General features: G+C 59.3%; 57 protein-coding genes (1 of these 57 cut by a window edge). 28 read left to right on the top strand and 29 right to left on the bottom strand.

Annotated elements, in window-relative coordinates:
- Positions 1-422: 422 nt before the first annotated feature.
- The 15 genes from ACZ6WW_RS21180 to ACZ6WW_RS21110 form a co-directional block, all read right to left on the bottom strand.
- On the bottom strand, positions 423-806 hold the full coding sequence (locus ACZ6WW_RS21180) for a hypothetical protein (RefSeq protein ID WP_465275966.1): 384 nt from the start codon (positions 804-806) through the stop codon (positions 423-425).
- 67 nt (positions 807-873) lie between these two features.
- The gene (locus ACZ6WW_RS21175) at positions 874-1161 is read right to left on the bottom strand and encodes a hypothetical protein (RefSeq protein ID WP_465275965.1); all 288 of its coding nucleotides are present in this window, start codon (positions 1159-1161) and stop codon (positions 874-876) included.
- Positions 1158-1640, bottom strand: coding sequence for a hypothetical protein (locus tag ACZ6WW_RS21170; protein ID WP_465275964.1), 483 nt, complete (start codon positions 1638-1640; stop codon positions 1158-1160). The genes ACZ6WW_RS21175 and ACZ6WW_RS21170 overlap by 4 nt, the downstream gene beginning before the upstream one ends.
- Positions 1640-2137, bottom strand: coding sequence for a lysozyme (locus ACZ6WW_RS21165; protein WP_465275963.1), 498 nt, complete (start codon positions 2135-2137; stop codon positions 1640-1642). The genes ACZ6WW_RS21170 and ACZ6WW_RS21165 overlap by 1 nt, the downstream gene beginning before the upstream one ends.
- A complete protein-coding gene (locus tag ACZ6WW_RS21160; RefSeq protein WP_465275962.1) occupies positions 2134-2325 on the bottom strand; it encodes a hypothetical protein in 192 nt (63 codons plus the stop codon). Before ACZ6WW_RS21160 ends, ACZ6WW_RS21165 begins: the two co-directional genes overlap by 4 nt.
- Before the next feature lie 123 nt (positions 2326-2448).
- Positions 2449-2928: a hypothetical protein gene (locus ACZ6WW_RS21155; protein WP_465275961.1), complete on the bottom strand. Its 480-nt coding sequence runs from the start codon at positions 2926-2928 to the stop codon at positions 2449-2451.
- A complete protein-coding gene (locus tag ACZ6WW_RS21150) occupies positions 2912-3133 on the bottom strand; it encodes a hypothetical protein (RefSeq protein ID WP_465275960.1) in 222 nt (73 codons plus the stop codon). The genes ACZ6WW_RS21155 and ACZ6WW_RS21150 overlap by 17 nt, the downstream gene beginning before the upstream one ends.
- The gene (locus tag ACZ6WW_RS21145; RefSeq protein WP_465275959.1) at positions 3124-3441 is read right to left on the bottom strand and encodes a nuclease domain-containing protein; all 318 of its coding nucleotides are present in this window, start codon (positions 3439-3441) and stop codon (positions 3124-3126) included. The genes ACZ6WW_RS21150 and ACZ6WW_RS21145 overlap by 10 nt, the downstream gene beginning before the upstream one ends.
- Complete coding sequence (locus tag ACZ6WW_RS21140; RefSeq protein ID WP_465275958.1) at positions 3438-4619, bottom strand: DNA cytosine methyltransferase; 1182 nt, start codon at positions 4617-4619, stop codon at positions 3438-3440. Before ACZ6WW_RS21140 ends, ACZ6WW_RS21145 begins: the two co-directional genes overlap by 4 nt.
- Positions 4616-4930, bottom strand: a complete 315-nt coding sequence (locus ACZ6WW_RS21135; RefSeq protein ID WP_465275957.1) for a hypothetical protein — start codon at positions 4928-4930, stop codon at positions 4616-4618. Before ACZ6WW_RS21135 ends, ACZ6WW_RS21140 begins: the two co-directional genes overlap by 4 nt.
- A gap of 261 nt (positions 4931-5191) precedes the next feature.
- A complete protein-coding gene (locus ACZ6WW_RS21130) occupies positions 5192-5437 on the bottom strand; it encodes a hypothetical protein (protein ID WP_465275956.1) in 246 nt (81 codons plus the stop codon).
- Positions 5434-5946 carry a hypothetical protein gene (locus tag ACZ6WW_RS21125; RefSeq protein ID WP_465275955.1) on the bottom strand — a complete coding sequence of 171 codons (513 nt, stop codon included), beginning with the start codon at positions 5944-5946 and terminating at the stop codon, positions 5434-5436. The genes ACZ6WW_RS21130 and ACZ6WW_RS21125 overlap by 4 nt, the downstream gene beginning before the upstream one ends.
- Entirely contained in the window at positions 5936-6817 is an 882-nt protein-coding gene (locus tag ACZ6WW_RS21120) for a helix-turn-helix domain-containing protein (protein ID WP_465275954.1), read from the bottom strand. The genes ACZ6WW_RS21125 and ACZ6WW_RS21120 overlap by 11 nt, the downstream gene beginning before the upstream one ends.
- Positions 6814-6945 carry a hypothetical protein gene (locus tag ACZ6WW_RS21115; protein WP_465275953.1) on the bottom strand — a complete coding sequence of 44 codons (132 nt, stop codon included), beginning with the start codon at positions 6943-6945 and terminating at the stop codon, positions 6814-6816. The genes ACZ6WW_RS21120 and ACZ6WW_RS21115 overlap by 4 nt, the downstream gene beginning before the upstream one ends.
- Positions 6946-6962: 17 nt before the next feature.
- Entirely contained in the window at positions 6963-7418 is a 456-nt protein-coding gene (locus ACZ6WW_RS21110) for a phage regulatory CII family protein (RefSeq protein ID WP_465275952.1), read from the bottom strand.
- Positions 7419-7598: 180 nt separating this feature from the next.
- Here ACZ6WW_RS21110 and ACZ6WW_RS21105 point away from each other — a divergent pair, with 180 nt between their 5' ends.
- A complete protein-coding gene (locus ACZ6WW_RS21105; RefSeq protein ID WP_465275951.1) occupies positions 7599-7907 on the top strand; it encodes a hypothetical protein in 309 nt (102 codons plus the stop codon).
- Positions 7908-8005: 98 nt separating this feature from the next.
- Here the strand turns inward: ACZ6WW_RS21105 and ACZ6WW_RS21100 are convergent, their stop codons facing one another.
- Positions 8006-8317: a hypothetical protein gene (locus ACZ6WW_RS21100; protein WP_465275950.1), complete on the bottom strand. Its 312-nt coding sequence runs from the start codon at positions 8315-8317 to the stop codon at positions 8006-8008.
- Between the two features lie 35 nt (positions 8318-8352).
- Here ACZ6WW_RS21100 and ACZ6WW_RS21095 point away from each other — a divergent pair, with 35 nt between their 5' ends.
- Positions 8353-9042, top strand: coding sequence for a S24 family peptidase (locus ACZ6WW_RS21095; protein ID WP_465275949.1), 690 nt, complete (start codon positions 8353-8355; stop codon positions 9040-9042).
- Here ACZ6WW_RS21095 and ACZ6WW_RS21090 read toward each other — a convergent pair.
- The 3 genes from ACZ6WW_RS21090 to ACZ6WW_RS21080 all read right to left on the bottom strand — a co-directional run bounded on the left by ACZ6WW_RS21090 (position 9039) and on the right by ACZ6WW_RS21080 (position 10474).
- Entirely contained in the window at positions 9039-9761 is a 723-nt protein-coding gene (locus tag ACZ6WW_RS21090; protein WP_465275948.1) for an SDH family Clp fold serine proteinase, read from the bottom strand. The two genes, ACZ6WW_RS21095 and ACZ6WW_RS21090, sit on opposite strands and share 4 nt — an antisense overlap.
- A gap of 178 nt (positions 9762-9939) precedes the next feature.
- A complete protein-coding gene (locus ACZ6WW_RS21085; RefSeq protein ID WP_465275947.1) occupies positions 9940-10104 on the bottom strand; it encodes a hypothetical protein in 165 nt (54 codons plus the stop codon).
- A 118-nt stretch (positions 10105-10222) separates the two neighbouring features.
- Entirely contained in the window at positions 10223-10474 is a 252-nt protein-coding gene (locus tag ACZ6WW_RS21080) for a hypothetical protein (RefSeq protein ID WP_465275946.1), read from the bottom strand.
- A gap of 183 nt (positions 10475-10657) precedes the next feature.
- On the opposite strand from ACZ6WW_RS21080, the gene ACZ6WW_RS21075 reads away from it, so the two are divergent.
- The 16 genes from ACZ6WW_RS21075 to ACZ6WW_RS21000 all read left to right on the top strand — a co-directional run bounded on the left by ACZ6WW_RS21075 (position 10658) and on the right by ACZ6WW_RS21000 (position 19185).
- Positions 10658-11254, top strand: coding sequence for a hypothetical protein (locus tag ACZ6WW_RS21075; protein WP_465275945.1), 597 nt, complete (start codon positions 10658-10660; stop codon positions 11252-11254).
- Between the two features lie 91 nt (positions 11255-11345).
- The gene (locus tag ACZ6WW_RS21070; RefSeq protein ID WP_465275944.1) at positions 11346-11867 is read left to right on the top strand and encodes a hypothetical protein; all 522 of its coding nucleotides are present in this window, start codon (positions 11346-11348) and stop codon (positions 11865-11867) included.
- A complete protein-coding gene (locus ACZ6WW_RS21065; protein ID WP_465275943.1) occupies positions 11864-12178 on the top strand; it encodes a hypothetical protein in 315 nt (104 codons plus the stop codon). The genes ACZ6WW_RS21070 and ACZ6WW_RS21065 overlap by 4 nt, the downstream gene beginning before the upstream one ends.
- Positions 12178-12468, top strand: a complete 291-nt coding sequence (locus tag ACZ6WW_RS21060) for a hypothetical protein (RefSeq protein WP_465275942.1) — start codon at positions 12178-12180, stop codon at positions 12466-12468. Before ACZ6WW_RS21065 ends, ACZ6WW_RS21060 begins: the two co-directional genes overlap by 1 nt.
- Positions 12469-12470: 2 nt before the next feature.
- Positions 12471-12677, top strand: a complete 207-nt coding sequence (locus ACZ6WW_RS21055) for a hypothetical protein (RefSeq protein ID WP_465275941.1) — start codon at positions 12471-12473, stop codon at positions 12675-12677.
- A 253-nt stretch (positions 12678-12930) separates the two neighbouring features.
- On the top strand, positions 12931-13434 hold the full coding sequence (locus tag ACZ6WW_RS21050) for an Lcl C-terminal domain-containing protein (RefSeq protein WP_465275940.1): 504 nt from the start codon (positions 12931-12933) through the stop codon (positions 13432-13434).
- A gap of 40 nt (positions 13435-13474) precedes the next feature.
- Positions 13475-13921: an Lcl C-terminal domain-containing protein gene (locus tag ACZ6WW_RS21045; RefSeq protein ID WP_465275939.1), complete on the top strand. Its 447-nt coding sequence runs from the start codon at positions 13475-13477 to the stop codon at positions 13919-13921.
- Positions 13922-13948: 27 nt separating this feature from the next.
- Positions 13949-14383 (top strand): four helix bundle protein, encoded by a 435-nt coding sequence (locus tag ACZ6WW_RS21040; protein WP_465275938.1) that lies wholly within the window; start codon positions 13949-13951, stop codon positions 14381-14383.
- Positions 14380-15738 carry a reverse transcriptase domain-containing protein gene (locus ACZ6WW_RS21035; RefSeq protein WP_465275937.1) on the top strand — a complete coding sequence of 453 codons (1359 nt, stop codon included), beginning with the start codon at positions 14380-14382 and terminating at the stop codon, positions 15736-15738. The genes ACZ6WW_RS21040 and ACZ6WW_RS21035 overlap by 4 nt, the downstream gene beginning before the upstream one ends.
- Positions 15729-15938 (top strand): hypothetical protein, encoded by a 210-nt coding sequence (locus tag ACZ6WW_RS21030; RefSeq protein WP_465275936.1) that lies wholly within the window; start codon positions 15729-15731, stop codon positions 15936-15938. The genes ACZ6WW_RS21035 and ACZ6WW_RS21030 overlap by 10 nt, the downstream gene beginning before the upstream one ends.
- Positions 15935-16465: a hypothetical protein gene (locus ACZ6WW_RS21025; RefSeq protein ID WP_465275935.1), complete on the top strand. Its 531-nt coding sequence runs from the start codon at positions 15935-15937 to the stop codon at positions 16463-16465. Before ACZ6WW_RS21030 ends, ACZ6WW_RS21025 begins: the two co-directional genes overlap by 4 nt.
- A 2-nt stretch (positions 16466-16467) precedes the next feature.
- Positions 16468-16641 (top strand): hypothetical protein, encoded by a 174-nt coding sequence (locus ACZ6WW_RS21020; protein WP_465275934.1) that lies wholly within the window; start codon positions 16468-16470, stop codon positions 16639-16641.
- On the top strand, positions 16631-17206 hold the full coding sequence (locus tag ACZ6WW_RS21015) for a DnaJ domain-containing protein (protein WP_465275933.1): 576 nt from the start codon (positions 16631-16633) through the stop codon (positions 17204-17206). Before ACZ6WW_RS21020 ends, ACZ6WW_RS21015 begins: the two co-directional genes overlap by 11 nt.
- The gene (locus tag ACZ6WW_RS21010) at positions 17203-17961 is read left to right on the top strand and encodes a C1 domain-containing protein (protein WP_465275932.1); all 759 of its coding nucleotides are present in this window, start codon (positions 17203-17205) and stop codon (positions 17959-17961) included. Before ACZ6WW_RS21015 ends, ACZ6WW_RS21010 begins: the two co-directional genes overlap by 4 nt.
- The gene (locus ACZ6WW_RS21005; protein ID WP_465275931.1) at positions 17961-18200 is read left to right on the top strand and encodes a DUF4224 domain-containing protein; all 240 of its coding nucleotides are present in this window, start codon (positions 17961-17963) and stop codon (positions 18198-18200) included. The genes ACZ6WW_RS21010 and ACZ6WW_RS21005 overlap by 1 nt, the downstream gene beginning before the upstream one ends.
- 49 nt (positions 18201-18249) lie before the next feature.
- Positions 18250-19185 (top strand): tyrosine-type recombinase/integrase, encoded by a 936-nt coding sequence (locus ACZ6WW_RS21000; protein WP_465275930.1) that lies wholly within the window; start codon positions 18250-18252, stop codon positions 19183-19185.
- 241 nt (positions 19186-19426) lie between these two features.
- Here ACZ6WW_RS21000 and ACZ6WW_RS20995 read toward each other — a convergent pair whose 3' ends face one another.
- Together ACZ6WW_RS20995 and ACZ6WW_RS20990 are read right to left on the bottom strand one after the other, a co-directional pair.
- Positions 19427-19609: a YodC family protein gene (locus ACZ6WW_RS20995; RefSeq protein WP_465275929.1), complete on the bottom strand. Its 183-nt coding sequence runs from the start codon at positions 19607-19609 to the stop codon at positions 19427-19429.
- A 265-nt stretch (positions 19610-19874) separates the two neighbouring features.
- Entirely contained in the window at positions 19875-20372 is a 498-nt protein-coding gene (locus ACZ6WW_RS20990) for a GNAT family N-acetyltransferase (RefSeq protein WP_465275928.1), read from the bottom strand.
- 1130 nt (positions 20373-21502) lie between these two features.
- Between ACZ6WW_RS20990 and ACZ6WW_RS20985 the strand changes: the two genes are divergently transcribed.
- Positions 21503-23212 carry a P-loop ATPase, Sll1717 family gene (locus ACZ6WW_RS20985; protein WP_465275927.1) on the top strand — a complete coding sequence of 570 codons (1710 nt, stop codon included), beginning with the start codon at positions 21503-21505 and terminating at the stop codon, positions 23210-23212.
- Positions 23213-24355: 1143 nt separating this feature from the next.
- A complete protein-coding gene (locus ACZ6WW_RS20980) occupies positions 24356-24583 on the top strand; it encodes a hypothetical protein (protein ID WP_465275926.1) in 228 nt (75 codons plus the stop codon).
- A gap of 79 nt (positions 24584-24662) precedes the next feature.
- Here the strand turns inward: ACZ6WW_RS20980 and ACZ6WW_RS20975 are convergent, their stop codons facing one another.
- The 3 genes from ACZ6WW_RS20975 to ACZ6WW_RS20965 all read right to left on the bottom strand — a co-directional run bounded on the left by ACZ6WW_RS20975 (position 24663) and on the right by ACZ6WW_RS20965 (position 27701).
- Positions 24663-26387: an aspartyl protease family protein gene (locus ACZ6WW_RS20975; RefSeq protein ID WP_465275925.1), complete on the bottom strand. Its 1725-nt coding sequence runs from the start codon at positions 26385-26387 to the stop codon at positions 24663-24665.
- Between the two features lie 205 nt (positions 26388-26592).
- The gene (locus ACZ6WW_RS20970) at positions 26593-27084 is read right to left on the bottom strand and encodes a GNAT family N-acetyltransferase (RefSeq protein WP_465275924.1); all 492 of its coding nucleotides are present in this window, start codon (positions 27082-27084) and stop codon (positions 26593-26595) included.
- Positions 27085-27116: 32 nt separating this feature from the next.
- Positions 27117-27701: a TetR/AcrR family transcriptional regulator gene (locus ACZ6WW_RS20965; protein ID WP_465275923.1), complete on the bottom strand. Its 585-nt coding sequence runs from the start codon at positions 27699-27701 to the stop codon at positions 27117-27119.
- A gap of 112 nt (positions 27702-27813) precedes the next feature.
- Between ACZ6WW_RS20965 and ACZ6WW_RS20960 the strand changes: the two genes are divergently transcribed.
- From ACZ6WW_RS20960 to ACZ6WW_RS20945, 4 genes are all read left to right on the top strand, one after another.
- Positions 27814-28440 carry an FMN-dependent NADH-azoreductase gene (locus ACZ6WW_RS20960; RefSeq protein WP_465275922.1) on the top strand — a complete coding sequence of 209 codons (627 nt, stop codon included), beginning with the start codon at positions 27814-27816 and terminating at the stop codon, positions 28438-28440.
- Between the two features lie 254 nt (positions 28441-28694).
- Complete coding sequence (locus tag ACZ6WW_RS20955) at positions 28695-29069, top strand: BlaI/MecI/CopY family transcriptional regulator (RefSeq protein ID WP_281850055.1); 375 nt, start codon at positions 28695-28697, stop codon at positions 29067-29069.
- On the top strand, positions 29069-30661 hold the full coding sequence (locus ACZ6WW_RS20950) for a M56 family metallopeptidase (RefSeq protein WP_465275921.1): 1593 nt from the start codon (positions 29069-29071) through the stop codon (positions 30659-30661). Before ACZ6WW_RS20955 ends, ACZ6WW_RS20950 begins: the two co-directional genes overlap by 1 nt.
- Before the next feature lie 759 nt (positions 30662-31420).
- On the top strand, positions 31421-34015 hold the full coding sequence (locus ACZ6WW_RS20945) for a S53 family peptidase (RefSeq protein ID WP_465275920.1): 2595 nt from the start codon (positions 31421-31423) through the stop codon (positions 34013-34015).
- A gap of 187 nt (positions 34016-34202) precedes the next feature.
- Here ACZ6WW_RS20945 and ACZ6WW_RS20940 read toward each other — a convergent pair whose 3' ends face one another.
- Entirely contained in the window at positions 34203-35177 is a 975-nt protein-coding gene (locus ACZ6WW_RS20940) for a DUF4952 domain-containing protein (RefSeq protein ID WP_465275919.1), read from the bottom strand.
- A 116-nt stretch (positions 35178-35293) separates the two neighbouring features.
- Complete coding sequence (locus ACZ6WW_RS20935) at positions 35294-37195, bottom strand: hypothetical protein (protein ID WP_465275918.1); 1902 nt, start codon at positions 37193-37195, stop codon at positions 35294-35296.
- A gap of 567 nt (positions 37196-37762) precedes the next feature.
- Here ACZ6WW_RS20935 and ACZ6WW_RS20930 point away from each other — a divergent pair.
- The gene (locus ACZ6WW_RS20930; protein ID WP_465275917.1) at positions 37763-39895 is read left to right on the top strand and encodes a TonB-dependent receptor; all 2133 of its coding nucleotides are present in this window, start codon (positions 37763-37765) and stop codon (positions 39893-39895) included.
- A 62-nt stretch (positions 39896-39957) separates the two neighbouring features.
- On the opposite strand, the gene ACZ6WW_RS20925 is transcribed toward ACZ6WW_RS20930, so the two are convergent.
- Positions 39958-41571: an ABC-F family ATP-binding cassette domain-containing protein gene (locus tag ACZ6WW_RS20925; protein ID WP_465275916.1), complete on the bottom strand. Its 1614-nt coding sequence runs from the start codon at positions 41569-41571 to the stop codon at positions 39958-39960.
- A gap of 519 nt (positions 41572-42090) precedes the next feature.
- On the opposite strand from ACZ6WW_RS20925, the gene ACZ6WW_RS20920 reads away from it, so the two are divergent.
- Entirely contained in the window at positions 42091-42477 is a 387-nt protein-coding gene (locus ACZ6WW_RS20920) for a hypothetical protein (protein ID WP_465275915.1), read from the top strand.
- 283 nt (positions 42478-42760) lie between these two features.
- Entirely contained in the window at positions 42761-43750 is a 990-nt protein-coding gene (locus tag ACZ6WW_RS20915; RefSeq protein ID WP_465275914.1) for a hypothetical protein, read from the top strand.
- Here the strand turns inward: ACZ6WW_RS20915 and ACZ6WW_RS20910 are convergent.
- Complete coding sequence (locus tag ACZ6WW_RS20910; protein ID WP_465275913.1) at positions 43742-43936, bottom strand: hypothetical protein; 195 nt, start codon at positions 43934-43936, stop codon at positions 43742-43744. The two genes, ACZ6WW_RS20915 and ACZ6WW_RS20910, sit on opposite strands and share 9 nt — an antisense overlap.
- 284 nt (positions 43937-44220) lie before the next feature.
- Between ACZ6WW_RS20910 and ACZ6WW_RS20905 the strand changes: the two genes are divergently transcribed.
- Entirely contained in the window at positions 44221-44673 is a 453-nt protein-coding gene (locus tag ACZ6WW_RS20905; protein ID WP_281850067.1) for a hypothetical protein, read from the top strand.
- A 425-nt stretch (positions 44674-45098) separates the two neighbouring features.
- Here the strand turns inward: ACZ6WW_RS20905 and ACZ6WW_RS20900 are convergent, their stop codons facing one another.
- Positions 45099-45767 carry the 3' end of a beta-1,3-glucanase family protein gene (locus ACZ6WW_RS20900; RefSeq protein ID WP_465275912.1) on the bottom strand. It continues 6534 nt past the right edge of the window, so only the last 669 of its 7203 coding nucleotides appear in the window; its start codon lies beyond the right edge, outside the window; its stop codon occupies positions 45099-45101.

The following is a 45767-nucleotide window of genomic DNA, read 5'->3' as shown; positions in this document are numbered from 1 at the left end:
CAAAAGTCGTCCGGCGAATTGTGGAAATGCGTAAATTAGAGGGCGGTCGGTCTAGCTAGCGGATCGCCTAGACTTTTGACTACCCCCTGGGTATGTCAATCAATTCAATGCCTTGATGCTCGGCACCGGCCACCCGTCGGCGTCGCACCCTCGAACCTCGCGGCCGCGCTCGATACGCGCCTTATCACTGTTGTGACAGTCGCGACAGAGCGACTGAAACGGGCCGTCCCAGAACATCGCCTCTGTCTCGCCAGCAGGATGTCCATTGACGTGGTCACACACCGTCGCAGCGACCACAAGGCCGCGTGAATCACAGAACTTGCACAGTGGAAACGCTGCCAGTTGTACCAGGCGCATACGTTGCCAGCGTGCAGTGCCATATAGATGCGCGAACGCGCTTCCACCTGGCTGTCGTACAGTCATCAGGTATTACCGAACTGTTCCGCTTCATCCGCATTAAGGCAGACGCTTGGACGTTCGTAGACACTGAGCTTGCCGTTGTCGACTATGAATTCCTCCACCGTGTTCGGCGGGGGCGATGACGCAGCGACAACGTAGTGAATCTGGCAACCAGCAACGACGATGCCGCCGATACGCGCATACCAATTGCTTGATCGGTTGTTGGTGCGAATGCCAAGCGTCTGCTCGTCATTGAACACGCCGCGCACCGTGCCATAGATCGATCGGTACTGGCGGCCATCTGGGCCATAGAACCAATTGTCGGTGGTGACGATGACCTTGCGACCAGCCTCAAGCATTGGCGTCAGCGCCGCGCCTGGCAGCTGGCTATTGGAGTCAGATTCCATCTACTGTCAGGCCTTGATGTGGGTAAGGCGCGCCACATCGAGTGAGGCGCGGGTGACGTGTTGGTGCTTAGACCAGCTTCTTGGCCAGGGCCACGGCTTCGTCCCACACCTTCTCGACGTCATGGCCGGCAGTCGTAAGCACAGCCTTGAGCTTTTCGAGCAACGGATCGGTCGTATCGGTGGCAGCAGCAGTGGGTTGGTTCTGGGTCGGATCGGACACGGGTGAATCCTCAGTGGGTGCGGCGGCAGCCGCGGATAGAGATGGAATGGGCGCGACGGAGGTCGATGCGGCAGGCTGTTGGCCAAGGCCGATCAGGCGCATGAGGAAACTGGCAACGGCGGACAGGATCTTCATTGGCGATCTACCTTCAAGGCGTCTTGGAGAGCGCGGATTTGCGCGTCGGCGTCGGCTGCGGCTTGAATAATTCGTCCCGCACTCGCTGCTCGGTCGTCGGTGCCTGCATCAGTGGCGCTGGTACTGGCGCCGGAATGGGACAGATCGGCTGACTCGGACGGACAGCGCCATGCTTGTGACAGCCGGAGCTTGCCAGAGCGCAGATCAGCAGCAGTGCGAGACCCATTACCCTTGTCATTGCTCTTGTCCTGTTCGAAGCGTTGAGCCACAGCGTTAAGGTCTGACGCATGCTTTTGCTCGGTGACGCGAGCATCCTCGGAGGCCTTGAGAGCGAGCTGTGCTCGCTTGGCCGATTCGCTCGCGGAAGTTGCAGCCTGCTTGGCAACCGTGATTGCGCCGCTTTCCGCGCCATCGTGATGACCCTTTGCATAGATGCCGGCGACGATCGCCATAATCAGGACGATGCGCAGCCAGACCATTACGCACCACCTTCGCAGAGCGATCGTTCCCACTGGCGGCGCGTGACGATGCCGGCGCACTTGCTGTCTTTGAGGCGGCAGTCACGATCGCCGACGTAGACGTATTCGGTGATCACCGCGCAAGCGGCCTTGTTCTTGCCGGCATTCAGCAGCGGCACGGCGCCGGAACGGCAAAACGCACCAGTGCCGACATTGTAGGCGAAGTCACCCCAGGCCTTGATCTCGTTGAACGCCAGCTCGCCGCTGACGCACTTGCCCATGTTGCCCAGCATGACCTGGACATAGCCGGCTTCGAGCTTGTCGCACTCGGCGGGCGTGTACGTGCGGCCTGGAATGACCGTAGGCCCGGTAATGCCTGCGCACACCGTCCACACGTGGCCGAGCTTGTCCCAATAAGGAACATATTTTCGACCTTCGTGCGCCGGCAGCGATGCGACGATCGCCATGATCGCCCCAGCGCCAGCCGTGACGAACGTGGCGCGCATCGGCAGCTTCATGGCTTCTTCCACTCGCGATGCCATTTCCAGACCAGGTGAGCTGCCTGGAGCAGGCTATACAGCCCGATCAGGACATAGGCCCATTGCTCCGGTCCCCATCCAGCTGCATTTGCCACCGCGAAGGCGACAGGCGGCGACAGCTTGGCCGCGGCGCTTCCTGCTTCATGCATCATTTCGGTCTGTTCCATTGATGCGTCCCCTTATATGAGTGGCCGACGCGCGAGAAACGGGCAATAAAAAAGCCCCGCCGGAGCGGAGCTTTTCGTGTTTGGTCAGTTTTCGACCGTGCCAGTTTTAGACGAAAAAATTAATTAATCAAGGCTTACGATGTAATCGAGCATATTTATTTGTTCGTCAGGGTCTAACGGTTCGCTGAAAGGGATGCGCAGCCAGCCGGCGACATGGATTTTCCCCAAGCGCAGATGCTGGCAATAACGGACATCGCCAATCTGCAGGCCGTAGTGCCGCGCCAGCTCCTGCCGCTTCACCTCCCGCGGCGCCTTGTCCATACCATATTCGTATCGCAGCACAATCGAGGGCTCGAAACCCTTTTCCTGCGCAGCCAGCGCTACGACAGCCTGGTGCACCTCATCCGCCGCTGTAACTGATGCCTCATAGCCCAGCCCGAACGGCGCCCTCCCTTGCCACTTCATCATTGATGCCAGCGGCGACGGGCCGGTTGATTCGATGAAATAGGTGGTGCGCGACGACCGTCGCCGCGACAGTAGCTCCGCTGCATAGTGCTTACCCCATTCCGCGAGGCGCACTTCCAGGCTACGAGGTTGGCGCATCGACGCCGGCCTCCACTGTTTCTTCGACGGTGACCAGAACCCGAACGACCTTCATTTTCCCCTGGTGCGCGTGATAAACGCCGTAGTCGGCAGCCAGCTGCCGCACCAGGCGTTCCTGTTCGTCAAGGGTTGACAGTTGGATCGTTCCATCGGGCGCCTGCAGCGCCCAGGCCGTGCGTGCCAGCCCATTCGCGATTACAAGCATGGTTCCTCCCAAGGCCGCTCGGCCTTCAATCGAATGTATTCCTGCGTGCGCATCACGCCCTCGCCGTGCATGCGGCACAGGGCGTCTTTGCTGAGACCTGTGATGCGGGTTCGTCCGTCCAGCTCGTCATGACAGGCGCTGCAGGCGTATGCGCCCATGTGATCTGGCGATTTGAGGCCTTTGCCGGAGATGCCGGCCAGCGGGTAATGCGCCAGCACAGTCGTTTCATTCCGGCGATTGCATACACCCGGCACGCGAACCAGGCATGGCTTGTCGCGGGCTTCCCGGCGCGCCTTTGTCGTCTTCATGCCGCCACCGATAGGGGATGCGCCGCAATGCCGCGCACTTCCATATATGTCGCTACGAACTCGGCCGCTTGCTCCGGGACGATCGCGTTGCCATAGCCTTTCAGACTACCTAGGCGATATGCCTTTGCGCGCTTGAGGCTCTTTGCATCAAGTCCTGCCAGCTCTGCCAGTCGGCGAAGCTCGGGAGACAGTTTTCCCATACCTTTGGGTAAGCCATAAGCCAACGGGAATGTGCCGGATTCAACTGGCCGCCACTTTCCATCTGTGCAGAGGAGCCAGTCAGCATCTGCCCAGAAGCCGTGAAGCGGGCTGGGCCAGCGGTTATTGTCGGATACCCCATCGCCGAGCAGAATTCCGCGTCCACTACGATTCTGGCTGTTTCGTTCAAATACATGGGAACGGTCTTCTGATTGGCATTGTCCCGACGGAATTCCCTTCTCTTGCGCATCGTTTCGGCCGACGCGTTGCGCTCCATTGCAGTTGGAGTCGGCCACCCTGCCAGCGCCACTGTCTTGCGGCTGCTGTCGTTGTTGCCCGCTGCGTTGTTGCCGTTCTGCGCTGGTGTTCCTGCCATCGGCGTCGGCCACCCTGACAGGGCTACCGCTATTCGCAGCTCTGACCGTCTGCAATTGTCCAATCTCTCGTAGGGAGAGCCTTTCCCGTCGCATGATTTCGGCGTCGGCCACCCAGTAATTTCGGTCTCGGATGTGCGGAGCACCGATCCCCGCAGACGGAAACGGGACACACCCATAGGCGTAGTCCATGCCTTCCACGTCAGCTTGTACAAGGTCGATCCAAGGCCCGACAGCCGCGCTTGCAACCTGCTCTCCAAAGATGACTGCAGGTCTGCACTGCGCGATGAGATGCTGCCAGGCCGGCCAGAGATGCCGCTCGTCGTCAAACCCAGCGCCTTTACCTGCCGCGCTGAAAGGCTGGCAAGGGCAGCTGCCAGTCCACACGGGTCGATCCATCGGCCATCCGGCAAGGGCCAGGGCATAGGCCCACCCGCCGATGCCGGCAAAGAAATGACACTGGCTGTATCCGCGCAGTTCGTCGGGTCGGACATCCTCGATGCTCCTGGTGTCGATGTCGCCCGCAGGGATGTGGCCGGCGTCCATGAGGTTGCGCAGCCATTGCGCTGCGTAGGGTTCGATCTCGTTGTAGTAAACGGCCTTCATTCCGAGCACTCCGCCACGCTGAGCCCAGCGCACCATTCACGCATTGCCACACGGCCGGCCTGGCGTGCGCTTTCCTCGGTAACTCCTTTCATTCCCGGGACGTAGAACTTTTGCTCCACGACGCCCGACGCAAGGCGGCACCGATAGGTGATGCTGTAGCCCGAGGGGACGTCATTCAGATGCTCATTGAAGGTAAGCAAGCCGTCGCCCGTCTGGAATTCAATCTGATCCACACGACGCGGCCGATAGGTATGCGCGATGCGTGCACTTCGCTTAAGCATCCGATCGAGCAAGAATTGATTACGCCGCACGGTGACCGTTCTCCGCGTTGAACATGCCCACGGCCTTGCCCTTCCCTGCCATCAGCCGCTCGTAGGTGCAGGCGCGGCAATTGGAGAGAGACAGGACGCCCTTGATGACCGGCCAGAATTCCGAGGTGAGTGGATGCCAGCTGTCTTCGTCATACCCGATCCGCAGGCATCGATTGCAGGCGCAATACTCACCGTCAGGCCTTGACGCGAACTGCCTAACCTTGTGCCGGACGATAAGAAACCCTTCCGGCTGATCGCTGATCAGAGCCTCGGCCGCCGGCGCATCATCGGGACGGCTGCCGCTGACTCGTCGACGGCGTAGCGCATCCTGGGGCGCCAGTTGCCGGTGCGCTCCAGGCTTACGGCCTTGAGCCTGCAATGCCGCATCGACTGCTCGATCACCCCGATGCTTGTCGACAGGCACTGCGCCAGCTCGAACTTGGTCATGGGCTGCAGGCGCAGCGCTGCCTCGATGCGCTCCGGCATAGACATGGGATTGGCGGTCATACATTCCCAGCCGCCTCCATGCCATTGGTTCGGAAGATCGCGGCCATGCGCGCCAGCTCCGCACGAGCGGTTTCGTCGCTGGCCGGTACCGGCTTGGCGCGCTTCTGGAAGCCGATCACACCCGCCAGGTCCGGCGGCAGCTCTCCACCAGTGATGACGTGGCGGCACGTCAGCTCGTAGGCCTCATTCACGGCACGGTCAAACCGGAACTCGTCGCCGCAGTTGTAACTGTCGCGGTCCATGTATGACCACACTTGACGCATGAATGGCGTGCGCTGCTCCGGCGGATACTTCAGGTCGTGGCGAACCTGCGCCAGGCTGGGCACGCCGATGCACATTGCGCGGAAGCGCGGCGCCGACGGTGGCCACTCCAGGCCGAGCGCGACGGTTTCCTGCAGGCCGACGGCGATCTGCTCCGGGCTCACGCCGGCAAGCGCAACGGACCAAGTATCTGCGGCACCGCCAGCAGGATCGATGCCGTACTGGCTCGTCCACGTCCTACCGAACATGTGCGCCATCTTCAGCCAGAACTTGTCCAGCAACGGTTGCGGTGTACGCGGCCTCGTAGTCGGCGCCGCGCCCGTTACTGTGCTCACGGGCTTGTCGCTCGTCGATGGCCCGCTGGACAGCGTCACCAACGCTTCCGCTGTTGCTTGCTGCACCGTTTGCATAATTGCCTCCAGTCGTCCGCTTGGGCGCGAACAGGCCTTGCCAGCCATTGCGAATGGCGGTCTCGATGACTTCCTTCGGGGTGAAGCCTTCCGCGCGGAGCTTCGTCAGTTCGGTGATCGACAGCTCCGCTGCGCGCTGCGTCAGTGGCTTCTTGCGCTCCTTCCGATCAGCAACCCAGGATTCCCAGAGCGCTTGATCGAGCCAATCCGGCAACACGATCTCAATCGCATGCGCGGGCTTGCTCGCGCCCTTTGGGTTGCTCTTACGGTTCCTTGACGGTTCTGACGGTTCCGTGTCCCGTTTTTGGGACTGTTTCGCGGAAAAACGGGACTGTTCGGCGGGAAAAACGGTACTGTTTCCATCCGTTTTCGGAACTGTTCCGTTTTCGGTATCGTTCCGTTTTCGGGACTCTTTAACGATGCCGTTTTCGGTACTGTTTTGATCCAGGTGCAATCGATACACGACAACCTGGTTCGTTTCACCGCGGCGCTTGCCGGTGTCCTCGATGTAGCCCATGTCCTGCAGGCGGCGCAGGTTCGCCAGGACGGTCTTTCTGTCCTGCCCCGTCGCTTCGGCCAGATATTTCGATGACGGGAACGCAAGACCCGTATCACCGGCAGCAGCATTCGCCAGCACCACCAACACGAACTTGGCGGACGACTGCGCAATGGGCTGCTTCAGTGCCCAGGTGATAGCCTCGACACTCATCCCGGCGTAGCCTCGGCGCCGGCCTCTGCGCCGCGAGTCTGCTTTCGGATGGCATCAGCAACCGCATGCCAGCCCGATAGGTCGAACTCCAGATCCGGCAAGTCACGCTTCACTGGTTCCAGACGCATTTCCTTCTGCTCCACCATCACACGACCCCGCGCTGGCCGACAACTGAGCGGAGCTTGTTGAGCAGAAGGATGATGGTCTGCTGATGGGCCAGGCCAGCGGTGGTGATCGCTTCGATCTCGTTGCGCGTGATCAGGCTGTCGGCCAGCGCTTCCTGCAGCACGCGCTTGAACTCACCATCGACCTTGCCGGCCATCAGCATGGCCTGCATGACGGTGGTCGTATCATCCCCGACTCCCAGGTCGATGCGTGCCAGCACGTAGCCGTGCTCGGCGGCCAACGCCTGCAGGATGCGGTGATCGCCGGTCAGCGACATGATGCGGTCGGCTTCGGCGAGCGTGAGATGGTTGCGGTCGTTGTTGACGTTGACCTTGCCGCGCAGCACAGCGGCGGACATGCCCAGGCGCACCGCCAGGGTTTCACTGCCGCCCGGGTAGCCGTGCACGGTCGCGTCGGCGGCGTCGATGACATTCATTGGGCTTTGCCTCGAATGGAGAAAGCCGCGCCGAGCGCAGCTACTGTGTCGCCATGGACGACAGGACGACCACGGATGGCCGAAGGAACGGAGCTGCGCGCAGGGATGCGCGACGAGGCGGACGCCTCCTGCTGGTAGGCTGGGATTGCGACACCACCAACCACCAGACAGGAGGAATCCATGAGCGAAACGGCATCGCCTATCGACAGTTTGTCGCCCGAGTTATTGGCGCAAGTCACAGCGAGTACCTATCAGCAAGTGCTGTTGTCATTCGCACTTGCGGTGGCAAAGCAGAATCACGGATCGAAGCAACTGATCGCCGACTTTCTTGCTCAGCTAGACAAGCAATTTGCGAACTTCCATGCCGACAATCCGGATCAGTCGATGCAGGCATGGCAGCAACATTTTCAGGCGCTGGCGAGCATGCTTCTGGAAGCGCTGGGCGCGACTCCAGAGGATGTGGAGCGAAACGCTCGACAGTCGACGTAACACAGGCGCGCTCAGCGGCTCGGGTCGCTGGGCGCATGCCCACATACGTCCACCAACCAATCCCGTTAGGGCGGTATGCGGGCTTCATATGCGACATGTCAGGCCGCGTCCCTGCCCTGCGGCTCATCGACAGCTACGGGTTCGCCGAAGATGTCGGGGCGCAAGGTGGCTGGATCGATGGCGCCGTCGGATGCGCTATTGATTTGGCGCGCCAGTGGACCACTCGCTTGCTTGTGTCCCAGGGCGATCATGTAGAGCGTTTCGGCGCTGCAGCCAGCGCCAGCGGCGAGACCGATGAGAATCGGGCAGTCGCGCTTGCCAGTGCCCCCCTTGCTTGCGATATAGGTTCGGATGTCCATGGAGCGGACATTACCGAAACGGTTATAGATAGGCAATACCATTTCGGTCATTTACCGTTATGGTAACGCCATGGGAGCATCCCGGCATGGATGCGAGCGAAGCCCGAACACAGAATTTGCGCCGCCTGGTCGCCGACGCTGGAGGTCCGACGAAGTTCGGGCAACTTGTCGGACGTGATCAGGCACAGGTGAGCCAATGGGTTTCCGATACCGCGCCCAAGCCGATCGGAAGACGGCTCGCCCGAGACCTAGAGGTAATCCTTGAGCTTGAGCATGGCGCACTCGACCGCGCAGTCGACGACAGTTTGTCGCAAGCCATCCTGAGATTTGAGACCCGCCCCGGCTACCGTCGCTTCCAGGTCATGGGGGAAGGCGGCGCAGGCCCGGGAGTCATCAACGTGGATCACCCAGAAGTTGTCAGGGAGTTGGAAATCGCCGAATGGCGCCTTCAGGAGGAACTGGGCCGCGTGCCGTCCCCCAACCGAGTCAAGCTGCTCACGGTGCGCGGACACTCCATGTCCCCACGCATCCGCCATGGGGACATTGTCTTCGTCGACATTGAGGACACGGTGCCCGCCGACGGCGGCCTATTCGTGATCGTGCTGCATGGGCATGCGCTGGTGAAGCGCCTGGAGATCCGCCGGGACGGCTATCACGTCGTCAGCCTGGCTACGCCCGATCGGCCAGACGTCTATGCGCCCGATCAATCTGACCAGTTGATCATCGCAGGGCGAATCCTCGGCGCCATGCAGCTTAGGAAAGCCGAGGATCTCTAGACATTTCGTTGCCAGACAACACCATTGCTGCTGGCGATGACCTTGGCGGCCGTGGTGGCTAAGAAGTTGAGCGAGAAGACGTGGTAGTTCGTAAGAACTGCGTCCTGGAATTGCTGGTTCGTTTCCAGGTCATCCACCACGACATTCACAGCTCGAGCTTCATCACGGTCAATTCGGCGCGAATGATATTTGTGGATCTGCACGGCGTTGAAATGCTTCGCTGTGGCGGCTGCCATCGCTGCGGCATCAGGATTACCTGCAAACATCCTCTTTTCGAGCCAACCCTTCACCATATGCTCGCCATAGTCCAGATTGTTCTGGGCCTCCACAAGCAGTGACGGCCCCATGCCTTGAAGAATGGGATGCCACAAATGGGCCATGACCGGATTCGCCGCAATATCGGATTTGGCGCGCTCGAACGCATCAATGATGGCGCCTGCTGATCGATATCCATTGCCGGCCAGCATTTGAGCGTCGATCGGTCCGACCTGACTCTGGCGCCCCATAATCAGACGATTTGTGCCGAGCGAAATCATTGTCCCAGCCGACATCGCATATGTCGGAATGACCGCTTCTATGAAACTGAACTTTGAGTGCAGATAGGCAACCAATGCGTTGGCAGCCGCAGGGTCGCCACCAGGCGTATGCAAAATCAGCGTCAGATCACGGGTGCAGTCCATGCCTTGCATCACAGCCATAAGACCGTTGATGTCTTCCATATTCACTGCATTCAACGGCCCTTGGACTTGGGGCTTTTGCAGGAACGAGGACGCATAGAGGATAACGTTGCGATTGTCGCGAAGAACGCTTACAGCGTTCAAGGACGAGACCAGATTGGCCTCAATCCAATGGAGCTTTGCTTGTTGGTTCTGTTGTGAGTCGAATTGAGTCTTTAGGTCATTCCACGATGGCATTCTCGAAGCTCTCCAGCAGCACAGGGCTGATAGAGGCCACGATGCCTCCTTCCTTGGAATCGGGCGCGCCCGCGCCCAGCAGACCCAGCTCACTCAGTTTCAGGTACTCGGCATACAGCCGGTCCGCATCCGCGAGCGCGTCTTGCATAGTGTTTTCCATGGTTAGTCCCCCGTCGTGGGGCGTATGTTGATCGAATTGTGCACAGGTTATCAACAGCTTTCCGTAGTTTAGTAGAAAGTTTTTGATAACTGAACTCTGAAGTACATTAAACGTTGTTCGAACGTTCAGCGAAGTAAGCCGCCGAAACATCGCCAAACTCCTGCAATACAGCAGGTTCGCTGTAGTAGCCAAGATCCTCATCGCGCTCCTGGCGCCAGGCGATAACCGCCGCATATTCCAGGGCTAACCCTTCGGCCAGCCTTCGGGCTTGGCCCTCCTGGCCACGCAGGATCGCCCTTCCCGGCTCCAGCCCGGCCGGCGTCGCCTTGAACGGCTGCACCACATAGATCACCTGCATGTCCCTGCCCTCTTTCTGGTGGGCGAGTAGCTTCCAGCCGGGCTCGCTCATGGGGCGCGACAGGCTGATCCAGAGCGGCGGAAATCGCCTACCTAAAATAATTACCGTTTTGGTATTGCATAGTCATAACCATTACGGTAATGTCTCCGCACGCCAGCAATCCAGCTGGCCGTGGAGGGATCGATGTTCCGCAGCAGCCACCGTCGTTCGATCGCAGCCGTTGCCGCCTTCGTGGCCGGCAGCTGCGTCGCCTCCGGGCCGACCGCCAACGACCTGCCGACCGAGCTGGTCGGCGAGTTCCGCAGCGCCCCCGGCCAAACGCTGGATGCCTTCATGGTCGATGTCGGCGCCGCGCTCCACACCTTCTCCGACCGGACACAGTTCGAGGCATGCGGCTGGATCGGCGTCACGCCCGACCACAGCGAATACGGTGTGATCGCCTACACCAACCATTCGCACATCGCCTGCAACAGTCGCGGCGCCGACGTGCCGGCGGATATGAACCCGCTGCCGCTGACGATCCATAGCCACCCGACGCAGACCGGGCTGCAGATAAACCGCGCCGACCGCCTCGCCCTGAACCTGCTGGGCAACGGTGGTGTTGTCGCCGGCCTGCACCGCAGCGCAAGCGCCGCTGCCACGGTGCAGATCAACACCTCTGGATTCAGCCCTGGCGACTACAGCCGCTCGGGCTACCTCGCCGCGAGTGGTGGCGTCTGGTTTCAGGACGGCCCCGGCACAGACCGCCTGGTCGGTACCTATCCGAAGGTGCTGCCATGATGCGCGCCCTCGATCGGAGCTGGCTGTTCTGGGCTGCCCTGGCCGTGGCCAGCTGCACGCCCATGGCGTTGCGTATCGCCGGGGTGCTGTCATGACCGTCGCCGAACACTGCAAGGCAGTGGCGATTCTGGACGAGGCGGTCGACTGGCTGCTTCGTAGCTCGGAATCCCGTGGGGACGATGCTCGCGCAGAGTGCGTCCGCGAAGTGCGCACGAGTCTCGTCAAGCTCATCGAGGAGGCGCGCAAGGTCGAAGCCTCTGCCGCCGTATTGGGCATGACAACCGAAAGCTTCACCGCAGCGCTCGCCGCTATCGAGGGGCGAGCGTCAGCCCCTGCCACGTTGTACCCGGCGATAGTCAAGGTGCATGCCGACTCCGGTTGGCGCTACTGCTGCATGCCGCATGCGTGCGCCATTGCTGATGACCTGCGCGCCCAAGGCAAGTTACCGACATTCATGCCGTCGGCGCCTCCCGGTACGGAGTGCGCAGATTGCTGGACCGAAGCTGGCCACAAGCCACCCCATTCCGTTTTGCCGGCCTCATCGTCTGAGGCCTCCCCCTCCCTCCGGGCTGAGGGCGATGTGGCCGGCACCCACTCCGGGAGCGCGCCATGAGCTCCGTTCGTCACTACGAACAGCTTGCTCACGCCGAGAAGCAACTCGCCGTCGGCAACCTCCTGAAGAACATCCTTCGAATCCGCCCCGCGCTCGTGCGCGACGGCACCCTGTTGGACTCGCCGGCGGGTACGCCCATCCCCCCGTGCAAAGCGGCAGCTGCGACACCCTGCGCAGATCCCGCTCCCGCCGGTGAGTCCACTTCTTACGCGACGCTGGTCGACGTCCGCCTCATGGCCAAGAGCTTCGCGTTGGTCGATGCGTGCGTTGCGCTTCTCGCCCTCGGCTACGCCATTGCGAGGCACCTCTGATGTTCGGCCGGAAGCGCGAAGTTCAAATCCTGCGTGAGGCGCTGCTCTGGTATGCGAATCGCGAGGTGTATCGCCGTCGAGGCAAGCACCCGAAGGGATCGCCGGTTCAGTTCAATCGTGCACCCATCGTGCTGGATAAAGGCACGCATGCACGCAAGGCTCTGAATGACGCGGATGCGATGCGCTGGAGCGGCATGCAACGCCGTCTCTCCGTTGCGCTGGCGCTGCGCCTTCGGCGCGTGCCGCCACCCAGCGTTGTCGGGATCGATCATTCAGACGGAGAGATTTAGCCATGGCTGGCACCGCAGATCTGTTCGACGGAACGTTCGACAACCGGACAAGCGGCACACGCGAAGTATGGCAGGACGGAACGCTTCGCCGTCATGCGCGCAAGAACGCCGTTGGCGACGAAACAAGTTTCTTCTCCGAAATGCATGCTCCTTGGGGCTCCTATCCAGACCTTCCAATGAATGCAGCCAGCACTGCGGCAGGCGGTTGATTCGGCTGTGCAACACCGGACGCCCCGTCCGGCGGTACGGGGCACAAGAAAGCATCCTCGCAGAGCCTGTCGGTGTAGGCGCCCAGACTCATGCATCCGGGAAAACGTGGGTTCGACTCCCTCCGAGGGTGCTTCCTTGTACGGCAGTGCGGCGCGTCGATGACGCCCGAGCGGGACCGAGAAGCGACGCTGCCAAAACATCGGCCGCTGCCATTGACCACAACACGCCGGCGCGACCGGCCAAGGACTTTCAGTGAACCAGCCGCAAATCACGTTCGAGAATTGCACTATCAACATGCTCGCCGCGCCGCCGATCACGCATCTCGGCGAACTGGTGCTTGGCGTGAAGGCCAGCACGGCTGCCGGCGATCACTTCGAGATCTCCGAGGACGGCCAGATCGTCATCGACCGTAAGACCGGCCTGATGTGGCCTCGCGACGAATCGAAGCGTTGTGATTTCGCCGCTGCCGAAAAGTACTGCGCAGGCCTGCGATTGGGCGGTTTCTCAGACTGGCGGCTTCCTACGCTCGACGAGTTGCAGACCATTGTTGACCGCAGCCGCCATAACCCAGCCATCGATACCAGCGTGTTCAACACGAATGGCAATTGGACCTGGAGCCGCGACGAGTACAAGGGCAACCCGGGCCCGTCGGGTTCCGTCTGGTTCGTCTATTTCGACAACGGCGTCGTCAGCGCCGGCCACCGCGACAGCACCGCGTTCGCGCGGGCGGTGCGCGCGGTGCCGGCCGGTCAGTAATCGGCCTTTGGCCATCCACCTTCAACGCAAGGAAACCTTCATGCAACAGGTAACGATGATCAAGATCGGCGCGAACGGTGAACAGCTCCCGCTCGATGCCGCCGCTTGGGAGGCTGTGCTGCTCCCTACACTCGGCCTGATGTTTTCGGCCAAGACGCTGTCCGAGGATGAGCAGGACTTCGAAGATACCGAAGCGGCCATCAAGACCCTCACGACCGCTGGCTTCAACGATTGGCGGTTGCCGGAGCGCTTCGAGCTGGAAGCCATCCTCGATCTGACGCGGTATAGCCCTGCCATCAATACGGATTTCTTTCCGGACACCCAGAGCGACTGGTACTGGACAAAGACGCCTGGCGCCTGGAACGACAAAGCGGGCCCGTCGGGTTCCGTCTGGATCGTCCTTTTCAGCTACGGCTACGTCCTCAGCTTCCACCGCGGCAACGCCGCGTTCGCGCGGGCGGTGCGCGCGGTGCCGGCCGGTCAGTGATTTGTCATTGGGCTTAGAGACCTTTCGATGAACTTCTCCATCCCACCCGTCGCGAAAGCCGCTCAAGCTCTGGCTGTCGACATTGAGCGCGCGGTAGCAAGGTTTCCGCGCGCGCATCGTTATGCAATCGGCACAGATCTTCGCAAGCGGGCGATGAATGTGGTTTTCCTCTGTAACCGTGCGTTCCGCGATGCGGACAATCGCGGCGAGTGGTTGGAGAAATTGAAGTGGAAGGTCGATGAGCTCAAGGACATGCTGCATATAGGCAAGCAGCTGCATGCGTTTAAAAGCTTCCGCGAGTTTGAAGCCATCGCCAGGCAAGCGGCCGAGGTTGGGCGGCAGGTAGGTGGGTGGCATCAGAGCAATCACCCTAAAGGCCAGGATGGCCAGGCGCGCGCGCCTGGACAGCGCGCCAAGACACTGAGTACCCACGCCGCCTCGACGTATGAGGCCAATACATGACGAAGCCATGCTACCCAATTGGATGCGCGGCCGGGTCGCAAGTGCGCGGGGAAGCGGGCCCGTCGGGTTCCGTCTGGATCGTCAATTTCAACAACGGCAACGTCAACAACAACCACCGCAACAACACCGCGTTCGCGCGGGCGGTGCGCGCGGTGCCGGCCGGTGAGTGTCAGGGTGAAGTAACGCTGCATGATCTAGACCAGGCGTGGCGCGCAGCGCGACGCCAGAAGCGACCAAGCGCCAATCAAATGCGGTTCGATCTTCAATGGATCGACCGCATGCTTGATCTGCAGGCGCGGTTGAACGCGGGCACCTGGGCACCAGCGCCCGCTACCTGCTTTATTGCCCAGCGCCCGAAGGCGCGGCAGATCCACGCGCCAGATTTCGGTGATCGCGTGGTGCATCGTCTGATCGTCCCGCAGCTTGAAGCGATATACGAGCCAGGCTTCATCCATGACAGCTACGCCAACCGCAAAGGCAAAGGCACCCACAAGGCGGTAGAGCGCTTGCGCCACTTCGTCCGGCAGGTCCACAGCGGCCAGGGTGGCGGCTGGTATTTGCAACTCGATGTGCGCAATTTCTTCAACAGCATTCATCGCCCTACTCTTTATCGAATGCTCAAGGATCGCCTGGAGTGTGCGGGCCTGCCTGACTCTACTAAACGCGCGGTTCATGCGCTCCTGCGGCATCCAGTACACCGGCAGGGCGTCATCCATCGTTCGACGGCCGAGGAGCGCGCCCAAGTTCCAGCGCATAAAAGGCTTGAAAACGCCGATCCAGGCTGCGGGCTGCCCATCGGCAATCTATCCAGCCAGTTTTTCGCCAACGTCTATCTCGACGCGCTGGATCAGTTTGTAAAGCACCGACTCAAGGCTACTCGCTACCTGCGATATGTCGATGATTTCGTGCTCGTCCATCATGACCGCGCGCAGTTGGAGCGCTGGAAGGTTGCTATAGAGCAGTTCCTGGGCGAGCGGTTACGCCTCCGCTTGAAAGATGATGTGCGCCTACGGCCATTGAAGGCTGGTATCGATTTCCTGGGTTATGTGGTCTACCCGACCCATACGCGTGTGCGCGCCAGGGTTGTACGACATGCCCGTGAAGCGGTGGCGTCTTGGGGTCGTGCTCATCGTGTGCGGCGCGGGTTCCGTGCCAGCCCGGCTGATGTACGCGCTCTTGGCTCGACTATGGCCAGCTATGCGGGACATTTCCGTCATGCAAATAGTTGGCGACTGCAGCGCCGGCTCTCTGCCGAACACCCCTGGGCTGAAACGCTTGCGCGTCCCACCCGCTTCCATCATTCGCTGGAAGGCCGTCACCTGACCTTTCGAATGGGAGAGCAGCCATGCGTGTAACGGCTGCCGATTTGGCCTGGTTCGACAAGGCCTCTCCCAGCGCGCGCTGGGACATTCGGATCAGGTGCCAGGACTGCGAGCATATCCAGCGCAACCCGATCAACCCCGGCGCCGCAGCGTGCCGCTGCTATCGCATACCCGGTGCGAGCCACTACCCCATGGAAAAGCACCACTGCCGCACCTTCGAGGCGATCCGATGATTGATGCAGATTTCGAGAAGGCTGTGGCACGCGCCTGCATGCGCGCCGCCAGTTCGAGCGCCTCGCTGGAGCCATTCCGGGCCGGCGACACATCAGCGGTCCTACATGGCGCCTTTCTGCCGGCGATCGCCCAGGAGGCCGGCGTTTCGATTCCACAGGCTCGCCGGCGAATGCGGCAACTACAGGCCGATGGTCGTGCCATGCGAAGCGATACCGCAGGCGGTAGCACTCGCTGGTGGCTGGCTGGGCTCGCGCCTCGGACGAAGATCAACGCGGCACCGGCCGCGCCGGCTCCGCATCCAGGCCATCAAGCCGTGACGGCGCCGGCCTCGGCAACAAGCCGCCAGCATTGGAGCGAAGTGCTTGGCGTCGCCAGGGATTGCTCCACCAGCGAGGCACGCACCGCCTTCGCGCACGCCCGTGGCGCCCTGGACGAGGGCGACCCCGATTACCCCAACCAGCGACAGCGCATCTATGACGCGATCGACGCGTGCTGCCGCGAACACGAAATTCAGATCCAGGAGTGAATATGTCGACTGATCCCAAAGTAAGCATGCTCATCTCGGCAACGCGAGCGCTCCTGGCTGCGCTTGATGCCGGCCGCTCGCCGGCCGACGAGGTATTCGAGGTGGAAAACGCATTGCTGCACTTCGATAACGATGGGTCTAAAGACACTACAACCGAGGTTCGGAATGGCAATTGAAGCCTACCCGCTGCAATGGCCGGAGGGCTGGCAGCGTACACAGAGCTGGCGACGTCAGTCTGGCAAGTTCGATACCACGCTCGGCAAAGCGCGCGATGGACTGCTGTCCGAAATCAAGCGCCTCGGTGGTCGTCACTCGGTCATCAGCAGCAACCTGCGTCTTCGCCAGGATGGACTGCCCTATGCCGCTCAGCCGCGGATCGATGATCCCGGCATCGCCGTCTATTTCGACTACAAGGGCAACGCGATGTGCTTCGCTTGCGATCGGTATTCTAAGCAGGAGGCCAACTTGCGCGCGATCGAGCTGACGATCGCCGCCCTGCGTGGCATCGAGCGCTGGGGCGCAAGCGACATGATCGAACGTGCCTTCACTGGCTTTGCGGCCATCGGGCATCAGGCTGAGGAGGACTGGAGCACAGTTCTCGGTATCTCGCGCCAGGCCACTCGCGAGGAGATCGAGGCCGCATGGCGCCGCCTTCGTTCAGCCCATCATCCAGACAAGGGCGGCGAACCCGCCGAATTCCAGCGCATCAAGAAAGCCTATGAGGAGGCGATCACGCCATGACCGACCAGCTGGAAGCAGATCGCATCCTGGAACTCGCCGAGTCCGTTCGCATGAATGAGCGATTCTGCGGGCCAGAGGCGGCGGGCGCTTTACGCGCCTACGCCAAAATATTACAAGCCGCCCGCTCGCTGCCGAACACGGCCGCGCCTCGGGCGGTGAGCGATGAGGATGTGGAGCGCGCCTGCCAGCTATTTTTCGTCGGCAACGTGCGTAAGCCGTGGCCCTGGCGCGAAACGCAGGATATGGATGAGCCAGATGCGACGTTTGAGGGTATGCGCCAGGTTCTGCAAGATGCCCGTGCCGCCATCGAATCCCTCGTGCCTGTGCAGCCGAGCGATCCTGAAAACGATGATCGCGGCAACTGCAACGTGTGCCGCCAACCTATTGCGTATGGCGAACGTTGCAGTTCATGCGGAACGGCGATCATGGCGGCGGAAAAGCGCGGTCGTGATTCCGCGAAAACGAACGTTCCGATCTTTAGCAAGGCAGAGTGGCAATCCATTCTCGATCAGATGCAAGCCGCAAGTGATCCTAACCAGCGAACGCCATTCGAGAACCGTGTGATGGGGAAGATTGAGCTTGCTTGTAAAGGCTCCGTCGACGCGCAGCTGAGCGTGCCGGTGGAGGCGTTGATGCAGCTTGCGGAAACTCTGGAAGGAATGGGCCGTGTAAGCCCGCTTCTCGCGGCTGGTGCAGAGCGATCCGCAGAACTTATCGGATTGCTCATCGCCGAGCACGGCAAGGAGAATGGGTGATGAGCACACTCTTCCTTAGCCGCGACGAACTGGTGGATATGAGTGGCCGGAAGCAGCGCGGAAAGGTCTGTGAGTGGTTGGTGAGCAACGGCTACAAATTCGAGGTGGCCGCCGATGGCTGGCCCAAGGTTCTCCGAGCTGCCCTGGACGCCCGCTTGATGCCCGGTGCCGGCCAGCGCACCATGTCACGTAGGGAACCGGACTTCTCAGCCTATGGCAAGACCACGAAAGCAGCGTAGCGGCCTACCGTCCTATTGCTACCGGGACAAGCGCAACGGTGCCTACTACATGCTGGTACCAGCTGCCGGCAGCAAGCTTGCCCGGCGCACCTATGGCGCCGATCTGCATAGGATGCTGGATGACTGGGCGAAGACCTGGGGCGCCACAGTGGCCCAGGGTGACACAGTAGGTGTGGCTTTGGATGCTTACCTCGGCCGGCTCGCTCAACGATTGCACCGGCAAGAGATAACCTCCGGTACCGTCGACGACTATAAAAAGCACATCAGCAAGCTACGCCAGGTGTTTGGCGAGGTGCGCATTCAGGACGTTGGTGTCCCAATGCTGGTGAAGTGGCGCGACGTACGTGCGACGCAGTCACCCACGCAGTTCAACCTGGAGCGAACGAATTTGTTGGAGGCCTTCAAGGTGGCGCTGGAGCTGGGCATGGTCAAAACCAACCCAGTAGAAGATCTTGGGCGAGCTGTGACGAAACCGCGCGATCGCTATGCGTCAGACCAGGACGTGAATACGGTCTTGCGCTATGCGCCTCGACCGGTCCAGGCGGCCATACTCCTGGCCGTTTCGACGGGGCTGCGCCAGGGCGACATACTGAGGCTCAAGGTTACCAACTTCGGCGAGCATGGCCTGACCGTGAAGCCGAACAAGACGAAGGGCAAGACACGAAAGTCGCTCCTTATTCCGTGGTCGCCAGGCATAAGGATGGCCTGTGAGCTGGCCGCCTCCAAGGTTGCCAGTATTGAGGGGTACTGGCTGCGCACGCGTGGCGGCAAGCCCTATACTTCGTCTGGCTTCCGCACGCTATGGGACCGAGCCATCAAGAAGGCCATGGCTGCTGTACCAGACCTGGAGCGGTTCACCTTTCACGACTTGCGCGCGAAGGCTGGAACGGACGGTGAGGACTGGCAGCTGCTCGGACATCTCGACCAGAAAACGCACTCCCGCGTCTATGATCGAAAGGCGAAATTGGTCAAGCCTGCCCGCTAAAAACTCCGAGGCGAATGCCGGAAAACAAGGCATTTTCTCATGCAACGAAACTGATTATTTTTAGCGCAGCACGGCTTCATTTCTTTTCAGCATCAAGTACTTGCGACAGAAAGAAATGGGGATTGAAAATCCCCGTGTCGGCGGTTCGATTCCGTCCCCGGCCACCATTGAAAATCTAGGCCCCACAAGACTTTAGGTCATAGTGGGGCTTTTTTGTTTCTAACATGCGCTTAGATCGAGGTCACGCCCAAACAGGTGGCTTAGGAATCTGCAATGCCTCGGCATCGAACACCTTCTGATGGTGCTTAGCGGATCCGTCGAACCATTCGCATGTGAGTAGATCATCGGCTCCTATAGCTGAAACTGTCATTTTTGGTCCGCCGCTCTTAAGCTCCACGACGTCTCCCTTCTTGAAACCACTCATACCATTTCTCCGTTAATCGGCCGGCCGCCGGCCACGTCGAAAATAGAGCAGTCGTAAAGCGATGCGCAATCCCGCATACAAAACTTTCCGCCTCACGCAACCGGAACGGGTTGAGCAAACCAATGACGATGTCGTGATCGGGCATGACGCACCTCCGTCGCGGGGATGCACACAATGCCACGGATTATCTATCGGTAAAGCCGAACAAAAGCGCGGCCACGCTTAGCCAGCGACCCAAGCCCGATCGAAGTCAGAAGGTGTTGTCCTAGGGACGATTGCGACAGAAAGTACTCTGCGACACAGATTTGCCGTAACGCCGCAGAATCTCGTCCTCGGAAACCCGCTCGAACCCTCGCGCCTCGTAATAGGCGTCGAGATCCGCTGAGCAGTTGAGGTAGACGCCTGCCACGGGAGACGCCGAGAAAATAGCTTTGCAAGTAAAATCCAGCAACGTAGCGCCAATACCAAGTCTCTGACACTCAGGCAGAACACCGACAAAACCAATATACGGCGTCAAGTGATCCCATATGCCACGCGACGGCCTACTCACCGCAATGAGCGCGGACAAAAAGCCGACGACGCGGCCATCCCACACTTCGACCACATTGACCACTCCGGGTACGCCGATGTTCGAGGAGTAGTCGAAGGGATGATTTTCCGGCAGTACCCGGCGCACAATCCCGCGCGCCTGATCGATGTCGCCAATCCCTGCGTACCGCGTCTCACGCGCAACCACTTCTGATTGATGACTCGGCTCAGCCATGGCGTTGCTCCGGAGAAGACCTCGAGCATAGCGCCGACGGTCGGCGGTCTGCCATCACTCGCTCATAGCCGGCGGTAGTCAGCATGGCGCGCACCAAGGGGGTGAGTGCGCGCCAGCTCATGCTTAGCTCCCCACCATCGAATTGCCCCGCTAATGGGACGGAGGTAGTTAAATCACGCGCAGTCTCTGGAGAGTTCACGCGTCTCCGCGGAATATACTCAATTAACCACCCCCGTCCCCTTACACGCGTCCCCTTACACGGTAGCATCATCCCCGCAATCTGAATTCCTCTGACCAAGGCGATGCGTTCTAGGCCTTGATACGGCTGGATTAACCCCTCATTCCGCAGTTCTGACATGGCAATCCTGCTGACTCGCCCTGGCGGGACGAGCATTGTTATATGCAATGGACAGGCACTGACGCTTGCCACCGCTTGCGTTTCAACCACGCCCCTTGGGGGTACGTAGCCAGTGTATTTCAGAACTTCAGTCGCGTATTCAAGAGTACCCAGGTGGGAATTTTTGGAGGAATCGACCCCGCGTCTGGAAGTTACGCCAAATAATGGTACACATCACGTTCGAAACCGATGGAGCGACGCCGGGATCTTCAGCCTTCGGATGAAAGTGCATTGCCTCGGAAAGCTGTCGGAGTAAACTGGTTAAACTGTCCGTCTTGGCAGTTACAGGGGGAAAGCCATGCATCCGAAACCTCATCAAGGAGCAGCGGCTCTGCTGCCCATTCTTTCGCCACCCGGGATGATGACGGTACTGACATTGCCGGCAACATCCTGAAAGCCGCACGACGCATGGAACACGAAGCCTCCGCAGGACACGGGGAGGTAGCCCAGGGGTGGCGCCCCACCAGCTCCGTCGGATCAGACAGCTTCGCAGACCATGGATGGCGACCAGCTGAGTTGCGCAGTACCAGCGCCGTGGCGGCCGATCAGCAATGCTCCAACGTATACCGGTAGCTGACCGGTTATCGAACCACTTACAACTCCTTTGACTTGATCATGGAGTGCGTGGACGGCAGTTGCTAATCAGCCCATATCAAGCGGTCAGGCTGCCCCTGACCTGAGTTGTGGTGACGCGATCACTTCCCTCCATTGTCAGCAAGATCGGGGATAGGAGATGACCGCTATCAAAAACAAGGGGAAATACGTGTCCAATGACCATTTGAAATGGAAGTCCATCAAGGAACTTCCAGAGCTTTACAACGATGCTGTCAATTACAGGCAACGTCATCAAAAGGAGCTATTTAACAAGCTTTTCCTCAGAACGGAAGCTGTGGAGCAATGCCTTAGGCCAGACACCTATTACCTGATGGGAGAAAAAGGCGCAGGGAAGACTGCCTATGCTGTTTACCTGGAAAACAACAGCGTCAGCGATACGCGATGCCAGGTCACGACCATGACCGAGACACAATATAAGCGCTTCATTCGCCTGAAGAACAACGGGAAGATGGAATACAGCGATTATGCTGCTATCTGGCGGGCAATCCTACTCCATCTCGTGGCCGAGATGATTGTTACCAAATCGAAGGGTGCCGTTCACGTTCTGACGGGCAAATTCAGGCGACTTGAGGACGAGATTCGAAAATTCGGAAAGACCGCAATGAACCCCGAGGTCGATAGCGCCTTTGAAGCAGTAAGCGGTGAAAAAATCAGTGCCGGGATAACCGCCTCAGGAGTAGGCTCTTTCAATGCCGAAAAATCAAACGGCACGAAAGAAACAACATCGACAATTAAGCACCACGTTATGGAGACGGAGACGGCGCTACGGAGCGCCATTGCCTCTCTCAAGCTCGACAACACTCATATTCTCTTTGTGGATGGCATTGACTATCGACCGGAGGGAGTGTCGTATGTCGATTACATCGAATGTATCAAAGGAATGGGAGAAGCGGTCTGGCAATTGAACACTGACTTCTTTTCCTCCATTCGTGACTCGAGGGGCCGCATCAAAGTTGTCCTCCTTGTTAGGCCGGATGTGTTCCATGCCCTGAACCTTTACAACTCCAATTCTCGACTACACGACAACACCGTTTTCCTTGACTGGACAACCACAGAGAAGGCCTTCCGCTCCTCTCCCCTCTATGAGGTTAGCGGTCGGTATTTCGCCAGCCAACAGCGTTTTATGATCACGGACGGAGATGCCTGGGAGCACTATTATCCCAATGATACTTCCTCGGAAGATTCGGTTTTTCGTCGTGCCCTGAGGAACACCTTCCAGAAACCAAGGGATATTTTCACCCTCATCAAGATTTCCAGAAATGCCATGCTCAAAGCAGGCAGGGGTTCAGAAGACCGCTTTCCACCAGAATGGACCACAAGTGCTGCTTTCACCAAAGAGTTTTCCGACTACCTTCTGGGCGAGGTCAGAAACTACGCGGCCTTCTATATGACCCAGGAAGACTTCACTATCTATATGAAGTTCTTCCAGTATCTCGATGGGAAAAGCCGTTTTAAGATGGTGGATTTCGAGAAGGCCCATGCGGGCTTCTCCGCATGGGCTGCCGGTGAGCAAATTCGGGCAAAGGATTACCTACGGGACCCGGAGTCGCTCCTGCAGTTCCTCTATGACGTCAACCTCATTGGTTACTCTGAGGACCAGGTGGGCGGTGGCGACAGGTTTTTCCACTGGTCGTTCCGAGAGCGCTCCTTGAACAACATCGCCCCAAAAGTCAAATCCTCAGGCACCTTGGTGCTAAACCCTGGTGCCCTGAAGGCGTTGGATATCGGAAAGAAGATGGTGTCGGACCACGAGGCTGCCCCTCGGGTGCGCAAGCCGAAGCCAAGCAAGCCCAAGTTCTGGCGTAAGAAAAAGAACAAGCCCGCTTGACCGGCGGACGGGCGGAAGCCGGCTTCCAGTTTCGGAACAGTTTCGGGGACGGAGGTAGTTAAATCACGCGGAGTCTTTGGAGAGTCCATGTGTCTTCGCGGAATATACCCAATTGACCACCTCAGCCCCCCCCTGCACCGAGACCTGCTTGTTCCGTGGGCGATTCGAATGCCAAACTGTGATTTCTACGCGACGTCTGAGGATCATGGCCTTCTCCTCGACTGGCTATTTGCAGATGGGGCCTGCCATGTCTACGAGCTCTCGTCAGACTTCGAACAACCGCTTAAGCAGTTTCATTCGACTGACGACGTCTTGCGTCAATTCGAGCGCCGTTATCCGGGAGGAGAGCTGTGGCATAGCGTCTACCTGCAGCTTTATATCCTGGGTGCCGGCCCTCCGTTCAGTGCTCGCCGTATCCAGTTAGATCCAAGCGCGTGCAACGGCGCGACATTTAGATACGCGGCAGAGGGTTGGGGGCTAGTGCAACTCTATCTTTCTGTGCCTCGTGCCAATCGCTTGGAGAACTCACATACGAATCACAACTCCGCGAAGCGAGCACAGGCATGGGCACCCATCCGTGGAATTGAGTACGGTCCAGATACGTGGGACTTCCAACGCATCGATTCGTACTCGTCGCGCCTCAATCGACAGATCAGGAAAAATGGTGTTGGCAGGTTCGGTAGTCGCGCCGTGCTACCCGGCGCGCTTAAGCTCTGGAACAGCGGAATCTCATTAGCCCCATATGTGCCAGGGAAGGACATCCTTGAATTGCGCACATGTAGTCCAGCCCCTACAACACCTACCCAATTCGGCCAAAGAAGCGGAGGCAGCTAAATCACGCGCAGGCTCTTGAAAGCTCACGCGTCTCCGCAGCACGCTCGATTAACCACCTCCGTCCCCTTGCACGTACTCAAACGCGCATGATGTAGCTTATCCACCGAGCGATCCTCAATGAATACGTCGACATTGCCCTCCGTTCTGCTCTTGCTTGCCGCGACATTTCCATTGTCCTCCTCGGCAGCGCCCCTAAAGGCAGGCTCCAGCGTTGTCTCAACCGACGTTTGCAGCGTATTGAAAGCACCTGAGACTTTCGTCAATCAAGTGGTACGCCTCCGCGGGCTCGTCTACCTGGGTGAGAATCACATGAACATCAGCGATAAGGCATGCCCAGGCCAAGGTATTGAGCTCGTCATCAAGTCAGAGTCTGTATTCAAGCAGGAGGATGTGCATCACTTCTACGTGCAGATGAATCGCCAGGGCCGCAAAGGTGTTGCGACCATCACGGGACTATTTCGATCGGACGATAGCCCATTGACGCCCTACGTTCTCAACATCCAACACGTAAAAGATGTGGCCCCCAGGGACAAGTAGGAAGCACGCCAATGGGACGGAGGCTTTGAGCGGGATGGCTACTGCCACAAAGCCATTAAGGATGAATAAACCCACGCCATTACTCCGCCGAAAGCAGACCCCATTTCGCGATACGCGTTTCGATGTGCGGATCCAGAGTCCGTGCGGCTGCCAGGTCGGCATGTCCCGCGTCCTTGTCGCCGCCATGAATCTTGGCTAAGCCGAGGCCATAGCGAGCCCATGCCGACATCGGCTTTTGCGCGACGACTTTCTGGTAAGTCTTGATCGATTCGGAGTACTGCCCCAATCGCAATTCGACCAAGGCGAGAGCGTCGAGATAGAACGGGTTCTCGCCATCGCGCTTGATGGCTTTCTTGCAGTCCTGCAGGGCGTCATCGAGCACCTGATTGCTCAGACCGCGCGCCCAGCAGCGTTCGGCGAGTGCATCGCCAAGCTTGGCGTCTTCATCGTGCAGGCGTATCCAGTTGCCGAGCAACGGCAACGCCGTAAAGGGCTGGTCGAGCCGGATGTAAAAGCTGGCGACCGCGCGCTCCAGCGCCGATCCCGGAGGCGCCAGATCGGCAGCTGCCGTCACGTCCGATGCGGCCCCCGTGCGATCCTTGCGGGCGAAGCGAAGGCCGGCCCGCATCATCAATGCATCGGTGTTCTTCGGGTCCAGGCTCAACGACTTGTCCAGATCGGCGAGCTCGGCATCGAACTGTTTGCCGGCCTCATGGGCCTTGGCACGGGCGACATAGTAAGCCGAGTTATCGGGCGTCAGACGGATCGCTTCGTCCAGATCGGCCTGCGCAGCGTTGGTTTCGCCGCGCGATAGATGCGCCTGACCCAGCAGGAAATAGTCTTCCGCCGTCTTGGGCTTGTCGCCGCTTTCGTCCGCGCCGGCGCCGGCATCGGGTTTGTCACTATCGCCCGACGCGGAAGCGAAGGTAAATACGCGTCCGCCGTTGTAGGTGAAATAAGCTTTCTTTTTGCCGTTGCCGATGAACATATGATGGGCGAGCAGAAAATCCACGCCTAGCAACATGTCGGTGTTATTGCCAATTTTTCCGTCGATAACCTGCATCTGGCTGTGCTGGATGGTTTCCGTGCCCACCGAGAACGTATCGATGTTCACGATCCAGCTCTTCATCACCTTCGCACCGATGCCGGAGCTCTTGCCTCCCGCCCTGACACCTGGCGCATTGAGGTCGATGCCAACCCTCTCGGCGGCGTCGCGACCGAGCACCGTGGCGACCGCTCCTGAATCGAGCAGCGCCCGCACTTTTTTGCCATTGATCGTCACGTCGAAGAACGTGCGCCGATCGCCCTTGTGATCGGACGATTCGATATCGGCGACGTTGTATTGGCCGTCCTTCACCCAATAGGCAAGTGATGCCTTGTCACAGTGGTCCGCCTTGAACAGCGTCATCTTGCCGTGCGCCAGATCGATTTCCAGGTCGGCCACATCGAGCAGGTTCGCGCCGAGCAGCCCATGTCCGGCATCGGAACCGCCAACGATGAAATCAATATTTTCGAGCGTGGTACCAAGAATGCCGAATTGCTTGACGTGGGCCTGCTGGACACTCGCGCTACCGCCGACACCATTGACGCGAAAGCCAAACGGCGCCAGCTCCAGCTTCAGCCCAAGCGACAACGCATTCGCATTCGACATGGTGTTGAAGAAAGCGCCGGTATCGAGGATGAAGTGCGTATCGGCGCCATTGATCTTTACCGTGGTTATGGCGCGATTGCCGATCATTTCCACAGGTAACGTGCCGTACTCCTTGAGCTGACAACCATCAGCCCAGGCTTGGCCAGCAAGCAAGATGCCTATGCAAAGGCAGCAAAAACGCAACATTCCCTTCCCCCTGTTTTCTGTCGCCACACCCTGTCTGTGGCGATGCGCAGAATAAGATTACCGTTTTTTTTGTGGGGAAATGTACTGGGCGCGACCGTGTTTCGATGTCGTGGCGATCGCTAAAACTTTCGACGCAATAGACTGCGGTCCTGCCCATGCGCGACCTGCGCACCTAATCCTGGAATCGCGCGGCACGGCGTTGCGGATCAAATTCCATCAAACGGTAATCCCCGTCCTCGCCGACGCCGGAACCGATCTCGATGAAACCGTGATGGGAATAGAACGCCAGCGCGGACACGTTGCGACTGAGGCATTTGAGCCGATAACGCGTCGTCGACCAGCCAGGCAAGGCGTGTAGCAATACGCTACCGACACCGCGACGCACCCATGCGGGGTCGACGAACAAATGATGGATAAATGCGTCGGGCTGCCACAGTGACAGGAAACCTACCGCGATGCCGTCACGTTCCGCGACAAGGATATATTCGTCCTTTGTCTGCTCATCGAAATCCCCAAGCCGAAACGCATCTGTCGGCTGCCATGGAAATGCTTTTGTACGCGAACGAATGAACAGCGCACGCAGCGCCGGGCTGTCACTCGCAACAAAGGGGCGTACGAACGTATCGCGTCCTGAAGGGGCGGAAGTAGTTAAATCAGCGACCATAAGAAAACAGCCGATAACTCACCAAACTTTGCCTATTGCGAAGCACTAAGAAGTATCGGCTTCACCATCACCTCAATCTTTTCGGCCATATCTTCTGCCGGCATGCGATCGGGTGTTTCAAACCACAGACGTGCAGCCCCGAAAATGGCCCAGGCGACTGTGGTTGCCAGCAACCCCGGATCAACGCCGGGCGCCAAAGGGTGGTCAGGAGAGCCTTCGCGGAATATGCCTTCCACGACCGGGATGATGGAGCCTTCGATGGGCATCTTCGCCAGCTGACCAGGGCAGCCCGAGGTCTCGGAAAGATAGTCGCAGACACCCAGAACGATGGCCCGCAGCCCACCGTCGCAGTCCGTGAAGGACAGGCCACGGCGCTCGACAAGATTGCGAAAGCGCACTGCGGCCATGGCCTGCAGGAGGCTGTTCTTGTCGGGGTAGTGCAGATAGAAGGTGGCCCGGTTCAACGTGGCCTCATCCGCGATCTCCTGGATGGAGATGTCCTCAAACTGCTTTTGAATCAACAGCCTACCCAGTGCATCCATCAGCATCCTGCGACTGCGCAGGACGCGGGGGTCGATGGTTTCTGTCGCAGCTGCGGATGAGATCGTCTTGGCCATGCTCGTTTAGCTTAACGCCTTTCTCGGCAGCCCACGCTTAAACGACATTTGTTGATTTTCTTTTTTTGTCATGTGATGCTTAAACGACATTTGTCGCATAAGGTTCGCCGCCATGACCACGCTTCTGCATATCGACTCCAGCCCGCTGTATGGGCAATCCGTCTCGCGCCAGCTCTCCGCTGCTTTCGTCGCCCATTGGAAGTCCTCCCATCCGGGTGGAACCGTTGTCGAGCGCGACCTCAGCGCGACGGCCATTGCGCCCCTCAGCGCCGAATGGGTGGCAGCCGTGTTTACGCCGGAAGACGCTCGCTCCCCGCAACAGAACGAGCTGCTTTCTCTTTCCGATTCATTGATTGCGGAACTCGAGAATGCCGACGAATACGTCGTTGGCGTGCCCATGCACAACTTCGGCGCACCCTCGGTGCTGAAGCTCTGGATCGACCAGATCACCCGGGTCGGCAAAACCTTCTCTTATGCGGACGGCACCCCGAAGGGCCTGCTCGTCGGCAAGAAAGCGACCTTCATCATCGCAACCGGCGGTGTCTATGACGCCCAGACGCAAATGGCATCATTCAATTTCGTCGAGCCTTATTTGCGCTCACTGTTTGGCTTTCTCGGCGTGACCGATGCCACCTTCCTCACGGCGGGCGGCACGATGGCACTGAACCATGGCCAGGATCGCACTGCATTTCTCGCGCCGCACCTTGAGGTCATCCAGACTCATGCGCTAGCGGTTTAACGATCACAAGCTTATGCTGGCCATTCCTGACCACTGCATTTGGAGACCTGCTGTGGTCAGGAACCGAGATAGCTAAATCGCGCGATCTCTCGAAAATGCACGTATCGCCGAATGCTGCCGCAAGCAGGCCAAGGGGCGTTGATAGCATCGTTTACGACATGAAACTTCGCCTCGGTCGCGCCATCTACTAAACCTATAGTTGACAACATCATGGCCCAGCGTATCATCTACTAAATCTTTAGTAGGTGACCGCCATGAAGATATCCCTGACTGACCGCGAAGCGGACGTCATGCAAGTGCTGTGGGAACACGGTCCGTCCGTGGTGGCCGAAGTCCGTGAGCGACTCAGCGACAAGCTGGCCTACACCACGGTGCTCACCGTGCTGCGCACGCTCGAAACCAAAGGCTACGTCGCCCACGACGAGGAAGGCCGCGGGCATCGTTACTTCACAACAGTAAAGCAACAGGTGGCGCGCAAGAGCGCCCTGCTCCACCTCACCAACAAGCTGTTCAAGGGCTCGACGGAACTGCTGTTCTCGCACCTCGTATCGGACCAGAAGCTCACGCCAGCGCAGCTCAAGCGCATGCGCCAGATGCTCGCCGAGAAATCCGACGAGGACAAAAGCTGATGCTCGCCTGGATGATCTACGTGGTCGTCGTCACCGCGATGCTAAGCGCGGCAGCATGGCTGGCCGAGCAAGCCTCGCGTCGACGCCGTGCTGGCAGCCGCTGGATCTGGATAAGTGCCATCGTGGCGTCCTTGCTGTTGCCAGGCATGATTGCGTCGGTATCCATCCAGGTCCCCAATCTGTTCAAGCCCGCTGCATTGTCGACGCCGTTGGCATTGCGCGACGAGACGTCATTGCCTCTGCCCGCCATGATCGCTGAGCTCGGCACGGCGGTAGCCGCAAGCGATACATCGACACGTATAGACATCCTTCCTCTTGTATGGATCGGCCTGTCTCTTGCCGTTGCCATGGCGCTGGCGATCAACACAGGCCTGCTGCATCGCCGGAAACGCCAGTGGCAACAAGGTCATCTTCTTGGGGCTCTCGTCTGGATCGCGCCCGATGCGGGCCCCGCCGTCGTCGGGCTCTTTCGGCCACGCATTGTCGTTCCCGCGTGGCTGATGGAAAGCAGCAGCGCGCATCAGCAGATGGCGATGGCACACGAGCAGTCGCACATTCAGGCCCGCGATCCGCAGATGCTCGCCATCGCACTGGGCCTTCTTTTGACCATGCCGTGGAATCTGCCGCTCTGGTGGCAACTTCATCGTCTGCGTCGCGCGATGGAAGTGGATTGCGATGCGCGCGTGTTACGCGGCGGGCGCGATATCAATACTTACTGTGAAACGCTGATTGAAGTGGGTCAGAGCCAATCCACCCATATCGGCGCTGTCGCTGCCATGTCCGAATCCCGATCGTTTCTCGAACAAAGGATCAAGATCATGCTTGTGAAACCCAAGAAATGGGCCGGCGTATCTGCCCTTGCCCTGGTCTGCCTGTCGGCGGGCATGGTGACCTTCGCCGCGCAGGTCAGCCCACCGAATGCTTCCGCGCCTGCGCCAGTCATCGTGCCGGACCATAACAATGCTGGCGACGGTTCCACACCCGCACCTGTCATCGTCCCGGACCTTAAAAATGCCGGCGAAGCCGTGGGCGAGTATCAACTCGCTCCCTATAGTGTCATCACGGTCGCGCTCACCAGGACGCAGCTTTCAGTGCAACTGACAGGCCAACCCCCACTGGATGTTTTTCCGGCTGACTCAGGCTATTTCGCAGCGAAGACCATCAATGTCAGGATCGGCTTTGAACGCGACGACCACGGCCAGATAAGCGAACTGATTCTGCTGCAGAATGGTCGGGAGTTGCATGCGCCGCGCATCAGCAGCGCTGCTGCGAGCCAGATCGCACAGGCGCTTTCCGATCGTGTTCGCAATCAGCAGCCTTTTCTCAGCAGCAAGAAAGCGCTGGAGCTGATCCTGGCCGATGACGATAGCGGGCAAGGCATGTCGCCTGAACTTGCCCAAGCCAGGGCACGTCAGAAATCGCAACGCGAGCAATACCTGGCGCAGCTTGGCCCCGTGGTCAACTACCATTTTGCCGGCGTGAACAGCCAAGGCTGGGACAAATACCTGGTGCGCCATCAGCAAGGCACAGAAGACATCGCCTTCGTGCTTGATTCGAGGGGAATCATTGTCGGCGCGGTACGTCACCCCTGAGCGGCAAGTCATTCTGGAACGGCGCCTCCTTGGGATCGAAGCGGCATTCATAGGAACCCAAACAGATATGGCGCCGCACCTCCAGGTAGTCCAGATTCACGTACTGCCCGTTTAATAGCGGCAAGGTCAATACCGATCACCCTGACTCGCATCAGGGTTACACCAGCATTTCGTCACTGATGCCAACGGTGCACAAGCACCAGAATTTCAGGTCATCGGTTAATGGCCCGGAGGATATTGTTTAATCCCTGCCCACATCTCAATGCCAAGGATGGCAGCGGCATTGACCGAAACGACAACTGCGCTTGGCCTCATAAATCAATTGATCATCGATTTTGAAAATAGATGCGCTCAGTTAAATCACGCCTCTAGAGTACCAATGAAGCTGAGTGACTTAATCGACTTCGTATTAATTTGCGTTTTTCGACAGCAATATGGCCACCCTCGCTTTTCAATGAAAAAAGCAGGCCCATTAAATCTGTGAGCTGCGCGGCATAAACCTGCCGACCCTGGTGATAGCGTCGCATTCGGATGCCACGGAAACGCAGCATCCGTAATAGAAGGGGCTGACAGGCTCGCTTAATGTGCTTGTCATCGGATCGAGACTCAGGGCAGTCCGATTTACTCAATGAATTCGTCAGAGCGAGCTGCCGTTTTATATCGGCATGCTCTCGATGCGTATGCGCGGCCTACCTGAGCCTGCGATTAAAGCCACATTGGTTTTTCCATGGTTGGTTTAATTCAAGGGAGTGCTCATATATGACTGATTCTGGATACGTTGCATTACGCGCGCTTGCGCGCAGACCCCTGATTGCGATGCTGGCACTGGGCTTGGGCATGCATAGCCTGCCGACTCTTGCAGCGACGCAAGGCGCGGATGTCACGACTTGGATGACGACCCGAACGCAAGCGTTCACCGGCAACAATGCAGCCTTCAACGGCTACGCTACGGATCAGGAACCGGTATCGATCACCATTTCGTTGAAGCTGCGCAACAAGGATGTGCTCGATAGCTACACCCGGGAACTGTTCCGTCCTGGTAGCCCGTCCTATCACCAGTTCATGACCAGCGAGCAAAGCACGGCGACCTTCGCGCCGACACAGCAGCAGGCGCAGGCCGTCGTGGACTACCTTACCCGGCAAGGATTTACCAACGTACAGATCGCCGCGAACCGCCTACTGGTAACCGCCGATGGCACAGTGGGCACGTCGCGCCGCGCGTTCCATACCGAGGTCGGCCACTTCACCCGCAATGGACGCAGTGGTATCGCCAATACCCTCGATGTGCAGATCCCGGCGACGCTGAGCGATTCCGTCGATCGCGTGCTGGGCCTGCAAACGTTGGACCGGGCGCAGACACTGTCCTGGCACGGCCCGATGCAGCCGGTGACCGTATCGCGCTCGCTTCCGCACTCGAACTATCACATCGTCACCAGCCCTGACGGCAACACCAATGCGCACGGCTACTATCCGCAAGAATTCGCGACGGTCTATCACGCCGGTACGGCCTCTGCTGCTACCAATACCACCGCTGCGCTCATCGGGTTCGGCAGCATGACCAATTCGGTGAACGACCTGGTCCAGATGGAAAGCAGCCAGGGCCTCGCGGCCGTACCCACCCAGATCGTGACGGTGGGCGGCGCCAGTTCCGATGATTCGGGCCAGGGCGAATGGGGCATGGATGCACAAGCCATCGTGGGCATCAGCGGCGGCCTCAAGCAGCTCATTTTCTATGCCGTCGGCGGTAGCGAAACACAGAGCCTGGCGCTGCAGACGATCAATCGCGTCGTCAGCGACAACACGGCCAGGGTCATCAACATCTCCTGGTCATGGCCCGCGTGTGAGGACTCCACCGCGGGCTGGGCCGATTCGGCCTTCCAGCTCGGCGTGGCTCAAGGCCAGACCTTTTCGGTCGCCAGCGGCGACAACGGCGCACTGCCCTGCAATGTGGCCGGTGGCAATGGCAGCTACGGCTCTACCCTGGGCGTGGAGTACCCGGCCGCTTCACCGTATGTGGTAGCCGTTGGTGGCACGACCCTGAACACCACCACCGCGGACGCGTATCAATCGGAATCATCGTGGCCTTATAGCGGCGGCGGCATCAGCGCGCGCGAAGCCAAGCCGTACTGGCAAAGCTCGCTGTCAGGGTCGTTTCGCCAGGTACCCGATGTTGCGTTCAATGCGGACTGGACCAATTCACCGGTCGTCGCTTACTTCACTGCAAGTGCATCAGCGGGCATACCTTCATCCGGTTACTACACCAACGGTGGCACCAGCCTGGCCTCGCCATTGTTTGTCGGTGCCTGGGCGCGCCTGGAGACCGCCTATAGCAATGCGCTGGGCTTTGCCGCTCCGTCGTTGTATGCCTATGCGAGCACGTTTCCATTCCACGACGTGACCACCGGCAACAACGGCTATTACGCCGCCGCTACCGGGCGTGATAACGCCACAGGTTGGGGCAGTTTCGACATCCAGGCGGCGAACAGCTTCATCGCCGCCAATCCCGGGTTTGTTTCGGGTGGCACCGGCACCGCCACGCACGCCGGCATGACCTGGACGAGCCGTGCGAGCGTGGTGCATGTCGGCATCGATAGCACGAGCAATCCGTATTCCGGCGATACCGCCATTACTGCGGTACTTCCCGTTCTATGCATCGACCCGGCCAACCTTCCCGCGCCTTCCGGAATCAATTTCGATTCTTCGGATGGGTGGGCGGCAGGAACCGTGGCGTTTACCGCTCCCGTGTCTGGCACCGCCTTGACCAGCCGCGCCGCCGCTGACGCCATGTGTTCTGCCGCGCACGGCAGCGGATGGCGGATGGCCGAGTTCCACGATGGTGGTGGCGGCTGGACCATCTGGGCCGCTGGATCGATTCCGGCAGGCACGACCCGCTACTGGACCGCGATCAATGACCAGCCGGCCAATCCGTGGAACTCCACGACCGGCAAAGCGTTGACCTGGACCAACATCGCGCCGTCGACCGGCTCGCTGGTCCATGTAGGCATCGACAGCGTGTCGAACGCTTATACGGGCGATACCCCGGCTAGCGCCGTGCTTCCCATTCTCTGCATCGATATCACCAACCTCCCTGCGCCCTCGGGTATCGCCTACGATTACTACGATGGATGGGCGCCAGGAACCGTGGCGTTTACTGCTCCCGTATCCGGCACGACTTTGACGAGCCGCGCCGTTGCCGACGGCAAGTGCGCCGCAGCGTACGGCAGTGGCTGGCGCATGGCCGAGTTTCATGACGGCGGTGGCGGCTGGTCCATCTGGTCGGTGGGGTTGGCTCCGACAACTGCTACTCGCTTTTGGACTGCAATCAACGACCAGCCAGCCAATCCCTGGGACTGATCGGATCGCGCACCTTGCCTGACCGGCACGACGTTACCGCCGGCAGGCATGAATGAGGTTTCGCGAAGAAAAACGGCGCCGTAGCGATACGGTGCCGTTTTCGTCTGCCGATCCGATGACGCCTGCAACGCTTCGAAGGCGACCGCCTGATCTGGTTCCACTCTCCTCGGCGTCCGCAGCCGCGCCATCACGGACTTTCCAGATCAACCGTAACGTCAACATAGAACCAGGGTATATCTGACCACGCGCTGCGTGAGTGAACCAACGTCTCGCCCGAGGTCATCGTGACCGTCGAGTCGGCCTCGATCGGCAAGCGGCCATCGCCGATGGCCTCACCCTTGGCTGGAACCACCTGCCACCCGCAACATAGATAACGCTGTGCCTCCATGCCGGTGTCGCGCATCAGTTGCGATTCGACACTGGCAGCATAAAGGCCCCGTGTTCGATAACGGGCAACCAGAGCGCGCAGTTGGGCATCCTTCCCCTCGTGGCATTCGACGAATTCCAGATGCTCCGGCTTCATGTCGTATCGCCCGAGGAAATCGCCGCACTGTGGCGTTTCATCCGGCCAGGGCTTTTTCGATGCCTGTGGCTGCGTCATGGCGATAGGGAGCACCACCTTGCCCGTGCGATCGATAAAGCCCCAACGCCCGTCCCTGGATGTATTACCGGACTTGCTGCAGCCCTGGCAAACCGCGGCGCGCCCATTCCTGAAAGGCGAGCCATCGGCATAAGGTCCGGCCACTTGATGGAAATCGGCATCGAAATAAGCGATGCCGCCTTCGACGATGCCGCGTGTAAGACCTTCGGCGAAATAGTCCGCACCGTTGTCGAAGGTAACGACAGGAAGCGTCTCGCCATTCCGCTTGACGTAGCGCCAGCCGCCGCCATCGCCCAGCACCATCAATTGGCCAAGGCCGTACTTGCCGTACGTCAGGCGCTTACGCATCGCCGGAGCGACATCCAGCCGACCGTCGACCAAACGTGCGCAGGCATTGCGCGGCCCCAGCAGCTCCAACGCGGGCGGATGGCCGATATACACACAAGACAGATCGAATGGGCGCGCATGGAGCGCCATGGGCAGTAGCAGGAACAAAAAGGCGATCAGTGCCGCAAGCGAATGACGCGTCCGTGCCAAGGCATATCGCAGAATCTGTTTCATGGAAGCATGATGATCCAGTTATCCATCACAATGCACGCCTCCGCTGACGACGCCGAATATCCGTCGGCATCGCAGGCAACGCCCGCGATGCCCAGACGATAGAAGACGCCTGCCGATCACCCGGCAAACAAGCTCGAAAACACTCCGGTGCTCTGATCGGCAGTCACCAGCGACCACGACGTAAAGTGCGCCAACAGATTGATCTGGGTCGCCGATAGCTGGGTCGAAAACGTGCTGTAGTGCGGAAACCCGTTGGCGTTCACCTCTGTCGCCACAAGCTGTTGGACCGAGGGATTGCTTGCGAACTGCGCGGCCCAGTTGCTCGCATAGTTGAGATACACCCAGACAATCGTGACCGGCTTGCTGCGGGCAGCAACGCCGAACCACGTGTTGGCTTGCACGGTGAGGCTCTGCGAGAGGATCGCTGGCTGAGCTGGATTTGCGGCACCGCCCGCCGCTGCCGACAGTCCAGACAGGAATGCCGCGAATTCGCTGCTCTCGAAAACCTGGTTGTTGCTAAATATCTGATGCTCCGGACTCGCATGCCCGGCCGAGTACAGAACGTAACCTTTCTTGTCGTCGAAGGGTTGATAACCGAACAGCGGCGGCAACGAGCTATCGACCTCGATCAGGGTCCCTGCGATCCAGCCGCCTTTGCCGTCGGGGATACCGACACTCCTGGCCGCCATCGGGATCTCCGTGTTCACACAGACAATCACGCTGTCGATGTCGCTGAAAGCAAGCATGCTGGCCAAGCCATTGTTCTCGAGGCTGCCGCCATCGGCGAAAGTATTCGGGTTCTTATTGGTAGCACCGTCCCCCACAGGCCACGAGGGATAGGCCGGCACCAGCTCGTCGACATCGGGGAAGCTTATATCGGGAAGGGAGATATCAGCGCGCCCCTGTGCCGCAACCGAGCCACGCGCGACGAGGGCGCTTGCCGTTGCATGCAGTTCGAGTGGCAGATGGCTTTTGATCCAGTCCCAGATCGCCTCCCCTTCTTCCCACATCCATTTGAAGAACAGCCATGGGTCGGCTTCCCACTGCTTGATCTGATTCTTGACGGTTTCTGCGAACGCCACACTGCTGGTACCCATGATGTCGGTCAGCGACCACTGGCGGGTCTGCGTCACCGTTGCGATCTCGGCGGATTGAGAGGTAAACGAAGAGTTGAACGCGAACGATTCGACGCCCCCGCCGCCCACCGCCAGTCCATTGGCATCAGTGGCCTTGGCCGGCGCTCCAACCACGCCCGTCATCAGTCCATTGGACTGCACAGGGGCCAGCATTCCAAATGAAATGCCCGGGACGTCGACGAACATGCTCATGTTGCAGATATGCAGCGGTCGCTGCGTGCGCGAGGCATCGACCTGATCGGCAAACAGATACGCCGTCTCCAATGCCAGGCTGCTGTTTGCGCTCGTGATGGCCTGCAATGAAGCCTTGGTGGCGGAGAACATGTCCTTGGGCTGGCCACCATCGATATTCCAGTCGAGCAGATGGTAGGAGTCGAGAATGTTTAGACTCATCACCATCTGCCACAGCATGCTTTCCGGCAACGGATTGCTCGGACTCGTCTGCAGAAATAGCTCGTAAAGCAACACTGCGGTTCCCGCGATGCCCTCCAGCGAGAACACGAAGGACGTCATCGGATTACCGGCGTTGCCGACAGGCAGGTTGGCCAGATCCGCCACCGTCAAGGAGCCTTGATTGGGATTGTAGGTACCCAGATACGCGGCATCCGTCGGACCCGATGCAGGCATGTATTGATACGGCACGCCCAGCCACGAGCCGCCGGATACGGTCGACATCGCCTTGATCTGCGCGAGCAGGCTGGTGCCGTTGGCCTGGATCGCCGCCAACGCACGCAACTGCCCCATGCCGGCATTGCAGGCACGTGTTCCACCACCGGACAGACACAGCCCGACATTGCCAGGCGTGGAGGCTGGCTTGTAGAGCTGATCGATCGTCAATGGCGGCGTAGCGACTACGGATGCACTTAAGGATGACGTGGTCATGCGTCTCTCCGTTGAGGGGACTGCGATGAAAAATCCAATGAGTGAAATAACCGGCATAAAAAACCGGCATCTGGAAATGCCGGCTGTCACATCTCGCCTTTGGGCGATTAACTATGTGCGTTTATTACTATATAAATTCTATTGTGACACTGGATAGTGGGATTCGGCACAAAATAATCCATCAAAGCGCGACCCAAAAATAAGTCATTAGCTCGCCCCCTCTAAAACTCCGCCAACCATCTCTATCTTGCAGGAGCGACTTCAGTCGCGACCCACGGATACGTCACGGCCTGTCGCGACTTAAGTCGCTCCTACAAAAACCAGGCCGCCCTTCGAGGCGCCCTCAGTCATCCGCCCCATGGATTGAACCAAAGCACTCCCAAGTGGCACTCACGCGCGTTAAACTTAAACGAAAGTCATTCTCATTCGCACCAACTTGCGCATTTACTTGCTCAATTTCAGGGAAAAACCATGCCGCATCAGCGCATAAAGACGCACGCAAATTCCTTCGCCCTCATCCAACGCATCAGGGGGAAATGGCCGATGGGAGCCGCTGCGCTTTTCCTCATGAGCACTCCCTGGGTCAGCCAACTTGTCGACGCCCAGGACGCGACCAATCTGGCGCCGGTTGTCGTGCAGGGTATTGCGCCGACGGGTTACAGCCAGAGTGATCGTGCCAATGGGCCGAAACAGAAAGCCTCACTCGGCAAGACAGATACCAAGCTGGAAGACCTGCCCGCCAGCGTGCAGGTGATTCCGCGTGCCCTTCTGTCCGAGCAAGGCGCAAACATGCTCCGCGATGCGGTGTACAACGCCAGCGGGATCAATTCCGGCGGACAGGATTCGAAGGGCTATTACGATCACTTTCTGATTCGCGGCTTGAATGCGCAGGTCTATAGCGACGGGTTTTCCGATGGCGACCAGTTGAGCGGGCTGTCGCATTCGCTCAATGGCGTCGAGCGGATCGAGATACTGGAAGGCCCAGGATCTGCCTTGTTTGGTAGCGGCCCACCCGGCGGTACGATCAATATCGTGCATTACACGCCATCGTCCACCCTGCATTACGGTGGCAGCTTGCAGGTCGGCTCGTTCGGCACGACCACAGGCAGTGCCTACATCACCGGCCCGACCGGCGTGAACGGCCTGGACTACCGCGTCGATGCCACGGTGTCGCACACCGACGGCTTCCGCGATCTTGCCTCGCGCGACCGCGAAGTACGCCCGGCCTTCCGCTGGCAATGGGGCAACCATGTCACCGATCTGGCGTTCGACCTGCGCGATATTCATGAGACACCGGACTCGTATGGCCTGATCTATTTCAATGGCACGCCGATCCGCCATGTGTCCGATAACGCCAAGTACTCTTCGCCCTTCGCCACGGCGCACTCGAATTTCTTCCGTACCACGCTGAGCGACCAGTGGACGGTGAGCGACTTTCTTACCATCAACAATCGCTTCTCGTTTCTGCATCGCACGCTCGACGCCATCGTCAATGGCGATAGCGCCAGCACCAAGGTTACCAACGGCCAGGTGGTCACCCGTCAGCTACGCGACCAGGACGACAAGGATCGCAGCATCGACTATCAGTTCGAGCCGGTCTGGAAGTTCGCCACGGGCCCGGTTCAACACACTTTGCTGACCGGGTTCGAATACCAGCAACAGAAACTCTCCTCCGAACGTCAAACCGCAGATCTACCCAATATCCCCGACGCGTTCGCACCAGTGCCGCCGGAAACCTCGCTTTCCCAGGTGCACTTCCTGTGCGATGCCAAGCATTCCTGCGATAACGATCGCTTGGGCGCGCGTTACTACAGCATCTACGCCACCGACCAGATCGATGTCACCGATGCACTGAAGATTCGCGCCGGCGTGCGCCAGGATGTGTGGAACACCGCGCTCACACCGCGCATCACCGTACCTGGCCGCTTCGGCACGGACGCCAAGCCGCTACTCGCCGGCGTCACGGATTCGCGCAACGACGCGCCGTTCAGTTGGAACTTGGGTGCCTTGTACAAGGCACTTTCGTGGATGTCGCCTTATGTCGGCGTCTCCAGCAGCCACCTGACCAATTTCAATTCCGAAAACACACAGAACGGCGTCGGCGCACCGGAATCGGCCCTGCAATACGAGGCCGGTATCAAGTTCGCCTGGCTCGACGATCGCGTGGTGCTGAACACGGCGGCCTTCGACGTCAAACGCAACCACGTGGCCACGGCAACCACCATCAACGGTGTTGAAGCGGTCGTGTTCGACAGCCAGAAGACGCGAGGCGAAGAGGCGTCCGCCGATGTGGCCGTGACCGATCAGTGGCACCTGCTCGCCAATGTGACGCACCAGGATGCCTTTATTACCGACAACCCCCAGGGCATCACATCGGTAGGGCATCGACCGCAGGGCGCACCCGATATGTTGGCCAACCTGTGGTCGACCTATAGCTTCCGCATCGGTGGTATCTCGGGCTTTCGTGTGGGTGCGGGCATCAACTACCAGAGCAAGAGCTATAGCGACCTGACCAACGTCAACTCGATCCCCTCCTACGCGATCGTCAACGCGCTGGTGGGCTACGAGGCGCCGACCTGGGGAGTGAGCGTCAACATTCACAATATCAACGACCGCCGCTATTTCATTGCAGCCAACGTCGCCGGTGCCTATGTGGGCGAGCCGCGCAGTGCGTTTCTCAACGTGCACGCGAATTTCTAAGGGATAGCTGCGCGCGTATCGTCCGGACAGCTCTACGCTGTCCGGACCCGGGTTTCACAAACTTACCAAACCTCCCTCAGCCACTCTCCAGGCTCGATCCGCAAGCGCTCGCCGAGGCCAAGCGCCTCCAAGAAACTCTGGTCGTGCGAGACCACCATCAACGCGCCGCTATAACTGTTCAACATGGATTCCAGCGCCTGCAGAGACGGCAAGTCGAGGTGATTGCTGGGCTCATCGAGCAGGAGCAGTTCGGCCGGCCGCTCGCTATACAGAGCGCAGGCGAGTGCGGCCTTGAGCCGCTCGCCGCCGCTGAGCAAATGGCTTGGCAATCCGATACGCCCGCTGTCCAGCCCCAGCAACGCCAACCGGTTTCGCAAGTCATGCTCGCTGGCCACCGGGTTCGCCGCTCGTAATTGAGCGAGCACGGACAAGCCCGGATCGAGCATGCTCAGCTGCTGGTCGAGATAGACCGTGGGCACATGGGTTTGGGCGTGTCCCGCCGAGGGTCGAAGCTGACCGGCAAGCACCCGCAACAAGCTGGATTTGCCCGAGCCATTAGGCCCGACCACGCCAATGCGTTGCCGCCCCAGAACAACGGTGTCGAATGCCGCGCGATCGACGGCACCGAATGGCAGCACCACACCGTCGAGCGTTGCCACCCGGCGTTGCGCCGCCGCGGGCGAAAGCGGCGCGAACAACATAACGGGAACCTCTTGTTCGATCTGCTGCGCAGCCTCACGCACTCGCTCATCCAGCGCCTCGCCCCGCTCCGCATGCTGGCGCTGAAGCTTTCCCAACGACTGCTCGCTGTTCTGCTTTTGTCGACCAAGGAACAGCGAGTCGTGGTTGGCAGTTTCCGCATACCGCACGCCGCGTGCGCGACGTTGATCCAGTCGTTCACGCTGCTCGTGCAAAGCGCGCTCACCACGCTTGCGTTCCAGCTTGCGCAGTTCCAGCTCTTGCATGGCAGCATCGCGCTCGCGCGCCTTCTGCTCCGCATACAGCGCATAGCCACCACCATAACTAGCCACGCCACGCGGTGTGAGTTCCACTGTGCGATGCATGGTCCGCAACAGGTCGCGATCGTGACTGATCACCAGCAGCCCACGATTCCATCGCTGGAGCTGTTCCAGCAGCACTTGTCGGCTTGTCGCGTCAAGGTGATTGGTGGGCTCGTCGAGGATCAGAAAATCCGCGTCGCTCAGCCACGCTCCCGCAAGCGCGACGCGCATGGCTTCTCCACCGCTCAGACTCGCTGCGGACCGTTCGATCGACAAGTGGCCAAGCGCACTGGCCTCCAGCTCCGCCTGCAGGCGCTGACGAATGTCCCAGTGATCGCCTACCAGATCGAAATCGCGTTGCTCCATGCCACCCGCTTCGATGCGCGACAAGGCTTGCAGCACCGGTGCGATGCCCAACAGATGAGCCACCGTCGCGGCAGGATTCGGGGCGACGCTTTGAGGCAGGTAATACACACGGCCGGATCGCACGCAGCGGCCGGTCGTCGGCACAACGCGCCCCGCCAGGATGTCGGCCAGCACGCTCTTGCCCACGCCATTGCGCCCTACCAGACCGGTAGGCTGCGGATCGAAGTGCATATCGAGCTGGGAAAATAGCGCTCTGCCGCTGGGCAGAACATAAGACACGCTTTCCAGCGCAAGGGACGGATTCGTCATACGGACTCCATGGATGCCAGGCTCACGCCACCTTCGACAGGTGGATAAGGCGGGCCGTCAAAAGACGGCGGCATCAATGGCGCATGGGACGAATACCTTTATTGAAAAAGCAACCCGGTCAATTATACCCAAAATGCGCAGCACGCATCCATGCGATGTCGCGCTTCGACAAGACGCTCGCAGCGAGCGCGCATGTCTCTTCCTGTCGATAAAGCGCTGGTGATGGGTGGCATCCCGGCAAAATTTCCTCGATGAAGCGAACTGCGACGCCTGCCTCATTCTGCCTGTAAGGGAAACCTTACAAAGCCTATGTTCATGCCACTTTATTTTGCCTTTTCACGCCTTACAACTTAGCATTCCGAGAAGAGAGGCCGCTGCTGCAAGGCGACGCCAATCTGCGTGTTTCACAGGGGAAAGCTTGCACGCCGTTCAACAGACTCGGTGATCCCACCATCTGTTACTTTTCCCTTCGCATTTGTTTGCTGCATTGACGCTCAAGACTCAAGGGAGAAGTTGTCCATGATGAAAATCAAATCGGTCGTATTCCTGGCATCGCTGGCACTGGCGGCCGGCTATGCCCCGTTGTCCTTCAGCACCGGCGTTGGTGCTTCGGACGAAGTCCAGTTCGTCGGCACCCCGGCTCCGGACAGCAAATTCGCCAAAGTGCATTCCGGCATGTATTCGAAGGAAGTGATTGACCTGATCGGCCAACCCACCGACCAGAAGACCTTCCAGACTGGCAAGGCGTTTATTCCCTTCCACTTCGGCGGCGACAACTACCGCACCGAATACCATTACAAGGGCGAAGGCGTACTGACCTTCTCCGGTGGCGGCATGGGCGCAAGTGGCTCGCTCAAGCTGATCAAGGTCGAAGTCAATCCGCAAGAATCGGGCTATATCCACTAAGCTGGAATCGATTGAAACAGCAGCAGCGCTGATTGGCGTCAGCGCTGCTTACATGTCAAACAAAGGCCCGCATCTAGCGGGCCTTTGTTTGACATGCCCCCCGAACGCCAAATAGTAGAGAGACCTACTATCGAATTATTTGCAGCGCATCCTCCTCGCTGCATGCGGCTCGGCAGGCTTTCAGTTTCCGAAGCCGCCTCTGCTACCGGAAGCAGACGCTCCGCATTGACTTCCTGCACACCCGCTCTCTATCGTCGCCCCGTCTTTGACAAGGATGCGAAGCATGAGGATGCTTAGGGGGACCAATCTCCACCAACTCAATAGCGGGCTGCTTTTAGCGGCGCTGCTGTTCGCACTCATCTGGCCGTTTGAAACGTTTTTGCTTGCCTATGCCGTTCTCGGGCCACTGCATTACCTGACTGAAATCTCCTGGCTGCACGACCGTAAATATTTTCTGCCCAGCACGGGCGACCGGGTAGTGCTTTGGATCGGGCTGGCGGTTGTGCTATCGACGTCCAATCTATGGGGACGACCCGGGTTGCTTGCGCCACTGGCGGATCATCGTGTCGCATTGCTGTTTGCGGTTTTCTGCGCGGTACCGGTGATGCTTTTCGTGCAGCGCTGGTCATACCGGCTTGTCGCTGCGATCGCGATTGCCGCGCTTTGGTGGTTGATCCAGGGTCATGTGCTGGATCTGATTGTGGGTGTGTATCTGGTCACCCTGATCCATGTCTTCGTGTTCACCGCCATCTTCGTGTGGAATGGTGTGCGACGGCAGCCGGATCGCGCCGGCACGGTGTTCCTGGCGTTGTTTGTGCTGTGCCCGGTGCTTTGTTTTGTGCTCCCGCTCGATTTCAGCCAGAGCGCCATGCATTGGGCGCAGCGTAGCTACGGGTTGATCTTTGCCACGTTGAACCAAAAGACCTTGACCGAGTTAGGCATGCCGATCGCGCTGGACGCGGTCTTTTCCGCGCCATGGAGCATTCGTCTGACGCGCTTTATGGCGTTGGCGTATACCTATCACTATTTCAACTGGTTCTCGAAACCAACGGTGATCCAATGGCACCGGATCTCGGCCAGGCGCTGGCTGCTTATCCTGGGCGTCTGGATTTGGGCCGTAGCTATCTACGCCTACGATTACGCGGCGGGTTTCATAATACTTTTGACACTGAGCTTCGCGCACGTCGTGCTCGAATTTCCGCTCAACCACCTGTCGTTCAAGCAACTGCTGTCCGGTTGGCGGACCAGCGCGACTCGAGCCGACTCAGCCTAGGCTTTCGGTCGTAGCTACCGACTCCTGGCGGAAACGTGCCAGCTCGTCTTCACGGCGGGTACGGGCCTTGCCGTTCCAGCTGACTAACGGTGCGTGCGTGTCTTGTTGCGGCTTGCGTCGCGGTGCCGCGACCGCAGGACTGCGGGTCACGTCAAGCAAAGCAGAAAGAATTTGAGGAATGGTCATTGTCACAGCCCCCTGTCGACGCTGCGACTATAGCGTTCCGTGAGCGGATGAAAAGGGGTTGTGCACGAAATTTTGTGATTTTCTTCATGCACCTACGCTGCACTGCAACGTGAGCTGTCATCTTGACGCACGGCTTTGCCGGTAACTCAAATACTTACGGGACAAAGCTACTGTCGCCCGGGTCGGATAGGATTTTTTCCGGTTGAGGCCGCTGGGACGCGCAAATTGCGTCAAACAGGTGGAGAATAGCCCGCTTCATGCCAGCGGCAAGGGGAGCCGGAGCAATGGACCACGTCGAGTCACATAACGATGCGATCGCGCAACTGCTGGCAGTCGCCCGCAGCTTTGCAGAGCTGACCCATCGGGCGATGTCCGATAGCGAGATTTCACTGGCGGCGGCGGACATGATGGGTTTCGCCGCGCGGCAAGCAACCAAGCTGCTTGAAGAGTTCATCGCTTCGCATGCACAAAAGGCTCACAACGCGCTCGCGTTTGCGCATACGCCACTGAGCGCGGAGCTGGACAAGGCCTACGCCGATTTCGAGTGCCTGATGGATGCGGCAGGCATGATTCGCCTCCACGGTATCGGCTCGCATTACACGACGCATCTGACGTATTTGATGCGCTATGCGGCTGAGTCCGCTTGTGAACATCTCGATCGCGCGGAACAGACGCTGGCGACGTTGCCGCCGCAAGAGCTGGTCGCGATGCTGCAACGGCACGCAGAAGTACCCTGACCGGGTCAGGCCTTGCCATAGCCGACCGTACCGCTGACCTGTGCGGTTGCGGTCGCGACTGAAGTCGCTTCTACAAAATTGGATATGCACCGCTAGCTTGTAGGAGCGACCTCAGGGAACCTCGAATAACCTCAGTTTTAGTTCTCGTCATCCCGGCGTAGGCCGGGACCCAGTGGCATCGGTTTTTAGTTTTCGCGATAGAGCTGACTTTTGCGGGCTCTTGCGATGACCGATCAAAAGGCCACTGGGTTCCGGCCTACGCCGGAATGACGAGTAGGAAAGGTTTTTAGAGGTTCCCCTTCAGTCGCGACCGCAACCTCCAGACATGCCAAGCGCGCGGTTATCGCCCTTCCCTCCAGCCACAAAAAAACCGGCCTCCCCGAAGGAAGGCCGGTCTTTGTTTTTTACTTCTTTAGTTCAGGCGATTACCAACCGATACCCAATTCCATGTGCTCGGGCTTGTCGGTATGGATGGTCGAGCTCTGGCTGGACACGTCGTCGTAGGCAAAGCCATAGGCCAGGCCGTTGACGCCATGCGTGTGCCAGAACTTGGCGTAGTAGTTCGCCGGAGCGCCGAGGTACCAGGCCGAGGGCACAGCCCACAGCGTGCTGTCTTCCATGACGTGGCGGTTGAACGCCGCGCAGATCTGCGCCTCGATGGCCAGTTCCGTACTGTTGCCCGTAGCCAGCGTGCCTTTGCCTTCCAGGATGTCCTGGGTGGTCGGCTTCTGCACGATGTACGGACCACCGGCAACGACGTTACCCGAGCCGTCCAGCTCGGTGAACGACAGGTTGCCATTGACGACCTGGCCACTGAAGTGGCGACCGCCCACATCGATGTTCAGGCTGGTGTTGCTGTACATCTGCCAGATCTGATTCACATAGCTATCGAAGTAGTGCTGGTTGGCCTGACCCACGTCGAACGTGGACTTGCCCGGCGCCATGATGCGTAGCTGATTCTGCAGCGGCAACTGGAACTCGGCCGGCACTTCGGTGTTGTACGCCGCAAACAATGCGTCGTGCGTCTGGGTCAGACCCGTCTGCTGATGGAAGTTCTTGCTGTCGCCCCACACGTCGAGCAGGAGCGGCAGGCC

This window comes from Dyella sp. NPDC103356, from assembly GCF_055584465.1.
This window is presented reverse-complemented; position numbering and strand designations above follow the sequence as displayed.

Coding starts and splice junctions, on each gene's coding strand:
- ACZ6WW_RS21045 (WP_465275939.1), top strand. CDS start 13,475: ATGCAACAGGTAACGATGATCAAGATCGGCGCGAACGGTGAACAGCTC.
- ACZ6WW_RS21105 (WP_465275951.1), top strand. CDS start 7,599: ATGAGCGAAACGGCATCGCCTATCGACAGTTTGTCGCCCGAGTTATTG.
- ACZ6WW_RS21040 (WP_465275938.1), top strand. CDS start 13,949: ATGAACTTCTCCATCCCACCCGTCGCGAAAGCCGCTCAAGCTCTGGCT.
- ACZ6WW_RS21175 (WP_465275965.1), bottom strand. CDS start 1,161: ATGAAGATCCTGTCCGCCGTTGCCAGTTTCCTCATGCGCCTGATCGGC.
- ACZ6WW_RS21000 (WP_465275930.1), top strand. CDS start 18,250: ATGCTGGTACCAGCTGCCGGCAGCAAGCTTGCCCGGCGCACCTATGGC.
- ACZ6WW_RS20950 (WP_465275921.1), top strand. CDS start 29,069: ATGCTCGCCTGGATGATCTACGTGGTCGTCGTCACCGCGATGCTAAGC.
- ACZ6WW_RS21015 (WP_465275933.1), top strand. CDS start 16,631: ATGGCAATTGAAGCCTACCCGCTGCAATGGCCGGAGGGCTGGCAGCGT.
- ACZ6WW_RS21005 (WP_465275931.1), top strand. CDS start 17,961: ATGAGCACACTCTTCCTTAGCCGCGACGAACTGGTGGATATGAGTGGC.
- ACZ6WW_RS20940 (WP_465275919.1), bottom strand. CDS start 35,177: ATGAAACAGATTCTGCGATATGCCTTGGCACGGACGCGTCATTCGCTT.
- ACZ6WW_RS20970 (WP_465275924.1), bottom strand. CDS start 27,084: ATGGTCGCTGATTTAACTACTTCCGCCCCTTCAGGACGCGATACGTTC.
- ACZ6WW_RS20915 (WP_465275914.1), top strand. CDS start 42,761: ATGAGGATGCTTAGGGGGACCAATCTCCACCAACTCAATAGCGGGCTG.
- ACZ6WW_RS21030 (WP_465275936.1), top strand. CDS start 15,729: ATGCGTGTAACGGCTGCCGATTTGGCCTGGTTCGACAAGGCCTCTCCC.
- ACZ6WW_RS20935 (WP_465275918.1), bottom strand. CDS start 37,195: ATGACCACGTCATCCTTAAGTGCATCCGTAGTCGCTACGCCGCCATTG.
- ACZ6WW_RS21025 (WP_465275935.1), top strand. CDS start 15,935: ATGATTGATGCAGATTTCGAGAAGGCTGTGGCACGCGCCTGCATGCGC.
- ACZ6WW_RS20920 (WP_465275915.1), top strand. CDS start 42,091: ATGATGAAAATCAAATCGGTCGTATTCCTGGCATCGCTGGCACTGGCG.
- ACZ6WW_RS20995 (WP_465275929.1), bottom strand. CDS start 19,609: ATGAGTGGTTTCAAGAAGGGAGACGTCGTGGAGCTTAAGAGCGGCGGA.
- ACZ6WW_RS20990 (WP_465275928.1), bottom strand. CDS start 20,372: ATGGCTGAGCCGAGTCATCAATCAGAAGTGGTTGCGCGTGAGACGCGG.
- ACZ6WW_RS21140 (WP_465275958.1), bottom strand. CDS start 4,619: ATGAAGGCCGTTTACTACAACGAGATCGAACCCTACGCAGCGCAATGG.
- ACZ6WW_RS21095 (WP_465275949.1), top strand. CDS start 8,353: ATGGATGCGAGCGAAGCCCGAACACAGAATTTGCGCCGCCTGGTCGCC.
- ACZ6WW_RS21060 (WP_465275942.1), top strand. CDS start 12,178: ATGTTCGGCCGGAAGCGCGAAGTTCAAATCCTGCGTGAGGCGCTGCTC.
- ACZ6WW_RS20965 (WP_465275923.1), bottom strand. CDS start 27,701: ATGGCCAAGACGATCTCATCCGCAGCTGCGACAGAAACCATCGACCCC.
- ACZ6WW_RS21125 (WP_465275955.1), bottom strand. CDS start 5,946: ATGTTCGGTAGGACGTGGACGAGCCAGTACGGCATCGATCCTGCTGGC.
- ACZ6WW_RS21070 (WP_465275944.1), top strand. CDS start 11,346: ATGACCGTCGCCGAACACTGCAAGGCAGTGGCGATTCTGGACGAGGCG.
- ACZ6WW_RS21035 (WP_465275937.1), top strand. CDS start 14,380: ATGACGAAGCCATGCTACCCAATTGGATGCGCGGCCGGGTCGCAAGTG.
- ACZ6WW_RS21090 (WP_465275948.1), bottom strand. CDS start 9,761: ATGGAAGACATCAACGGTCTTATGGCTGTGATGCAAGGCATGGACTGC.
- ACZ6WW_RS21170 (WP_465275964.1), bottom strand. CDS start 1,640: ATGGTCTGGCTGCGCATCGTCCTGATTATGGCGATCGTCGCCGGCATC.
- ACZ6WW_RS21180 (WP_465275966.1), bottom strand. CDS start 806: ATGGAATCTGACTCCAATAGCCAGCTGCCAGGCGCGGCGCTGACGCCA.
- ACZ6WW_RS20910 (WP_465275913.1), bottom strand. CDS start 43,936: ATGACCATTCCTCAAATTCTTTCTGCTTTGCTTGACGTGACCCGCAGT.
- ACZ6WW_RS21065 (WP_465275943.1), top strand. CDS start 11,864: ATGAGCTCCGTTCGTCACTACGAACAGCTTGCTCACGCCGAGAAGCAA.
- ACZ6WW_RS20960 (WP_465275922.1), top strand. CDS start 27,814: ATGACCACGCTTCTGCATATCGACTCCAGCCCGCTGTATGGGCAATCC.
- ACZ6WW_RS21150 (WP_465275960.1), bottom strand. CDS start 3,133: ATGCTTGTAATCGCGAATGGGCTGGCACGCACGGCCTGGGCGCTGCAG.
- ACZ6WW_RS21155 (WP_465275961.1), bottom strand. CDS start 2,928: ATGCGCCAACCTCGTAGCCTGGAAGTGCGCCTCGCGGAATGGGGTAAG.
- ACZ6WW_RS21115 (WP_465275953.1), bottom strand. CDS start 6,945: ATGCGTCTGGAACCAGTGAAGCGTGACTTGCCGGATCTGGAGTTCGAC.
- ACZ6WW_RS20985 (WP_465275927.1), top strand. CDS start 21,503: ATGACCGCTATCAAAAACAAGGGGAAATACGTGTCCAATGACCATTTG.
- ACZ6WW_RS20905 (WP_281850067.1), top strand. CDS start 44,221: ATGGACCACGTCGAGTCACATAACGATGCGATCGCGCAACTGCTGGCA.
- ACZ6WW_RS20945 (WP_465275920.1), top strand. CDS start 31,421: ATGACTGATTCTGGATACGTTGCATTACGCGCGCTTGCGCGCAGACCC.
- ACZ6WW_RS20980 (WP_465275926.1), top strand. CDS start 24,356: ATGAACATCAGCGATAAGGCATGCCCAGGCCAAGGTATTGAGCTCGTC.
- ACZ6WW_RS20925 (WP_465275916.1), bottom strand. CDS start 41,571: ATGACGAATCCGTCCCTTGCGCTGGAAAGCGTGTCTTATGTTCTGCCC.
- ACZ6WW_RS21055 (WP_465275941.1), top strand. CDS start 12,471: ATGGCTGGCACCGCAGATCTGTTCGACGGAACGTTCGACAACCGGACA.
- ACZ6WW_RS21100 (WP_465275950.1), bottom strand. CDS start 8,317: ATGACCGAAATGGTATTGCCTATCTATAACCGTTTCGGTAATGTCCGC.
- ACZ6WW_RS21110 (WP_465275952.1), bottom strand. CDS start 7,418: ATGAATGTCATCGACGCCGCCGACGCGACCGTGCACGGCTACCCGGGC.
- ACZ6WW_RS20955 (WP_281850055.1), top strand. CDS start 28,695: ATGAAGATATCCCTGACTGACCGCGAAGCGGACGTCATGCAAGTGCTG.
- ACZ6WW_RS21020 (WP_465275934.1), top strand. CDS start 16,468: ATGTCGACTGATCCCAAAGTAAGCATGCTCATCTCGGCAACGCGAGCG.
- ACZ6WW_RS20930 (WP_465275917.1), top strand. CDS start 37,763: ATGAGCACTCCCTGGGTCAGCCAACTTGTCGACGCCCAGGACGCGACC.
- ACZ6WW_RS21120 (WP_465275954.1), bottom strand. CDS start 6,817: ATGAGTGTCGAGGCTATCACCTGGGCACTGAAGCAGCCCATTGCGCAG.
- ACZ6WW_RS21130 (WP_465275956.1), bottom strand. CDS start 5,437: ATGACCGCCAATCCCATGTCTATGCCGGAGCGCATCGAGGCAGCGCTG.
- ACZ6WW_RS21085 (WP_465275947.1), bottom strand. CDS start 10,104: ATGCAAGACGCGCTCGCGGATGCGGACCGGCTGTATGCCGAGTACCTG.
- ACZ6WW_RS21165 (WP_465275963.1), bottom strand. CDS start 2,137: ATGAAGCTGCCGATGCGCGCCACGTTCGTCACGGCTGGCGCTGGGGCG.
- ACZ6WW_RS21075 (WP_465275945.1), top strand. CDS start 10,658: ATGTTCCGCAGCAGCCACCGTCGTTCGATCGCAGCCGTTGCCGCCTTC.
- ACZ6WW_RS21010 (WP_465275932.1), top strand. CDS start 17,203: ATGACCGACCAGCTGGAAGCAGATCGCATCCTGGAACTCGCCGAGTCC.
- ACZ6WW_RS21145 (WP_465275959.1), bottom strand. CDS start 3,441: ATGAAGACGACAAAGGCGCGCCGGGAAGCCCGCGACAAGCCATGCCTG.
- ACZ6WW_RS21080 (WP_465275946.1), bottom strand. CDS start 10,474: ATGCAGGTGATCTATGTGGTGCAGCCGTTCAAGGCGACGCCGGCCGGG.
- ACZ6WW_RS21160 (WP_465275962.1), bottom strand. CDS start 2,325: ATGGAACAGACCGAAATGATGCATGAAGCAGGAAGCGCCGCGGCCAAG.